The 45830-nt window shown below is 71.9% G+C and carries 36 protein-coding genes, 1 tRNA gene and 2 pseudogenes; 13 read left to right on the top strand and 26 right to left on the bottom strand.

Annotated elements, in window-relative coordinates; translation table 11 throughout:
* Position 1: 1 nt before the first annotated feature.
* Positions 2–469, top strand: a pseudogene (locus AAH979_RS02370) (sigma-70 domain-containing protein); the annotation flags it as partial.
* Between the two features lie 85 nt (positions 470–554).
* Here the strand turns inward: AAH979_RS02370 and AAH979_RS02365 are convergent.
* A complete protein-coding gene (locus tag AAH979_RS02365) occupies positions 555–2183 on the bottom strand; it encodes an anibiotic ABC transporter (RefSeq protein WP_346256081.1) in 1629 nt (542 codons plus the stop codon).
* On the bottom strand, positions 2180–3106 hold the full coding sequence (locus AAH979_RS02360) for an ABC transporter ATP-binding protein (RefSeq protein WP_346256080.1): 927 nt from the start codon (positions 3104–3106) through the stop codon (positions 2180–2182). Before AAH979_RS02360 ends, AAH979_RS02365 begins: the two co-directional genes overlap by 4 nt.
* Before the next feature lie 157 nt (positions 3107–3263).
* Between AAH979_RS02360 and AAH979_RS02355 the strand changes: the two genes are divergently transcribed.
* A complete protein-coding gene (locus AAH979_RS02355) occupies positions 3264–4241 on the top strand; it encodes a TetR family transcriptional regulator (protein WP_346256079.1) in 978 nt (325 codons plus the stop codon).
* A gap of 256 nt (positions 4242–4497) precedes the next feature.
* On the opposite strand, the gene AAH979_RS02350 is transcribed toward AAH979_RS02355, so the two are convergent.
* Both AAH979_RS02350 and AAH979_RS02345 read right to left on the bottom strand, forming a co-directional pair.
* Positions 4498–5679 (bottom strand): acetoin utilization protein AcuC, encoded by a 1182-nt coding sequence (locus tag AAH979_RS02350; RefSeq protein WP_346256078.1) that lies wholly within the window; start codon positions 5677–5679, stop codon positions 4498–4500.
* Positions 5680–5763: 84 nt separating this feature from the next.
* Positions 5764–6627, bottom strand: coding sequence for a sulfurtransferase (locus AAH979_RS02345; RefSeq protein ID WP_346256077.1), 864 nt, complete (start codon positions 6625–6627; stop codon positions 5764–5766).
* A gap of 97 nt (positions 6628–6724) precedes the next feature.
* Here AAH979_RS02345 and AAH979_RS02340 point away from each other — a divergent pair, with 97 nt between their 5' ends.
* A complete protein-coding gene (locus tag AAH979_RS02340) occupies positions 6725–7411 on the top strand; it encodes a metal-dependent transcriptional regulator (RefSeq protein WP_346256076.1) in 687 nt (228 codons plus the stop codon).
* Positions 7412–7541: 130 nt separating this feature from the next.
* Here the strand turns inward: AAH979_RS02340 and AAH979_RS02335 are convergent, their stop codons facing one another.
* From AAH979_RS02335 to AAH979_RS02310, 6 genes are all read right to left on the bottom strand, one after another.
* Entirely contained in the window at positions 7542–8087 is a 546-nt protein-coding gene (locus AAH979_RS02335; RefSeq protein ID WP_346256075.1) for a hypothetical protein, read from the bottom strand.
* Between the two features lie 356 nt (positions 8088–8443).
* Complete coding sequence (locus AAH979_RS02330) at positions 8444–8725, bottom strand: DUF5522 domain-containing protein (protein WP_346256074.1); 282 nt, start codon at positions 8723–8725, stop codon at positions 8444–8446.
* 338 nt (positions 8726–9063) lie between these two features.
* Positions 9064–9999: a DUF2332 domain-containing protein gene (locus AAH979_RS02325; protein ID WP_346256073.1), complete on the bottom strand. Its 936-nt coding sequence runs from the start codon at positions 9997–9999 to the stop codon at positions 9064–9066.
* Between the two features lie 300 nt (positions 10000–10299).
* A complete protein-coding gene (locus AAH979_RS02320; protein ID WP_346256072.1) occupies positions 10300–13155 on the bottom strand; it encodes a vitamin B12-dependent ribonucleotide reductase in 2856 nt (951 codons plus the stop codon).
* 91 nt (positions 13156–13246) lie between these two features.
* Positions 13247–13759 (bottom strand): transcriptional regulator NrdR, encoded by a 513-nt coding sequence (gene nrdR / locus AAH979_RS02315; RefSeq protein WP_318395188.1) that lies wholly within the window; start codon positions 13757–13759, stop codon positions 13247–13249.
* Positions 13760–14075: 316 nt separating this feature from the next.
* Positions 14076–14327, bottom strand: coding sequence for a LysM peptidoglycan-binding domain-containing protein (locus AAH979_RS02310; RefSeq protein WP_346256071.1), 252 nt, complete (start codon positions 14325–14327; stop codon positions 14076–14078).
* Positions 14328–14649: 322 nt separating this feature from the next.
* Between AAH979_RS02310 and lexA the strand changes: the two genes are divergently transcribed.
* Entirely contained in the window at positions 14650–15435 is a 786-nt protein-coding gene (gene lexA / locus AAH979_RS02305; protein WP_318395190.1) for a transcriptional repressor LexA, read from the top strand.
* A gap of 342 nt (positions 15436–15777) precedes the next feature.
* Here lexA and AAH979_RS02300 read toward each other — a convergent pair whose 3' ends face one another.
* Both AAH979_RS02300 and hflX read right to left on the bottom strand, forming a co-directional pair.
* Entirely contained in the window at positions 15778–17508 is a 1731-nt protein-coding gene (locus AAH979_RS02300; protein ID WP_346256070.1) for a hypothetical protein, read from the bottom strand.
* Between the two features lie 81 nt (positions 17509–17589).
* The gene (gene hflX, locus AAH979_RS02295; protein WP_346256069.1) at positions 17590–19041 is read right to left on the bottom strand and encodes a GTPase HflX; all 1452 of its coding nucleotides are present in this window, start codon (positions 19039–19041) and stop codon (positions 17590–17592) included.
* Positions 19042–19780: 739 nt separating this feature from the next.
* Between hflX and AAH979_RS02290 the strand changes: the two genes are divergently transcribed.
* Entirely contained in the window at positions 19781–21262 is a 1482-nt protein-coding gene (locus tag AAH979_RS02290) for an NAD-dependent malic enzyme (RefSeq protein ID WP_346256068.1), read from the top strand.
* A gap of 84 nt (positions 21263–21346) precedes the next feature.
* Here AAH979_RS02290 and dapF read toward each other — a convergent pair whose 3' ends face one another.
* From dapF to AAH979_RS02275, 3 genes are all read right to left on the bottom strand, one after another.
* Positions 21347–22192 (bottom strand): diaminopimelate epimerase, encoded by an 846-nt coding sequence (dapF, locus tag AAH979_RS02285; RefSeq protein WP_346256067.1) that lies wholly within the window; start codon positions 22190–22192, stop codon positions 21347–21349.
* Positions 22193–22334: 142 nt separating this feature from the next.
* Positions 22335–23309 (bottom strand): tRNA (adenosine(37)-N6)-dimethylallyltransferase MiaA, encoded by a 975-nt coding sequence (miaA, locus tag AAH979_RS02280; protein ID WP_346256066.1) that lies wholly within the window; start codon positions 23307–23309, stop codon positions 22335–22337.
* Positions 23306–24115, bottom strand: a complete 810-nt coding sequence (locus tag AAH979_RS02275) for a class III extradiol dioxygenase subunit B-like domain-containing protein (protein WP_346256309.1) — start codon at positions 24113–24115, stop codon at positions 23306–23308. The genes miaA and AAH979_RS02275 overlap by 4 nt, the downstream gene beginning before the upstream one ends.
* A 248-nt stretch (positions 24116–24363) precedes the next feature.
* Here AAH979_RS02275 and AAH979_RS02270 point away from each other — a divergent pair, with 248 nt between their 5' ends.
* On the top strand, positions 24364–25572 hold the full coding sequence (locus AAH979_RS02270; protein ID WP_346256065.1) for a DUF349 domain-containing protein: 1209 nt from the start codon (positions 24364–24366) through the stop codon (positions 25570–25572).
* Positions 25573–25951: 379 nt separating this feature from the next.
* Entirely contained in the window at positions 25952–27301 is a 1350-nt protein-coding gene (locus AAH979_RS02265; RefSeq protein WP_346256064.1) for a cellulose binding domain-containing protein, read from the top strand.
* Between the two features lie 50 nt (positions 27302–27351).
* Here the strand turns inward: AAH979_RS02265 and miaB are convergent, their stop codons facing one another.
* Positions 27352–28845, bottom strand: a complete 1494-nt coding sequence (miaB, locus tag AAH979_RS02260) for a tRNA (N6-isopentenyl adenosine(37)-C2)-methylthiotransferase MiaB (RefSeq protein ID WP_346256063.1) — start codon at positions 28843–28845, stop codon at positions 27352–27354.
* An 80-nt stretch (positions 28846–28925) separates the two neighbouring features.
* On the opposite strand from miaB, the gene AAH979_RS02255 reads away from it, so the two are divergent.
* Positions 28926–29174 carry a DUF2277 family protein gene (locus AAH979_RS02255; RefSeq protein ID WP_318395198.1) on the top strand — a complete coding sequence of 83 codons (249 nt, stop codon included), beginning with the start codon at positions 28926–28928 and terminating at the stop codon, positions 29172–29174.
* A gap of 97 nt (positions 29175–29271) precedes the next feature.
* On the opposite strand, the gene AAH979_RS02250 is transcribed toward AAH979_RS02255, so the two are convergent.
* Positions 29272–29754 carry a hypothetical protein gene (locus AAH979_RS02250; RefSeq protein ID WP_346256062.1) on the bottom strand — a complete coding sequence of 161 codons (483 nt, stop codon included), beginning with the start codon at positions 29752–29754 and terminating at the stop codon, positions 29272–29274.
* A 310-nt stretch (positions 29755–30064) separates the two neighbouring features.
* Between AAH979_RS02250 and AAH979_RS02245 the strand changes: the two genes are divergently transcribed.
* The 5 genes from AAH979_RS02245 (at position 30065) to AAH979_RS02225 (ending at position 34051) form a co-directional block, all read left to right on the top strand.
* Positions 30065–30160: transfer RNA gene (locus AAH979_RS02245), tRNA-Sec, on the top strand.
* A gap of 246 nt (positions 30161–30406) precedes the next feature.
* Positions 30407–31192, top strand: a complete 786-nt coding sequence (locus AAH979_RS02240) for an amino acid ABC transporter ATP-binding protein (RefSeq protein WP_346256061.1) — start codon at positions 30407–30409, stop codon at positions 31190–31192.
* A 63-nt stretch (positions 31193–31255) separates the two neighbouring features.
* Positions 31256–32146: a glutamate ABC transporter substrate-binding protein gene (locus AAH979_RS02235; protein ID WP_346256060.1), complete on the top strand. Its 891-nt coding sequence runs from the start codon at positions 31256–31258 to the stop codon at positions 32144–32146.
* A gap of 66 nt (positions 32147–32212) precedes the next feature.
* On the top strand, positions 32213–32923 hold the full coding sequence (locus tag AAH979_RS02230; protein WP_346256059.1) for an amino acid ABC transporter permease: 711 nt from the start codon (positions 32213–32215) through the stop codon (positions 32921–32923).
* A 129-nt stretch (positions 32924–33052) separates the two neighbouring features.
* Positions 33053–34051, top strand: coding sequence for an amino acid ABC transporter permease (locus tag AAH979_RS02225; protein WP_346256058.1), 999 nt, complete (start codon positions 33053–33055; stop codon positions 34049–34051).
* Between the two features lie 322 nt (positions 34052–34373).
* Here the strand turns inward: AAH979_RS02225 and rny are convergent, their stop codons facing one another.
* The 9 genes and pseudogenes from rny to AAH979_RS02180 form a co-directional block, all read right to left on the bottom strand.
* Entirely contained in the window at positions 34374–36149 is a 1776-nt protein-coding gene (gene rny, locus AAH979_RS02220) for a ribonuclease Y (protein WP_346256057.1), read from the bottom strand.
* A 672-nt stretch (positions 36150–36821) separates the two neighbouring features.
* On the bottom strand, positions 36822–37559 hold the full coding sequence (locus AAH979_RS02215; RefSeq protein WP_346256056.1) for a regulatory protein RecX: 738 nt from the start codon (positions 37557–37559) through the stop codon (positions 36822–36824).
* A gap of 24 nt (positions 37560–37583) precedes the next feature.
* Entirely contained in the window at positions 37584–39701 is a 2118-nt protein-coding gene (gene recA / locus AAH979_RS02210) for a recombinase RecA (RefSeq protein WP_346256308.1), read from the bottom strand.
* Positions 39702–39704: 3 nt separating this feature from the next.
* Positions 39705–39923 (bottom strand): annotated as a pseudogene (locus AAH979_RS02205) (hypothetical protein); the annotation flags it as partial.
* 217 nt (positions 39924–40140) lie between these two features.
* Positions 40141–40341: a DUF3046 domain-containing protein gene (locus tag AAH979_RS02200; RefSeq protein ID WP_107258591.1), complete on the bottom strand. Its 201-nt coding sequence runs from the start codon at positions 40339–40341 to the stop codon at positions 40141–40143.
* Positions 40342–40381: 40 nt separating this feature from the next.
* The gene (locus AAH979_RS02195; protein ID WP_346256055.1) at positions 40382–41716 is read right to left on the bottom strand and encodes an MFS transporter; all 1335 of its coding nucleotides are present in this window, start codon (positions 41714–41716) and stop codon (positions 40382–40384) included.
* A gap of 166 nt (positions 41717–41882) precedes the next feature.
* Positions 41883–43025: an acyl-CoA dehydrogenase family protein gene (locus AAH979_RS02190; RefSeq protein ID WP_346256054.1), complete on the bottom strand. Its 1143-nt coding sequence runs from the start codon at positions 43023–43025 to the stop codon at positions 41883–41885.
* 5 nt (positions 43026–43030) lie between these two features.
* Complete coding sequence (locus AAH979_RS02185) at positions 43031–44965, bottom strand: TIM barrel protein (RefSeq protein WP_346256053.1); 1935 nt, start codon at positions 44963–44965, stop codon at positions 43031–43033.
* 54 nt (positions 44966–45019) lie between these two features.
* Positions 45020–45730: a TetR/AcrR family transcriptional regulator gene (locus AAH979_RS02180; protein WP_346256052.1), complete on the bottom strand. Its 711-nt coding sequence runs from the start codon at positions 45728–45730 to the stop codon at positions 45020–45022.
* Positions 45731–45830: the final 100 nt, after the last annotated feature.

Below are 45830 nucleotides of genomic sequence, written 5' to 3'. Positions count from 1 at the left end.
GCAGGTCAACCGGATGGTCCGGACCCGCCGCGACCTGGCCACCCAGCTCGGCCGGGAGCCCACCGTGGCCGAGGTCGCCGCCGCGCTGGGCGTACCGGAGTTCCAGGTCATCGAGCTCATCTCGTACGACCGGGAGCCGGTCAGCCTCGACCAGGCCGTCGGCGAGGACGGCGAGAGCGCGCTCGGTGACTTCGTCGCCGCCGTCGACCCCCGCGAGGAGCCCGGTGACGCGGTATCGCAGGGCATGCTGCGCAACGAGGTGGAGATCGTGCTCGCCACCCTCTCGCACCGCGAGCAGGCCGTGATCCGGCTGCGCTTCGGCCTGGACGACGGCCGGCAGCGCACCCTGGACGAGGTGGGCCGGGAATTCGGCCTCTCCCGGGAGCGGATCCGCCAGATCGAGAAGGTGACCCTGCTGAAGCTGCGCCACCCGTCCCGGGCCGACCGGCTGGAGGCGTACGCGAGCTGAGCCGTAACACGCGGGAGCCCCCGCCGCCTGTCCGGTGGCGGGGGCTCCGCGTTGTGGCCCTGTTCGCCCTTCGTGCCCGTCCTTCTCAGCCGATCGCCAGGTCTCGGCGGCGGAACGTGGCCAGGCCGAGCCCGGTCAGCGCGACCGCGACGGCGAGCAGCACCACCAGTGGGGTGGCACTCGGGTCGGCGGCCGGCACCGCCGGCAGGTGGGTGAACGGCGACAGGTTCAGCACCGGCTGCGGCAGCTCCAGCAGCGCGCCGAGCTGGCCCAGCAGGACGCAGAGCAGGAAGACCGACCAGGACAGCGCCACCGACAGCCGGGGCAGCAGCCCGAAGAACACCACCACCAGGCCGGCGAGGACCAGCGCCGCCGGCGCCTGGACCAGTCCGGCCACGGTGAGCCGGGCCACCTCGCCGGGCACGTCGCCGCTGACCAGGCCGTAGCCCAGTCCGGTGCTGGCACCGGCCAGCGCCAGCAGGACGACCGCACCGAGCGCGGCCCAGATCAGGTGGCTGAGCAGCCAGCGGGGCCGGCTGACCGCCGTGGCCAGCACTCCCTCCAGGGTGCCGGCCGCCTCCTCGGTGCGCAGCCGCAGTACCGCCTGCACCGCGAAGCCGGCCACCGCGAGCGCGAACATCGCCATCATGGTGCCCAGGAACGCGTCGACCAGCTCCTCGGTGCCGCCGAGCTGGGCGATCAGCTCGCTGGCGGCCTCGTTCTCGCCGACGAAGCTGTCCAGTTGGTCGCCGACCGAACCCATCGACAGCCCCATCACCACGACACCGATCGCCCAGCCGAGCACCACGCCACGCTGCAACCGCCAGGCCAGGCCGCCCGGGCTGAGCAGCCCGCTGGCCGCCACCGCCGGCCCCCGGCGGACCGCCAGTACCCCGCTGCCCAGGTCGCGATGGGCGGTCAGCACGAACGCCGTACCGACGGCGAGCAGCGCGAAACCGGCGGTCAGGGCCAGCACCGGCCAGCGGTTGCCGTCGAACGGCTGGACCTGGTTGGCCCAGCCGAGCGGGGAGAGCCAGGACGGCCAGGCGCTGACCACCCCCATCCCGTCGGCCGTGACGGTCCCCCAGGCGTCTCCGGCGGCCCGGAGCAGGAAGGCGAGCCCGACGGCGGCCGCGGCCATGCCGTTCGCGCCGCGCGCCGTACCAGAGAGCTGGGCGGTCACCGCGGCGACCGCCGCGAACGAGACCCCGATCCCGGCCATCGCCGCGCCGAGGGCGAGCGAGCCGGCCGCCGGGAGGTCACCGGCGACCAGCACCAGGGCGAGCAGCAGCCCACTGACCAGGTTGGCGGCCACCGTGGTGAGCAGGGCCGCGGTGAGCGGGGCGTGTCGGCCGACCACCGCCGAGCCGAGCAGCTCGGCCCGGCCGGTCTCCTCGTTCTGCCGGGTGTGCCGGACCACCGCGAAGGTGCTGAGCAACGCGGCGAGCAGGGCCAGCATCGTGTACGCCTCGGCGGTGACCACCGACCCGAGACTCGGTCCGGAGACCGGGCCGTTGAACGCCCGCGCGACCACGCTCGCGGCGCTGGTGGTGGCGTAGCCGATCCGGTCGGACTCGGTGCCGTAGATGCCGGAGACGCTCTGCGCGACCGCGGCGCCGACCGCCGGCAGGGCCAGCGCCCAGACCAGGAGCTTCACCCGGTCCCGGCGCAGCGCGAGCCGGGTCAGCCGGGCGGTGCCGGTGAACGCGCTCATCGGGCACCCGCCGGCACCGGACGCGGGGCGGGGGCGGTCCCGGATCCGTCGCCGTAGTGCCGCATGAACAGCTCCTCCAGCGTCGGCGGCGTACTGGTCAGCGCCCGTACGCCGAACCGGGCGAGGTGGGCCAGCACCGGGTCGAGGGTGCCGGACTCGACCTCGAACCGGGTGGTCGAGCCGGAGACGGTCACCGCGTGCACCCCGGCCAGGTCGGCGAGCCCGTCCACCGGGCGTTCCGTCTCGACCGTCATCGGGGTCCGGGTCAGGTGGCGCAGCTCGGCCAGGGTCCCGGACTCGACCGTACGGCCGGCCCGGATGATGCTGACCCGGTCGCAGAGCGCCTCCACCTCGGACATCACGTGGCTGGAGAGCAGTACGGTCTTGCCCGCGTCGCGCAGCGCGGCGACGTACTCCCGGAAGACCGCCTCCATCAACGGGTCCAGCCCGGAGGTCGGCTCGTCGAGCACCAGCAGTTCGACGTCGGAGGCGAACGCGGCGACGATCGCCACCTTCTGCCGGTTGCCCTTGGAGTAGGTGCGGCACTTCTTGGTCGGATCGAGGTCGAAGCGCTGCAACAGCTCGTCCCGGCGGGCCCGGTCCAGGCCGCCGCGCAGCGCGCCGAAGAGGTCGATCGCCTCCCCGCCGGAGAGGTTGGGCCAGAGGTTCACGTCGCCGGGCACGTACGCCAGCCGGCGGTGCAGCGACACGGCGTCCCGCCAGGGATCACCGCCCAGTACGCCGACCTCGCCCGCGTCCTTGCGGAGCAGGCCGAGCAGGATCCGGATGGTGGTGGACTTGCCCGCCCCGTTCGGCCCGAGGAACCCGTGCACCTCACCGGACCGGACGGTCAGGTCCAGTTCGTCCAGCGCGCGGGTGGCCCCGAAGGTCTTCACCAGGCCGGCCACCGAGATCGCGGTCATGACGCTCCCTTGTTAGTTGCCGATTCCGCGTCGTCCCCAGCCTGGACGGCGCGTCGAGCCAGATCGTGACGGTGTCTCATCCCAAAGTGTACTGACCGATGGTAGGACGACCGTCACAGATTCCTGATCGACGGTCAGTGGCCGGTACGCTGGCCGAATGGACCACCCGCCCGCCCTCGACACCCGGAGCCGGATCCTGCGTACCGCCCTCGACCTGTTCGGGGCGCAGGGTTACCAGCGCACCTCGCTGCGGCAGATCGCCGACCGGCTGGGGCTGACCAAGGCGGGCATCCTCTACCACTTCCCCAGCAAGGAGCACCTGCTGGTGGCGCTGGCCGAGCCGCTCGTCTCCGATCTGGAGGCGGCCCTGGAGCGGGCGGCCCGGCTGCCCTGGCCGGCGGCCCGCTGGGCGGCACTGGAGGGCTGGCTCGACACCCTGCTGCGGCACCGCCGTCCGCTGGGGACGCTCTATCACGACATGACGCTGCTGGCCCGGGGCAGCACGTACGCCCGGATCATGCGACTCGCCACCCAGGCGTACGACCTGGTCGCCGGGCCGGGCGCGACCCGGCTGGAACGGATCCGTGCCATCCAGGCGACCGGGATGCTCGGCGACCCGATCGTCTTCTTCGCCGACATGCCGGACGACGAACTACGGGCGGCGCTGCTCGACGGGGCCGTCCGACTCCTGCCCGACCCGGCACGGCCATCCGGTGAGCCGGCACCGCCCGGGGCGGCTCCGCCCGCCGGACCGGACGGGCCGGAGCGGGCCGCGCCACCCCGTGCAGCAGGCACGACATCCGAGGTGGTACCGGTCGGCGACACCCGACGCGGCGGCACCGGCCCGGTGCCGGGAGCACGGACCGGCCGGGCCGACGAGTTGTCCGGAGGCTGGCAACCCGGCCCGGAGGGCGAGGCGGGAGGCCGGCACCCGGGTCCGGAGCGGGTCCGGCCCGGCCGTCGGCGCCGGGCGGGGCGACCCCCCGGGCTCAGCGCCGAACAGGTGCGGACAGCCCGGGCGATGCACGGCGCCGGCCTGCACACCGTGGACCAGATCGCCGCCAGCCTGGGCGTCTCCCGGGCCACCCTTTACCGGCACCTGCGGGTCACCGATCCGATCCACCCGGAGACATAACGAGACGGTTTCCAATACTAATTCGAGACGGTTTTGCGACAGCGTCCGCCGCCCGGCCGGACACGCCGTCACGGACCCGGCCAGGACCGCAGCACCGGCGACTCCGCCGGCCGGTACGCCACCGGCGGGCACGGTGCCGGCCGTCGGGGCCGGATCCCGGGAGCCCGGTGTCGCCGGGCCAGCCCCGGCCCCGCTGTCGTCAGCCAACTCCAGGGCACGCGTCAGCCAGATCCGGAGCTCCGGCCGCAGTCGGGTGTCAGAGCGCCGGATCCTGCGGGTCGAGGCCGTGCAGCGGGAAGACCGCCTTGCGGGTCGCCATGATCGCCCGGTCCACCGCGTCCGGCTCGCCGGTCGGCTGCCACCGCTCGTACGAGCCGTCCGCGTCGTCGGTCATCCGCAGCGGTACCTCCCGCTCCGGACGGCGGGCCTTGGCCAACGCCCGCCAGGCCGGCGGAGTCAGCGCGGCCGGGTCGACCGGTTCACCGGTGGCCACCGCGAGCAGGTGCGTCCAGGCCCGGGGCACCACCTCGACCAGCGCGTAGCCGCCACCGCCGGTGGCCACCCAGCGCCCCTCGCAGAGTTCGTCGGCCAGCGCCCGCAGTGCCAGATAGCTCGCCCGCTGCCCGTCCACGCTCAGCCGCAGATCGGCCAGCGGATCGAGCCGGTGACTGTCCGCGCCGCACTGGGTGAGGAGGATCTGCGGCCGGAACGCGCGCAGCAGCGCCGGAACGGTGGCGTGGAAACCACGCAGCCAGCCCGCGTCACCGGTGCCGGGCGGCAGCGGCAGGTTGACCGCGCTCCCCTCGGCCCCCGGACCGCCGGTCTCGTCGGAGAACCCGGTGCCCGGAAAGAGCGCCAACGGCGTCTCGTGCAGGCTGATCGTCAACACCCGGGGGTCGGTGTAGAAGACCTCCTGCACGCCGTCACCGTGATGCACGTCGACGTCCACGTAGGCCACCCGCTCGGCACCGAGGTCGAGCAGTCGGGCGATGGCCACCGCCGGGTCGTTGTAGACGCAGAACCCGGCCGCCCGGCTGGGCATCGCGTGGTGCAGTCCACCGGCCACGTTCACCGCCCGCCGGGCCTCACCCCGCCAGACCGCCTCGGCCGCCGCCAGGCTCGCCCCGGCCACCAGGGCGCTGGACTCGTGCATCCCGTCGAAGATCGGGTTGTCCGGCGTACCGAGGCCGTATCCGGAGAAGAGCGGGTCGCTCGGCGCCGCCCGGACCGCGTCGAGGTAGTCCGGCCGGTGCACCCGGGCCAGTGCCGTGTCGTCGGCCGGGGTGGGCGCCACCACGCGTACGCCGGGGCGGTCCAGGATGCCGAGTTCCCGAGCCAGGGCCAGGGTCAGTTCCACCCGTACCGGGTCGAGCGGGTGGTCACCCAGGTCATACGCCAGCAGACTCTCGTCCCAGACCACCACCGTGTCGTCCGACATGGCGTTCATCGTCGCACGGCGACCGACGACCACCCGCGACCACGTACCCGGAGCGCCGCGCGCCGCTGCCGCGACCCGACGGGCTCAGGAGCCGGCCGGCGCCGGGTCGGTGCCGAGCGCGACCGGCCGCCCGGGATCGGTGATCCAGTGGCTCCACGACCCGACGTAGAGGGCCGCCTCGGGATATCCGGCCCGGTGCAGAGCGAGCACCGCCTGCGCGGCGGTCACCCCGGAGCCGCAGTAGGCGCCGACCCGCACCCCGGGCCGGACGCCCGCCTCGGCGAACCGGGCCCGCAGCGCCTCGGCCGCCGGCAACCGGCCGTCCACCCCGACGTACTCGGTCGCCGGCACGTTCACCGCACCGGGAATGTGCCCGGCTACCGGGTCGACGGGCTCGGTCTCGCCCCGGTAGCGCGCCGCCGCCCGGACGTCGACCAGCACCCCGTCCGCCGCCACCTCGGCGGCCGAGCCGGCATCCAGCACCGGCATGCCGCCCGGGCGTACGGTCACGTCCCCGGGGGTCAGCGACGGCGGCTCGGTGGTGACCGGCAGCCCGGCCCCGGCCCACGCCGGGAAGCCGCCGTCGAGCACCCGGACCTCGGCATGCCCGGCCCAGCGCAGCGTCCACCAGGCCCGGGCCGCCGCCAACCCGTCGCCGCCGTCGTAGACCACCACCGGCCGGCCGGCCCGGACGCCGGCCGCGCGGAGCACCCGCTGCAACGCCGCCGGGTCGGGCAGCGGATGCCGGCCGCCCTCGCCGGGCGGCCCGGACAGCTCGGTGTCCAGATCGACGAAGACCGCGCCGGGAAGGTGCCCGGCGAGGTAGTCCGTGCGGCCGGGCGGCCCGACGAGCCGCCAGCGGACATCCAGTACGACCGGCGGCTCGGCCGACGCCAGTTCGGCGGCGAGCCCGGTCACGTCAACGAGGAGGTCACCCGGTACGGACACGGCGTCCAGTCAACACCATCCGGCGCGGAAGCGCCCGGCTCGGCGACACTGAATATCGGTGCCCCGAGGTACCATCGTGATCGGGAGGACCACTGACGTGAACGACCTAGTCGACACCACCGAGATGTACCTGCGCACCATCCTCGAGCTGGAAGAGGAGGGGGTGCCGCCGCTGCGCGCCCGGATCGCCGAGCGGCTGCGCCAGAGTGGTCCGACCGTCAGCCAGACCGTGGCCCGGATGGAGCGCGACGGCCTACTGACCGTCGAGGACGACCGGCATCTCCAGCTCACCGCGCTCGGCCGGACGCAGGCGATCTCGGTGATGCGCAAGCACCGGCTGGCCGAGCTCCTGCTCGTCAACGTGATCGGGATGCCCTACGAGGAGGCCCACGAGGAGGCCTGCCGCTGGGAACACGTGATGAGCGACTCGGTGGAGAAGAAGGTCTACGAGCTGCTCGACCGGCCCACCCGGTCGCCGTACGGCAACCCGATCCCAGGGCTGGAGGCGCTGAGCCCCAACCCGGACGTCACGGTCGAAACAGTCACCGAAGCTGAGCGCAACCTCGCCTTCCCCGGCCTGAGCGGCCCGGTGGTGGTCCGCCGGATCTGCGAGAGCGTCCAGAAGGACGGCGACGTGTTGCGGCAGTTGCACGCCGCCGGAGTCGACCCGGGCGCGATGGTGACGGTGGCCCAGGAACGTGACGGGGTCACGATCGACCGCTCCGGCGACAAGGTACGGCTGCCCCGAGAGGTCGCCTCCCGGGTCTTCGTCGCCGCGCACTGACGCGCAGCCGCACCGCCTGCACAGCAGCGCAGCCGCCCGACCTGCCCGTCGGGGCGGCGCACCGCACCCGCCCCCCGGTCCGACCCAGCGGCCGGTTCCGGCTCATCCGCCGGCTCCGGCCCGGCGCTGGTCAGCTGCTGCTGGTGTCGATCTTCTTCGCCAGGTTGATCAGCTTGGGCGCGAGAGCGTCGGCCTGGGCCTCGTCCTCCCCGGCCGCGAAGGTGAAGCGGAGGCTGACCAACCGGCCGTTGCCGGCGAGCCAGCCCACCTCGACCGCACTTCCGGCGCTCTTCGTCGGGGCCGTCGTGGCGCGGTAGGCGGCCTTGCCCAGCCCCTTGACGGTCTTGCCGCCGCTCGGGACGACCTCGTCGGCGAAGATCGACGCGTCGGCCGTGGTCGGGGTCACCGACAGCGCGAGTTCGGGTCGGGCCTCGGCCTCGCCGCGCAGCACGCAGGTGTCCGTCTTGCCGTGCCGGCTCGCCGCCGCCACCTCGAACCTGGTGCCGATGGCCTGCTCGATCGCCGGGTACTCCAGTAGCTGGCAGGCACCGCCGGCCGCCGACGCCGGCAGCCGGACCACCTTCGGCACCGGTCCGACCGACTGCGGCGCGGCCTCCTCGGCACACCCGGCGAGCAGCAGCAAACCGGCACCAATCAGGCAGAGTCGTCCGCGCACCTCGCACCTCCCACCCGCCCGGCCCGAGCGCCGGGGAATCCGTCGGACACCGTACGGGTTCGGCGCGCCCGGCGAAACCCCGCGCCCCGCCGGTCGCCCGCGCGGCCCCTTTGAACGACTCGCCCGCACGGCTCCGCTCCGTCGCTTGCCCGCGCCGCTCCCGCCCACCGCTCGCCCGCGCGGCTCCTCTCCGCCGCCCGTCCGCACGGCTCCTCCCCGCCGCTCGTTCCGGCCGAGCGCGACCACCCGGCACCGGTCCGGGTTGCGGGGGCTCCTCGATCACCGTCAAGGAGGCCGGTGGCAGCGCGGCCGAACGGGGAGGCCGGTGGCAGCGCGGCCGAACGGGGTGGCCCGGCTCAGTCGGTCGGCGGCACCGGGTCGTCCAGGTACGGGCAGTGCCGGCAGCCGCGTCCGCAGCAGGTGCCGCGCCGGGCCAGAAACCCGGCGGTGAGCACGAAGAGCCCGGTGCCCGGGTCGGGATAGCCAGCCGCTCCGGCCGCGAGCGCGGCGGCGTGGGCGGCGAGGATCCGCTCCCGGTCCGGGTGCGTCACCGGGAGCCGGGACGGGTGCGGCCGGTCGAGCGGTCGGGGTGCCAACGGCAGGCGTCGTCCCCTCGCCTGCTCCCCCGGACCGTCCATCGCGCCGACCCTACGACAACCCGCCGACCGCTCCCGCCGGCGGCTGGTTCCCCGACCCGGAGGAGGCCAGATTCGGTATCCGACCACCAAGATCAACGGTAGCGCTACCCGGGCTCGTGCCCGCCGGCCAGCTCGTCGACCCGAACGGCAAGCTCGGGATGAGCCGGGAGTTCGCGAACTCGTCGGGATGAGCCTCGGCGGCGGGCTGATCGCCCTCGGCGGCGCCGCCAGGACCTTCGTCAGCAACGCGCTCGCCGTCGTCTGCTCACCGCTGCGCGGGATGCGGGACATGCCGGTGACGTGACGTCCTGCTGGCGACCGGGCATCGAGAATCGGGGCTATCCGAACCAGACCATCGCCTGTCCATGCCCCCGGGTCCAGGCGAGCGGCCTGCCGTCCAGCGCGAGCACGTTGTAGAACGCGTCGCTCGGCGGCTCCGGCAATCCGTAGTAGGGCAGCACCTCCGGAGCCTCGTTCGCGATCCAGTGGCCGGGCAGCCCGCGCACCAGCTCGGCGAAGGCCTGCCGGCGTGGCGCCGGCACCTGGTAGAGCACCGAGGTGTGGAAGACCACCAGGGTCGCGCCGGGCGGCGCCTGCGCGGCCAGCGCCGGCAGGTCGTCCACCAGGTCGCCCCGGACCAGCAGCGGCGGTTCCGCCGCGGCGACCCGCGCGGCGACCGACAACCGGGCCCGCCGGTGCGCGTGCTCCGGCCAGATGGTGGCCTCCAGCCAGGCGACGTCGGCGGGATCGGTCACGTCCAGCGGGTTCAGGTCCAGGCCGGCCCGCCACACCACCTCGGGCAGCCGGGTCGGCGGCGCCACTGCGGTGGCCGCGCAGTCGAGCAGCGGCTCGCCGGTACCGAGGAGGTGGTCGCCGTAGCGGTAGGCGTAGCGGTCCGGGTAGAGGCAGAGCCCGGCGGAGGCGCCGACCTCCAGCAACGCGAGCGGCTGCGGCAGGGAGTTGAGCACCGGCAGGAGCAGCGCACACCGGCCGGCCTCGTTGGTCTGGGTGGCCCGGGTACGCATCTGCGCCGCGATCGCCGGCCAGTTCGCCACCGCGTACTCGTGGAACGCGGCCGGGTCCTCGACCGGGCCGCCGAGCAGCCGTACGACTCCGAACAGCAGGTTCGGCTGCTGCTTGGCGGGCGGCAGCGTACCGATCAGGTCGAGCAGCTCCTCGTCGCCGGAAACCGCGAGGGAGAGCCGCTCGTACGCGGGCGACACCCCCCGCGCCTCACGGGTGCCGAACTCGACGTAGCGGGTGGCGATCGTCATGTGTCAATGATCCCAGCGGACCTGGCCAGCGTCCCTGCACAGCGCCGCTGCGCCAGGGTATCCCTGATCACTATCTCGGCGGGCCGGCGCAACCTTCCGGGACCCGCGCGCCGCAGACGGCGACCGCCCGATCCCCGGTGCGGGGATCGGGCGGTCGCCGTGCCATTCGTCGTCGTGCCTACCGGCCCGGATCGCGGGTCACCCGTCGTGCCTCCCCGGCACCGGGTCGGCGCGGCGCGGCCGCGATCGGCGCCGGTCGGCGAGAACCACGCCGGTCGGCGGGAGCGGAGCCGACCTCGGTCAGCTGCAACCAGAGGTCGAGCCGCAGCCCTCGCAGACATAGCAACTGCCGGCAGGGCGCATCTTGGTGCCGCAGGTGAAGCAGAGCGGGGCGTCCGCAGCCGTACCGAGCACCGCCTCCAGCAGCTCCGTGGAGGAGCCGACCTTCGGCGCCGGCCGTTCCGCCGCCACCTCGACCTGCTGCTCCGCCGCCGGCTCCGGCTTGGCCGTCTCCACCGGCGCCGACGCGGCCATCGCGGCGAGGTCCACCGCGCTCTCCGCCTCGGCCTCGGCCCGGAGCTGCGCGGCCCGCTCCTTGGCGGTGAAGATGCCCAGCTCGGCCCGGCGCTCGTAGGGCAGGAAGTCCAGCGCCAGCCGGCGGAAGATGTAGTCCATCACCGAGGCGGCCATCCGGATGTCCGGGTCGTCGGTCATTCCGGCCGGCTCGAACCGCATGTTGGTGAACTTGCTGACGTACGTCTCCAGCGGCACGCCGTACTGCAGGCCGATCGAGATGGCCACCGAGAAGGCGTCCATCACCCCGGCCAGCGTCGAGCCCTGCTTCGACATCTTCAGGAAGACCTCGCCGAGACCGTCGTCCGGGTACGACGAGGCGGTGAGGTAACCCTCGGCCCCGCCGACCGAGAACGAGACCGTCTCGGAGGGGCGCTTCTTCGGCAGCCGCTTGCGCACCGGCCGGTACTCGACGACCTTCTCGACCGCCTTCTCCACCGGAGCCGGCTCGACCGCCTTCTCCTTCTCGTTCTTGGCGGCGGAGAGCGGCTGGCCGACCTTGCAGTTGTCCCGGTAGATCGCCAGGGCCTTGAGGCCGAGCTTCCAACCCTCGAAGTAGATCTCCTCGACCTCCTCGACGGTCGCCGACTCCGGCATGTTGACCGTCTTGGAGATGGCGCCGGAGATGAACGGCTGCACCGCGGCCATCATCCGGACGTGCCCCATCGGGGCGATCGAGCGCTGACCCATCGCGCAGTCGAAGACGGCGTAGTGCTCCGGCTTCAACCCGGGCGCGTCGACCACGTGGCCGTGCTCGGAGATGTGCTCGACGATCGCCTCGACCTGCTCCTCGGGGTAGCCGAGGCTGCGCAGGGCGCGCGGCACCGTCTGGTTGACGATCTGCATCGAGCCGCCGCCGACCAGCTTCTTGAACTTCACCAGCGCCAGGTCCGGCTCGACCCCGGTGGTGTCGCAGTCCATCATCAGCCCGATGGTGCCGGTCGGGGCCAGCACCGACGCCTGGGCGTTGCGCCAGCCGGACTTGTCACCGATCTTGTTGCCCTGGGTCCACTGCTTGGTAGCCTCGCGGACGATCTCGGTGGCGACGGTGCCGGTCGGCTTGATCGCGTCGTTCGCGGCGGCGTGCTTGCGCATCACCCGCTTGTGCGGCTCGGCGTTGCGGGCGTAGCCGTCGTAGGCGCCGACCACCCCGGCCAGTTCGGCCGAGCGGCGGTACGCGGTGCCGGTCATCAGCGACGTGATCGCGGCGGCCACCGACCGCCCGCTCTCCGAGTCGTACGGGTGGCCGGTCGCCATCAGCAGCGCGCCGAGGTTGGCGTACCCGATGCCGAGCTGCCGGTAGGCCCGGGTGGTCTCGCCGATCTTCTCGGTCGGGAAGTCGGCGAAGCAGATCGAGATGTCCATCGCGGTGATGACCAGCTCGACCGACCTGACGAACTTCCGCACCTCGAAGCCGCCGTCGGCGCGGAGGAACTTCATCAGGTTCAGCGAGGCCAGGTTGCACGAGGAGTTGTCCAGGTGCAGGTATTCCGAGCACGGGTTGGAGGCGGTGATCCGCCCGGTCTCCGGGCAGGTGTGCCAGTCGTTGATCGTGTCGTCGTACTGCAGGCCGGGGTCGGCGCACTCCCAGGCGGCCTGGGAGATGGTCCGGAACAGCCCCTTGGCGTCGATGGTCTCGATCACCGCGCCGTCCAGCCGGCCGCGCAGGTCGAACGTGCCGCCGTCCTGCACCGCCCGCATGAACTCGTCGGAGACCCGGACCGAGTTGTTGGCGTTCTGGTACTGCACGCTGACGATGTCGGAGCCGCCGAGGTCCATGTCGAAGCCGGCGTCCCGCAGCGCGCGGATCTTGTGCTCCTCACGCGCCTTGGTGAGGACGAACTCCTCGACGTCCGGGTGGTCGACGTCCAGGATGACCATCTTGGCCGCCCGCCGGGTCGCCCCGCCGGACTTGATGGTCCCGGCGCTGGCATCCGCGCCCCGCATGAAGCTGACCGGGCCGGAGGCGGTGCCACCGCTGGAGAGCAGCTCCTTGGAGGAACGGATCCGGGACAGGTTGACCCCGGAGCCGGAGCCGCCCTTGAAGATCAGCCCCTCTTCCTTGTACCAGTCGAGGATCGAGTCCATCGAGTCGTCGACGGCCAGGATGAAACACGCGCTCACCTGCTGTGGCGAGGCGGTGCCGACGTTGAACCAGACCGGCGAGTTGAAGCTGAACACCTGGTGCAGCAGCATCCAGGTCAGCTCGTGCTCGAAGACCTCGGCGTCGGCCGGGCCGGCGAAGTAGCCGTGCTGTTCCCCCGCCGCCCGGTACGTCTTCACCACCCGGTCGATGAGCTGCTTGAGCGACCACTCCCGCTCCGGGGTGCCGACCGCGCCCCGGAAGTACTTGGTGGTGACGATGTTGGCCGCGTTGACGCTCCACGAATCCGGGAACTCGACGCCCCGCTGCTCGAAGTTGATCGAGCCGTCCCGCCAGTTCGTCATGACGACGTCCCGGCGCTCCCAGGTCACCTCGTCGTACGGGTGCACCCCCTCGGTGGTCCAGACCCGCTCCACCTTCAGACCGGCCGCCGCCGACCGGGTACGTGACCTACTTGCTGTCACACCTTCCCCCGACATCTCATCCGCCCCCTTACGCACGCACGACGCTTCCCGTCGCACGACCTCGCTGATCTGTTGTCCGTAAAGAACTACTGTTGTCCGTAAAGAACTAACTGGCCGGTTCGCCCGCCGGCTGGACAGCCCCGACGCCGTCCACCGCCGACCGGCTCCGAGCCACCGCCGCCGCCCGCAGCGCGTCGATCTCCCGCTCGAAGTCGTCCAGCGATTCGAACGACCGGTACACGCTGGCGAAGCGCAGGTAGGCCACCTCGTCCAGCTCGCGCAGCGGGCCAAGGATGGCGAGCCCCACGTCGTGGCTGGGAAGCTCGGCCGCGCCCTTGGCCCGGACCGTCTCCTCCACCCGCTGGGCCAGCAGGGCGATCGCGTCGTCGTCCACCGGACGGCCCTGGCACGCCTTCCGCACCCCGCCGATGATCTTCGTCCGGCTGAACGGCTCGGTGACCCCGCTGCGCTTGACGACGGCGAGCACCGGCTCCTCGACCGTGGTGAACCGCTTGCCGCATTCCGGGCAGGCTCGCCGGCGCCGGATCAACTGGCCGTCGTCGGCCTCCCGCGAGTCGACCACCCGGGAGTCGGCGTGCCGGCAGTACGGACACCGCATCGCCTACCTCCTTCACGCCGCCGGGACCACCGCGCCTGTCGGCCCGCCGGAGCGGCGGACCCGCCCACAGGCAGCCGACACCGGCGGATCCGCCACCTTCGGTGGCTCCCGCGGTGTTGGGCGGACCTGAGTGCTGCGGGTAGTGGAACCCCAACTTCTAGGCGACTTACACCCTTGTCACTACTACATCTAGGGGTCGACCGTATGCCGCCGAGCAGCCGAGGTCAAGTTGAACAGGGCGTGGCGCGGCCCGCAAATCTTCCAACCGCCCCGCGGACGACGCGGTTACCGCTTCGCGGGCACGGAGAGGCCGCGGTTACCGCTTCGCCGGCAGGACCAGCCGCTGACCGGCGTGCACCGTGTAGTCGTCGAGCCCGTTGAGCCGGCGGATCTCGTCGATCACCGCGAACGGCCGCTGACTGGGTCGGTGCCGCTCGGCCACCGACCAGAGGGTGTCACCGGGCCGGACCACCGCCGTCTCCGCCGACCGGGGCGGGTCGGCGGCCCGGGAGGCGGGCGAGAGGATCGCCGCCAGTCCCGCCACGAGGAGCAGCAGGAGCACGGTCACGACCAACCGGCCCCGCCGGGTGAGCCGCAGCCGCCCACCGCCTCGAGAAGTCCCCGGATATCCCGTCGCACCCATCGCGACCTCCAAGATCGAACAGGAGTTCGAACGAACGGACGTACGATGGTTTATCAGAACAGGCGTTCGATGTCGAGCCGACGGAGGCGACACGCCGCGCCGAATGTCGTACAGATGTTTGAAACTGTGTGATCTCACCTATACGGTTTTGAACATCGACACCGGGACCGTGGAATACACGGGACCGGCGCCGAGCCACGACGCACCACGAGCCGCCAAGGCACCCCACCGCCACCAGGAGGACGACGTGTCGACCGACGACCGGACGAGCCGGCAGAAGCCCCAGAAGAGCGGCGTACCAGGCACCCGGGCCAGCCGACGCACGGCCGGACCGCGGAGCCGGGAGGGTGCCCCCGCGCTGCGCGCGGTCACACCGGTGGTAAGCGCCTTCCCCGACCTGGTCTCCGCAGACCTCACCGCCCGGCAGCGCCGCATCCTCGAGTTCATCCGGGACTGGGTGGAGCGCTACGGCTACCCGCCCAGCGTCCGGGAGATCGGCGAGGCGGTCGGCCTGGTCTCCCCGTCGAGCGTGGCCTACCAGCTCAAGGAACTGGAGCGCAAGGGCTTCCTCCGGCGCGACCCCAACCGCCCGCGCGCCGTGGACGTGCGCCCGCCAAGCGAGATGATCGACGACGAGACCGCCCGGGCCCAGCGGCCCACCCCGGCCTACGTGCCCCTGCTCGGTCAGATCGCCGCCGGTGGCCCGATCCTCGCCGAGCAGGCCGTCGAGGACATCTTCCCGCTTCCTCGGGAGTTGGTCGGCGAGGGCGAGGTCTTCATGCTCCAGGTCAAGGGTGACTCGATGCTCGACGCCGCGATCTGCGACGGCGACTGGGTTGTCGTCCGCCAGCAGCCGACCGCGAACTCGGGAGAGATCGTCGCGGCAATGCTGGACGGTGAGGCGACGGTCAAGACCTACCGCCGCCGGGACGGGCACGTCTGGCTGATGCCGGCCAACTCCGCCTTCGACCCGATCGCCGGTGACAGCGCCACCATCATGGGCCGGGTGGTGGCGGTGCTCCGCCGGATCTGACGACCACCCACCGAGCATTCCCATACCCGCACCGGCCGAGGGCCCGTCGCGGTGCTGGTGCGGGGCCGGCGGTGTGGGGGTCCGCTGCCGGGCTGAACCCCGTCCGCCCGGCCTGGCCCGGCAGGCTCGGCAGGACACGGCCCGGCCCGGCAGGACATGCATGGCCCGGCCTGGCAGGACATGGCCCGGCCCGGCGCGGCCTGGCCAGGACATGGCCCGGCCGGCTGGAGGCGGACCGCCGGCCGACCAGGAGCGGGTAAAGCCCTACCGTGCGGTGGGTCGGCGGTCGCCGCCGCGATCACCGCCGCCGGAGTCACCCCGCGGTGGTCGGACCCGGCCGGGTCAGCGGTGGTCGTAGTCGTCGGGATGCCCGCCGGACCGCTGCCGGGGCTGGCCGTACTGGCCAACCCGGGGTCCACCAGCACGGGGCCCGGCACCCGGGCCGCCCCGCGACGGCCCGCCCCGCTGCTCGACCCACTGGTCGTCCGGCCCGGGGCGGCCACCCCGACCGTTGCCGTTGCCGCCGGAGGGCTGGCCGCCGTAGACGCCAGCGCCACCGGCCCGGGGCCGGCCGGCCGGAGCGCCACCGCCGGCGGGAGCCCCGCCGTACACGCCACCACCAGCGGGCGGGCGACCGCCACCACCCTGAGGTCGACCACCCCCCTGGGGGTGACCGCCACTACCACCGCCCGGAGGGCGGCCACCGCCGTACACGCCGCCACCGCCACCGGCCGGCTTCCCGCCGTACACGCCGCCCCCCGGCCTGCCCCGGCCGGCCGGCTCGTAGTCGTCGGCCGGGCGGTCGGAACGGTATCCGTTGTCGTACCCGCCGGAGCGTGCCGGACCCCAGTTCGACCCGTCGTCGTAGTCGGGGCGCCGGCCGCCGGGGCGGTCCCGGTCGCCGTCTGGCGTCCCCTCCCGGCCGGCCCTCGGATCGATGTTGTCACCGTCCGGCCCGACGGCGCCCAGGCCGTCCTCCCTGGGCCGGCGGCGGGCCCGCACGATCCCGAAGATGCCCAGCCCGACCAGCAGGGCGCCGAGCACCCCCACGGCCGCGATGAGATAGGTGATGTCGTCCAGGGTCAGCGAATCGGTCCAGGACTTCGCGGACTTCGTCGAGTCGGCCCCGGACCCGCCGGCCGAGGCCGCCGCCACCTCCTTGGCCGGGGTGTAGCTCAGCACCGTCACGTCCGGTTCCTCGTCGAGCGAGGCGACGTCGGAAACGGTGAGGAAGCTCTTGCCGTCGGGGGTGTAGGCGACCGCCTCGCCGAACGGGTCGGCCAGGGCCGTCATCCGAGGCTTCCCGGTGGTCAGGGTCTTGACCAGGTCGTCGTCCTTCACGTCCCACTCGAAGGCGTCCGCGTAGGTACGCAGGGCGACCCGGCTGCCGTCCGGCGAGCGGGCCGCGCCGGTGATCGTCACCCGGCCCGCCCCGCCGAACGGGTTGGCGGTGGAGGACTTCGGCAGGCTGATCTCGCCGGCCTTCGCCAGCGGCACGCCCTCGTCGTTGTTCTTCTTCAGGGCCGCGCTCGGGCGGTAGATCTCGGCCTTGCCGGTCGCCTTGGTGATGATCAACGGCACGTTGTCGGAGCCGATCAACAGCGCCTCGGCGTCGTGCCGCTTGTTGCCGGGAAAGGTCAGCCGGTGCAGCACCGGCTTGGTGGCGCCGCTGAGCGGCATGCTCCAGAGCACGACGCTGGTCCGCCGCTCGGTGTCGTTGTCACCGGTGTCGGCGATCCAGAGGGTCTTGCCGTCGGGGGAGAGAGCGAGGTCCTCCGGGTCGCGCGGGTTGCTCGCGTACTGGACGGCCTTCTTCAGCTTGCACTTGGTGTCCAGCAGGAAGACCCGCTCCCGGTCCGGATCCTCGCTGCCGTCGTTGATCATCACGTAACCACTCGACGTGGCGATCATGCCGGAGAGTTCCGTCATCCGCTCGTCGGTGACGGTGCAGACCTTCTTGCCGGCAGCGGCGGAGGCCGCAACAGCTCCGAAACCGAGGCTGGCCCCGACCAGGCCAAGGGTCAATCCGAGCACGCCGGAGGCAACCAGCACCATGGAGAGGACTCGCCGCATCCGCCCAGTGTCGCATGCTGATGCCGCTAACCGGGGAAGCGGCGTGATCAACCCTCCGTCACCGGTCAACGGGGCGGCTGGTCATGCCACTACCTCCCGGTACGGCGCCAACTCCGCGGCGAGGGCCTCGTCCACCCGTACGTGCAGCTTCGTCCCCTCCGGCAGGTGCGCCGTGCCGAGCACCTCGCCCCGGCGGTGCACCCGGGCGACCAGGTCGCCCCGGTCGTACGGGAGTACCGCACGAACCTCCACCGCCGGGCGGGGCAGCCGGGCCTCGATCGCCGCCCGGACGTCCTCGACGCCGCCACCCGTACGCGCGGAGACGAAGACCGCCTCCGGCCACTCCCGTTTCAACCGGAGCAGGGTCTCCTCGTCCGCCGCGTCGGTCTTGTTGACCACCAGCAGCTCGGGGAGCTTGTCCGCACCGACCTCGGCCAGTACCTCGCGTACCGCCCGGACCTGCTCCTCCGGGTCGGCGTGTGCCCCGTCCACCACGTGCACGACCAGGTCGGCGTCGGCGACCTCCTCCAGCGTGGAGCGGAACGCCTCGACGATCTGGTGCGGCAGGTGCCGGACGAACCCGACGGTGTCGGCCAGGGTGTAGACCCGGCCGTCGGCGGCGTACGCCCGGCGGGTCGTCGGATCCAGCGTGGCGAAGAGAGCGTCCTCGACCAGTACCCCAGCGTTGGTCAGCCGGTTGAGCAGGCTGGACTTGCCCGCGTTGGTGTAGCCGGCGATAGCCACGGCCGGTACGCCATTGCGGGCCCGGCGGGCCCGCTTGGTGATCCGGGCGGTCCGCATGTTCTTGATCTCGCGGCGCAGCCGGGAGATCCGGATCCGGATCCGGCGCCGGTCGGTTTCCAGCTTGGTCTCACCGGGACCACGGAGCCCGACGCCGCCGCCGGCCCCGCCGCCTCGGGCGCTACCACCGGCCTGCCGGGACAGGCTCTCACCCCAGCCGCGCAGCCGGGGCAGCAGGTATTCGAGCTGAGCCAGCTCGACCTGCGCCTTACCTTCCCGGCTCTTGGCGTGCTGGGCGAAGATGTCCAGGATCAACGCGGTCCGGTCCACCACCTTGACCTTGGTGCGCTGCTCCAGGTTGCGAAGCTGGGACGGGGACAGCTCACCGTCGCAGATCACCGTGTCGGCGCCGGAGGCCGTGACCACCGAGCCGAGGTCGTCGACCTTGCCCCGACCGATGTAGGTGGCCGGGTCCGGCCGGCTGCGCCGCTGGATCAGGCCCTCGAGCACCTGCGAACCGGCCGTCTCGGCGAGCGCCGCGAGTTCCGCGAGGGAGTTCTCCGCGTCGGTCACCGTGCCGTCCGTCCAGACGCCGACCAGGACCACCCGCTCCAGCCGGAGCTGCCGGTATTCGACCTCGGTGACGTCGGCCAGCTCGGTGGAGAGGCCCGCGACCCGGCGGAGCGCCTGGCGGTCCTCCAGTTCCAGCTCGCCGGTGGTGACGTCGCCATCGATGACGATGGCGTCAAGGTCCTCGTCCGCCAGCCGAACGAAGCTTTCCTGGTCTCGCAAGCCGTTCCTCCTGATCTGGTGTTTCCATCTATCGCCGACCCGCCGGTGTCCGGACTCCGTATGCCGGCCGGTAGGGGTTTCTGATGCCTGTTGCGCCATCTACGCGCTCTGCGGCTTCTCGTCGCATTGTTACCCTGGGCGCGCGGGTGGCAATCAATCGTGACACGCGCGCCCGTCGGACGCACCCGCTATATATCGGCCCAGCCGTCCCGTCGGCCGCCCGGCGCACGAGCGCCCGGCGCACGGCCGCCCGGCCAGAACCCCGCAGGCCGCCCGGCCAGAACCCCGCACCGGCCTTCCCCGCTTCGCCGGGATCAGCCGTTCGCCCAGCGGTCTCTGCTTCGCCCGGGACCACGGCCACCAGGATGGTCAACGGCCAGCACCAGCGGGAAATTCCCCTCCGGCCCGGCCCGGCCCGGGCCGGCCCCGAGCCACCGGCGACCGGCCCGGAACCGGGCGGCAGCGGTTGGCCGCCGCCGACGGCCGGCATGGCCCGGCGTCCTTCGGGCGGGCGGACCTGAGTGAAGGTGCCACGGGCGGCGGGCCGGAGCCACCGGCGGAAGGTGAGCCGGTGGCGTCAACCGCCCGGGCTGGCGTCGGCGGCGTTGTCGACCCGGCCTAGGGTGGTGCGGGTCGTCGGACGGCGACGGAGGCCGGGCCCGGCCGACGGCGGGTCCGGGCCGGCAGGCGAGAATGCTGACGGCGGCAACGAAGCCGCGGGAAGACGACGGAGGACCACGTGGCGATCACCCGACTGCCGAGTGCCGGATTCTCGATCACCATCCGGATCAGCGTAACGGCGGACGCCTCGGCCATCGGCCGGCTGACCACCTGCGTCGGTGAGGCCGGCGCCATCGTGACCGCGCTCGACGTGGTCGACTCCGACCCCACCACGGTGGTCGTCGACCTGACCTGCGACACCGCGGACGCGACCCACGCCGACCAGGTGGTGAAGGCGCTGACCGCGCTGGACGGGGTGGACGTGCGCAAGGTCTCCGACCGGACCTTCCTGCTGCACCTCGGCGGCAAGATCGAGGTCTCCCCGAAGGTGGCGCTGCGCAACCGGGACGAGCTCTCCCGGGCGTACACCCCGGGGGTGGCCCGGGTCTGCCTGGCCATCGCGGAGAATCCCGCCGACGCGCGGCGGCTGACCATCAAGCGGAACACCGTGGCGGTGGTGACGGACGGCTCTGCCGTACTCGGCCTGGGCAATATCGGTCCGGCGGCGGCGCTGCCCGTGATGGAGGGCAAGGCCGCGCTCTTCAAGCGGTTCGGCGGGGTGGACGCCTGGCCGGTGGTGCTGGACACCCAGGACCCGGACGAGATCGTCTCGATCGTCCGGGCGATCGCCCCGCAGTACGGCGGGATCAACCTGGAGGACATCGCCGCGCCACGGTGCTTCGAGATCGAGAACCGGCTGCGCGAACTGCTCGACATCCCGGTCTTCCACGACGACCAGCACGGCACCGCGATCGTGGTGCTGGCCGCGCTCACCAACGCCCTGCGGGTGGTCGGCAAGAAACTCGCCGACGTCCGGGTGGTCGTCTCCGGCGCCGGCGCCGCCGGTACGGCGATCATGAAGCTGCTGCTGCGGCAGGGCGTCGGCGACATCATCGCGTACGACCGCCAGGGGCCGCTGCACCGCGGCCTGGAAGGGCTGAACTCGGCCTGGCAGTGGCTCGCCGAGAACACCAACCGGGACGCCTTCTCCGGTGACCTCAAGGCGGCCCTGTGCGGCGCGGACGTCTTCATCGGGGTGAGCGCCCCCAACCTGCTCACCGGCGACGACATCGCCACGATGGCCCCCGACGCGATCGTCTTCGCGCTGGCCAACCCGGACCCGGAGGTGGACCCCCGGGAGGCGCGCAAGTACGCCTCGGTGGTCGCCACCGGCCGGTCCGACCAGCCCAACCAGATCAACAACGTGCTCGCCTTCCCGGGCGTCTTCCGCGGCATGCTCGACGCGCACGCCGAGGAGTTCACCGAGGAGATGGCGATCGCGGCCGCCCGGGCCATCGCCGACGTGGTGGGCGCAGAGAAGATCAACCCGACGGTCATCGTGCCGAGCGTCTTCGACCCGCGGGTGGCACCGGCGGTGGCCGCCGCGGTCCGGGCCGCCGCGCAGCACCCCACTCCCCCGCCGGCCGCGGATCCCGGGCCGGCCGACCTGCCCGAGATCGCCGCCGAGGCCGCCGCCCCGGCCAGTCCGCTGTCGAGCTGACCGCGCGGCCGGCCGGACCGAAGGTCCCGCAGCAGGACCGCGACCCGGACCACCTGGGCCGGGGGCACACGGCCGGGCAGAAGCTCAGCCGGTGATCGCGGCCAGGTCGATCTCGCCGTGTGCGACCAGCGTCGCCGGGCCGGCGAGCCAGCAGCTCTCGTCGTCCAGGGTCACCGTGAGCCGGCCGCCGGGCACGTCCACCGCGACCGCCCCGCTGGTACGTCCGCCGTCGCGCAACGCCACCGCCGCCACCGCACAGGCGCCGGAGCCGCAGGAGAGCGTCTCCGCCGAGCCGCGCTCGTAGACCCGCATCCGCACGTGCAGGTCGGCGCCGTCGACCGGCTCAGCGGGGGCGACGAACTCGACGTTCACGCCGGCCGGAAAGGCCGCGGGGTCGAAGCCGGGTGAGCGGGTGAGGTCGAGCCCGGTCAGCTCGATGCTGCCCGGCAGTACGCAGACCAGGTGCGGGTTGCCGCAGTCCACCGCGGTACCGGCCAGGGTCAGCCCGCCGAGCGTGGCCACGGCTCCCCCGGTGATCCGGGGCCGCCCGAGATCCACCGCGATCTCCCCGGCCGCCACCTCGGCCCGGACCAGTCCGGCCCGGGTGGCGATCGGCAGGCCGCCGTCGACCGGCTCGGCCAGTCCGCTGGAGATCAGATATCGGGTGAAGACCCGTACCCCGTTGCCGCACATCTCCGCGATGGAGCCGTCGGCGTTCCAGTAGTCCATGAACCACTCGGCGCTGCCGGCGTAGCCGACCGCGTCCGGGTGCTTGGCCGCCCGGACGACCCGCAGCACCCCGTCCGCGCCGATGCCGCGCCGACGGTCGCAGAGCGCCGCCACGATCGACGGGGTCAGGCCGAGCTGGCCGTCTGGGTCGGGCAGGAGCACGAAGTCGTTACCGGTGCCGTGGCCCTTGGTGAACCGCACCCCTCCATCATCCCCGAGCGCCGGCCGGGCCCGCCGGGCACCCTCACCCGGGCCCGGGATCACTCGCACCGCATGCCTCTGGCGACCCCACCGGCCCCTGCCGTGTCGTAAGGCCCGCCGGCGGTCAGACGGGACAGCCGGGTCAGCCCGGGTGGTGTAGGGCCGAATCGGCCCCGGTGGCGTGGGTGGCGTGGGTGTCGCCGGCCGACGGGTCGCGGACCAGTGCGAGGGCCGCCTCGACCAGGCCGTCCCGGGCCCCGTCCAACCAGTGGATCCGGGGATCGCGACGGAACCAGGAGCGCTGCCGCCGGACGAACCGCCGGGTTGCCTGGATCGTGTCGGCCCGCGCCTCCGGCTCGGACAGCTCGCCGTCGAGCAGCCGGAGCACCTGCTGGTAGCCGAGCGCCCGGCTGGCGGTACGGCCCTCCCGCAGGCCCTGCTCCGCCAGCGCCCGGGTCTCGGCGACCAGACCGTCCGCCCACATCTTGTCCACCCGTACGGCGATCCGCTCGTCCAGCGCCGCCGTTTCCCGGTCCACCCCGAGCTGTACGGCGGCGTAGTACGGCGTCGGCCGGGGCAGCGAGGCGGTGAACGGCGCGCCGGTCAGCTCGATCACCTCCAGCGCCCGTACGATCCGCCGCCCGTTGCTGGGCAGGATGTTCTCCGCCGCCGCTGGATCCGCGGCGCGCAGCCGGGCGTACAGCGGCGCCGGCCCCGACTCGGCGAGTTCCGCCTCCAGCCGTGCCCGGACCAGTGGATCCGTGCCGGGAAACTCGAACTCGTCGAGCACCGCCCGGACGTAGAGCCCCGAGCCGCCGACCAGCAGCGGTACCCGTCCCCGGGCCAGGATGTCGTCGACGGCCGCCCGGGCCAGCGCCTGGTACGCCGCCACGCTCGCCGGTTCGGTCACCGCCCAGATGTCCAGCAGATGGTGCGGTACCCCGGCCCGCTCCGCCGGAGTCAGCTTGGCGGTTCCGACGTCCATTCCCCGATAGAGCTGCATCGAATCGGCGTTGACCACCTCGCCATCCAGGGCCTCGGCGAGCTCGATGCTCAGCCCGGACTTGCCGGTGGCGGTGGGGCCGACGACCGCGACGATCCGGCCGCGCCCGGTCACGCCGGCCCTCCGCCCGGCTCGCCGGACCTCGGGAACCGTTCCGGCTCACCGGACCTCGGCAGCCACTCCGGCTCACCGGACCTCGACGGTCGTTCCGGCTCGCCGGATCCGGGCGACCCGTGCGGCGACGGGGTCCAGGTGGCGACGAAGTAGCTGACTCCGTAGGGCGCCGCGTAGTAGGTAAGGTCACCGTGCCAGGACGCTCCGCTGTGCGCCGCCGCACCGGCGAGCACCTGCCAGGGCGCCCGGCCGGCGACCAGCAGCCGGGTGGACAGCTCCGGCTCCAGCCCGAGCAGGGCGGAGCCGTCGGCGTCCCGGAGCGCCGCGGCGACCCGGTCGTCGTAGGGCCGGGCGCGCGGATCGTCGTACCCGGGGGACCGCTCGCCCCGGCAGGCCGACCCGTCCCCCATCACCAGCAGCCCGACCCGCTCGGCCGGATCCTCGACCAGTTCGGCTCCGATCCGCCGGCACTCGTGCACGGGTGTGTCGGTACCGACGCTCTGCCCCCGGTGTGGTCCGGCCGCACCGGCCCGGTCCAGCAGCCAGGCACCGACCAGCAGGCTGAGCGGCAGCTCCGCCCGGCCGGCGCGGGTGCCGTCCGGCCCCAGCCGCAGCACCCGGTCCAGCCCGTACGGCCGGAGGCTGCCGCAGTCGTCCGGCCCGTGCCGGAGGGTTCGCTCCCCCGCCCCCACCACGACTACGACATCCGGTCCGGTCGCCAGCAGCCGACCGACCGCCTCGACGCAGGCGGAACGGAGATCATCCAGCTCACCGGCCGCGGACGCGGCAAGTTCCGGAACGATCATCGGGGGATGTGGGCAGACGGCGGCGGCGACCAGTGGCACGCCACCACCGTAGCGGGCAGCGAACCTTACACCCGAAGACCAGACGATCCGGGTGCGGTCAAGGACACCGTATGGTCACGGTCGACGATAGGCGCTCGACGCGGACCGGGTTGGACCTGTGACAATGCCGGGAGATACTTCGCTGCGCCGTGGCGGCGATCGCCGGGGACCCCCATCCCCGGTAGCGCCGGGAGAACGAGGATGGGCTCATGAGTGACTGGACTGCCTTTGGACGGGTGGATGCGGACGGGAACGTCTACGTCAAGACGGCCGAGGGTGAGCGTGTGGTCGGTTCCTGGCAGGCCGGTGCGCCGGAGGAAGGTCTGGCCCACTTCGCCCGCCGCTTCGCCGACCTGGTCACCGAGGTCGACCTGACCGAGGCCCGACTCAATTCGGGGGCGGCGGACCCATCGGGTTCGCTCGCCACCATCCGGCGGTTGCGGGCATCGCTCGCCGAGGCGCACGTGGTCGGCGACCTCGACGCGCTCGCCGCCCGGCTGGACCGGCTGGCCACGCTCGCCGAAGGAAAGGCCGGCGAGGCCCGGGCCGCCCGGGAGACCGCCCGGGCCGAGGCGGTGACCCGGAAGACCGCTCTGGTCGAGGAGGCCGAGAAGCTGGCCGCCGAGTCCACCGGGTGGAAGACCGCGGGCGACCGGCTCAAGGAGATCCTCGACGAGTGGAAGACCATCCGCGGCGTCGACAAGAAGACCGATGGCGAGCTGTGGAAGCGGTTCGCCGCCGCCCGGGACGGCTTCACCCGGCGCCGTGGGGCGCATTTCGCCACCCTGGACGCCCAGCGCAAGCAGGCCCAGGCGGCCAAGGAGGAACTGGTCGTCGAGGCCGAGTCGCTGGCCGACTCGACGGACTGGGCCGCCACCGCCAACCGGCTGCGCGAACTGATGGCACAGTGGAAGGCCGCGCCGCGCGCCTCGAAGGAGGCCGAGGAACGGCTCTGGGAACGGTTCCGGGGCGCCCAGGACAGCTTCTTCTCCCGGCGCAGCGAGGTCTTCTCGGCCCGGGACGCGGAGCAGCGCGGCAACCTGGAGCGCAAGCAGGCCCTGCTCGCCGAGGCCGAGGCGCTCGACGTCGACGGCGACCCGCGCGGCGCGCAGGCGAAGCTGCGGGAGATCCAGGGGCAGTGGCACGAGGCGGGCCGGGTCCCCCGGGACGCGGCGGCCAACCTGGACCGCCGGCTGCGCGCGGTGGACGAGAAGGTACGCCAGGCGATGGACTCGGCGTGGCGGCGGACCGAGCCGTCGGCCAACCCGCTGCTCGCGCAGATGCGCGACCAGGTCGCCGAGGCCGAGCAGCGGCTGGCCCGGGCCAGGACGGCCGGCGACGCGAAGCGGATCCGCGAGGCCGAGCAGGCCCTCGCCGCCAAGCGACGGTTCCTGGAGCTGGCCGAACAGGCGAGCTGAGCCGATCCCCGGGCGGGCCAGGCTCGCCCGGGGAACTCCGGCCGCCGTCGACTGTCCACACGTACCGGCCGACCGCCGGCGGGCCCGCCACGACACCGCCGCCCGGGCATCCCGGGCGGCGTTACTCGTTCGGGCGCAACGGGCGGTACCGGGGGCGAACCAGCGCGCACCGGGGACGAGCCAGTCGTTTACAAGGATCGAAAAGCGTGGTTCCATCAAGGAAAGCGCTTGCCTCGGGTGGGCGCGAGCGTGGGAGCCATCGTCTCGAAACACGGTTTGGATCCGCGGCGCGGGTCGGCCGGTCACCGGGAGCCGCCGGGCACGGCACCGGAGCTGACCGGCGGTGCGCGCGGTGCGTCCGAACGAGAAGGAGAGCACGATGCTCGCACGACGGCGCCGGACGGCGCTGATTCTCACCGCTGCCGCCACCACCGCCGCGCTCGCCGGAGCCGGTGTGCTCACGGCAGTCTCCGCACACGCCGCGGTCGGCTGTCAGGTCAGCTACTCGGTCGCCTCGCAGTGGCCGGGCGGCTTCGGCGGCAACGTCACCATCACCAACCTCGGCGACCCGCTCAACGGCTGGACGCTGCGCTGGACCTACTCCGCCGGGCAGACGGTGACCCAGGCGTGGAACGCGAACGTGTCGCAGAGCGGCAGCCAGGTCACCGCGACCAACGTCGGCTACAACGGCAGCGTCGCCACCAACGCCAGCGTCTCGTTCGGGTTCAACGGCACCTTCACCGGGTCGAGCAACCCGGCGCCGACCAGCTTCAGCGTCAACGACGTGACCTGCACCGGCGGCACCAACCCGGGTACACCGGGGCCGACCACTCCGAACAATCCGACGACCGGACCGACACTGCCGCCGCAGACCGGGCTGGTCGGCTGGGCCACCCAGAACGGTGGTACCACGGGTGGCGGCAACGCCGCCGCCACCACGGTCACCAGCGCATCCGCCCTGACCAGCGCGGTCGGTTCCAGCAGCGCCGCCGTGATCCGGGTCTCCGGCACCATCTCCTGCTCCGGCATGCTCCGGGTCCGCTCCAACAAGACCATCGTCGGGGTCGGTGCCAACGCCACCATCTCGGGCTGCGGACTCAACATCAACGGAGACCGCAACGTCATCATCCGCAACATCAACTTCCGTGGCTGGGACGACGACGCCATCAACGTCCAGGAGTCGGCCACCAACATCTGGATCGACCACAACAGCTTCACCGACGGGTACGACGGCGCCGTCGACGTGAAGCGGGCCTCGGACTTCGTCACCATCTCCTGGAACCGCGTCTACGGCCACGACAAGTCCATGCTGCTCGGCCACAGCGACGACAACGCCAGCCAGGACCGGGGCCACCTGCGGGTCACCTACCACCACAACTGGTTCGACGGCTCGCAGCAGCGGCACCCCCGGGTCCGGTTCGGCAACCCGGTGCACGTCTACAACAACTACTACAACAACATCGGGGGCTACGGCGTCGCGTCCACCGAGGGGGCGGGCGTACTCGTCGAGGGCAACTACTTCGAGAACACCGACGACCCGTACCACCTCGGTGAGGGCGACTCCGGTCCGGGCAGCCTGGTCGCCCGGAACAACCACTTCGTCAACTCCGGCAGCGGGCAGACCGGCGGCAGCGTCGCCGGCATCCCGTACTCGTACCAGCTCGACAGCGCCAGCGGGGTGAAGTCGATCGTGACCAGCGGTGCCGGCACCGGCCGGATCGGCCTCTGAGCGGACCGGGTGGCAGGACGGGCCGGAGGAAACCGGCCCGTCCGCACGCCTCAGCGGTCGCAGGCCGCCGCGGACGCGGGCAGCGGCGGCGGCACGCCGACGGTGGGCAGCCCGAGCGACACCCCACCGGTACGCGGCGCGCGCCCCGCCTCGGCCGCGTCACCGGCCCGGGTACGCCGGTGGGCCAGCGGCTCCCCGTCGGCGTTCAGGTGGTGCGGGGCGGCGTAGCTGACCGTGGTGTGCACGATGTCGCCGGGCCGGATCTTCCCCGCGTACGAGCCGGCGGCGAAGTGCACCAGCCGGCCGTCCCGGGCCCGGCCGGAGAGCCGTCCGGTGCGCTCGTCCTTGCGCCCCTCGCCGACCGCTACCAGCACCTCGACCGGGGTGCCGACGAGCTTGCGGTTCTCCGCCCAGGTGATCTCCTCGACCGCTGCGATCAGCCGGTCGTAGCGGTCCTGGACCACCTGCTTGGGCAGCTGGTCGGGCATGGTGGCGGCCGGGGTGCCGGGGCGTTTCGAGTACTGGAAGGTGAACGCCGAGGAGAACCGCGCCTCCCGGACCACCTCCAGGGTGCGGGCGAAGTCGGCCTCGGTCTCGCCGGGGAAGCCGACGATGATGTCGGTGGTGATCGCCGCGTCCGGCATCGCCGCCCGGACCTTGGAGATGATCCCGAGATAGCGCTCGGCCCGGTACGACCGGCGCATCGCCCGGAGCACGTCGTCGGAGCCGGACTGCAACGGCATGTGCAGCGAGTGGCAGACGTTCGGGGTCTCGGCCATCGCCGCGATCACGTCGTCGGTGAAGTCCTTCGGGTGCGGGCTGGTGAACCGGACCCGCTCCAGCCCCTCGATCTCGCCGGTGGCCCGGAGCAGCTTGCCGAAGGCGAGCCGGTCACCGAACTCGACGCCGTAGGAATTGACGTTCTGGCCGAGCAGGGTGACCTCGAGCACACCCTCGGCGACCAGGGCGCGTACCTCGGCCAGGATGTCGCCGGGGCGGCGGTCCTTCTCCCGGCCGCGCAGCGCCGGCACGATGCAGAAGGTGCAGGTGTTGTTGCAGCCCACCGAGATCGACACCCAGCCGGCGTAGGTCGACTCACGCCGGGTCGGCAGCGTGGAGGGGAAGACCTCCAGCGACTCCAGGATCTCCACCTCGGCGGCGGCGTTGTGCCGGGCCCGCTCCAGCAGCACCGGCAGCGCGCCGATGTTGTGGGTGCCGAAGACCACGTCCACCCAGGGCGCCCGGCGGACGATCTCGCCCCGGTCCTTCTGGGCCAGGCAGCCGCCGACCGCGATCTGCATCTCGGGGCGCTTGTCCTTGACCGGCCGGAGGTGCCCGAGGTTGCCGTAGAGCCGGTTGTCGGCGTTCTCGCGTACCGCACAGGTGTTGAAGACCACGACGTCCGGATCGTCGGAGTCGGCCGCACGCACGTAACCGGCCTGCTCCAGCAGTCCGGAGATCCGCTCGGAGTCGTGCACGTTCATCTGGCAGCCGTAGGTGCGCACCTGATAGGTACGCGGGCTGCCGAGGGCTGCGGTAGTCATGACAGTGACAGAGTATCCGCAGGACCCGGGAAGCCCGTTCCCCCGGGACGTCCACTCCCCCTCGACGGGAAGGTAGCGCCATGTGCCGGAGCATCAAGACCCTTCGCCAGCCGTACGCCGAGGTCGTCACCGAGACGGACATCGAGGCGGCGGCGTTGCAGTACGTCCGCAAGATCTCCGGGTTCCGCGCCCCGGCCGCGCACAACGCGGCGGCCTTCGACGCCGCGGTGGCCGCCGTGGCCGAGGCGACTCGGACCCTGCTCGACCAGCTCGTGGTGAAGGGCTCCGGCACCGGCCAGCCGGCGAAGGGTGGTCAGGCGGCGGGCTAGCCGCCAGGCGGTGGGTTGGCGGTCAGGCGGCGGGCTAGCCGCCAGGCGGCGGGTTGCCGGTCAGACGGCGGGCCAGCCGCCAGGCGGCGGGTTACGGTCAGGCGGCGGCGAGCGCCGGGATCACCGAGTCCGGTACCCAGCGCGACCGCTGGCAGGGCGACCAGCCCCGGCAGCGCGGGCTGAGCACCGTGCAGAGCCGCTGCTCGGAGAGGATCTCGCCGTCCTCGGTGTCCCGCACGTCGTGGTGCACGGGCCGGATGGTGCCGTCCGCCGCGACCAGCAGGTGCCGCCCGGCGTCCAGGGTGTCGTCCGGCAGCAGGCAGGCCCGGCCGAGCCGGCGGGCGAACGCCGCGACGGCGCCCACCTCCGGCAGCCCGGCCGGCACCCCGTAGCAGTCGACGGAGGTCGGGAAGTCACCGGGACGGTGCCAGACGTCGACCAACAGCGCGCCGGCCGGTACCCGGGCCGGGTCGACCCCGCCGAGCGGCAGCACCGGTACGTCGAGTGCGTCGGCAAGCGCGAGGCGGATCTCCGAGGCGGCGACCCGCCCCTCCGTCCTCCAGTTCCACAGCTCGATCATTGCCGCCTCCTCGCCGTAATCGTTCGTGGCTGGATGCCGGGTCTTGGTCGGGCATCCCCCGTCGGGCCGGACACCCTGGTTTCTGGGTGTAACGGCCTCACCCACGATGGTGCCGGCCACACCGGATCGAGAGCGGCTAAGTTACCGGTCTGTGACCATATCCGCCGAAATAGACGACCCTTGACTACCTATTGTAGTAGGAGGGAGAGCTCGTTCCGGCGCAGCTCGCCGGACACGCTCACCCAGCGTGGTCTCTTCGGGTCAGCGGGGTCGGGCACCGGACAGTTCGGGCACGGATATAGTCCGACCTGGAGGCGGGCAGGCGCCTGGTGGTCCTCACGGTCTTCAACACCGATGCGACCGAGCAGCTCGGTCGGGCGGGTTCGATTCCCGTACGCCTCCGCCAGCTTTTTCCCTGCGACGGATCGGTCGCCCGGTTCCGCATGGCGTCCCACCTCAAGGAAGTGGGACGACGGCGCGCGCATCACTACTCAGAGTTGGCGGACCTTAGCGGACAGTCACGATCTTTGTCGTCGCTGTTATCGCCCCGTGATGAACTCGATTACATTCCAGCACGTCAGGTCCCCTAGAGTTGCGTAACCGATTCAGCCTGAATCCGGTGTGACAGATCATGGACGAGACAGGTGGGGGCATGACCGAGCGGAGCGACGCGGGCGAAGTGGCCGGTGCGACGACGACCGACCGACCGCTCATCAGGCTTGACGGGGTCAACAAGTGGTTCGGCCCACTGCACGTGCTGCAGGACGTCGACCTGTCGGTGGCCCGTGGCGAAGTCGTCGTGGTGATCGGCCCCTCCGGCTCCGGCAAGTCGACGCTCTGCCGGGCGATCAACCGGCTGGAGCCGATCAACTCCGGCACCATCACCTTCGACGGCCAGCCGCTGCCGGCCGAGGGCAAGGCCCTGGCCCGGCTGCGCAGCGAGGTCGGCATGGTCTTCCAGTCGTTCAACCTCTTCGCGCACAAGACGATCCTCGAGAACGTCACCCTCGGCCCGACCAAGGTCCGCAAGGAGAAGGCCGCCTCAGCCCGGGACCGGGCGATGAAGCTGCTGGAGCGGGTCGGGATCGCGAACCAGGCCGAGAAATATCCGGCACAGCTCTCCGGTGGACAGCAACAGCGGGCGGCGATCGCCCGCGCCCTGGCCATGCAGCCCAAGGCGTTGCTCTTCGACGAGCCCACCAGCGCCCTCGACCCGGAGATGGTCGGCGAGGTGCTGGACGTGATGACCTCGCTGGCCCGAGACGGCATGACGATGGTGGTGGTGACCCACGAGATGGGCTTCGCCCGACACGCCGCCAACCGGGTCATCTTCATGGCCGACGGCCAGCTCGTCGAGGACGCCGCACCGGACGAGTTCTTCGCCAACCCTCGTAGCGAGCGGGCCAAGGACTTCCTGTCCAAAATCCTCACCCACTAGGTATCCACAGTGGAGCGGACCGTCCCCTCGGGTCTGGCCGCTCCGTCGAAGAAGGAGAGAGCAATGCGCATCACGCGAGTGGCGGCGGTGGCCGCGGTCGCGGCACTGGCCTTCACCGTGGCCGCCTGCGGCGGTGACGATGGAGACGGCGCGGGCACTGGTGCCGGCAGCAAGACCTTCGAGGCCGGCACGACCATGGAGCGGCTGAACAAGGCCCAGAAGATCATCATCGGTACCAAGTTCGACCAGCCGGGCTTCGGCCTCAAGGGCCTGGACAACAAGCCGGCCGGCTTCGACGTCGAGATCGGCAAGATCATCGCCGGTGAGCTGGGCATTGCCGAGGACAAGATCGAATACATCGAGACCCCGTCTGCGGTCCGGGAAGAGGTCCTGGAGCAGGGCAAGGCCGACATCGTGGTGGCGACCTACACCATCAACGACAAGCGCAAGGAGCGGATCGACTTCGCCGGTCCGTACTACGTCGCCGGGCAGCACATCATGGTCCGCTCCGACGACAGCTCCATCACCAGCCCGGACGCGTTCAAGGCCGGCGACAAGAAGGTCTGCTCGGTGCAGGGTTCGACCCCGGCCGACAACATCAAGAAGTACCTGGCCAACCCGGCCAGCCCCGGCGCCCAGCTGGTGCTCTTCGACGGCTACCAGAAGTGCGTCGACGCGCTGACCAACAAGCAGGTCGACGCCGTCACCACCGACAACGTCATCCTGCTCGGCTACGTGGCCAAGAGCGAGGGCAAGTTCAAGCTCGCCGGCGAGAAGTTCACCGAGGAGCCGTACGGGATCGGCGTCAAGAAGGGCGACACCGCGTTCCGCGAGTTCATCAACGCCACCCTGGAGAAGATCTACACCGACGGCCGGTACGCGAAGGCCTGGCAGGACACCGCGGGCAAGTTCGACCCGACCGTCCCGCAGGGTCCGGCGGTCAACCGGTACTGAGTAGCTCAGGTATCGACCACCCGCGAGAGGTAGGAGCTGGAAGGTGACCATGAGAGAGGCGTGCCCGTGAGTGTGCTCGTCGACCACTTCGACGTCTTCGTTGGAGGGTTCTGGCTCACCTTCCAGCTCTGTATCCTGTCCGCGATCGGGGCGCTGGTGCTCGGCACCCTGGTCGCGGTCATGCGGATCTCCCCGGTGCCGCCACTGCGCTGGATCGGCACGGCGTACGTGACGGTGTTCCGGAACAGCCCGCTGACCATTGTGATGTTCTTCGCGGCCTTCGGGTTGCCGGCGCTCGGCTCGAACGCCGACTTCCTGCGCATCCCCGGGCTGTCCAGCATCTTCTCCCGGCTCGGCATCGACCTGCCGTACTTCCGGTTCGCCGTCATCGCGCTCTCGGTCTACACCGCCGCCTTCGTCTGCGAGGCGATCCGCAGCGGCATCAACGCCGTACCGCCGGGGCAGGCCGAGGCGGCCCGGGCGATCGGGCTCACCTTCGGGCAGAACCTGCGGTACGTGGTGCTGCCGCAGGCCTGGAAGTCCGCGGTCGTACCGCTCGGCTCGGTGATCATCGCAATGATCAAGAACTCCGCGCTCGCCGGCTTCTTCGGAGTCGTCGGCGACCTCTCCAACTCGGCGCAGAACCTGACCAGCGCGCTCGGCGAGCCGATCATCCCGGTCTTCATCGGAGTCTCCATGGGGTTCCTGGTGATGACCGTGCCGCTGGGCATCCTCCTCGACCGGATCGAACGGCGCCGGGCGGTGGCGGCCCGGTGAACGCACTGGAGAGTCGGATGCCGGGCGACGTGAACGAGGAGGTGCCGGCATGAGCGAGCGCAGCGAGCAAATCGTCGGACTCAGCGCCAATGTGCCTCATGGCGGCACGGAACGAAGCGGAGTGCAGGCATGAGCAACCAGCAGACGGTGCTCTACGACGCCCCGGGGCCACGGGCCCGCCGGATCACCCTGATCGTGAGCCTGTTCGCGGTCGTCGGCATCGCCGCCCTCGGATATTTCCTCATCTACCTGCCGCTCGACGAGAACGGCCAGTTCACGATGGAGAAGTGGGGTCCACTGGTCGACCCCGACAACGAGGTGTTCCCGCTGGTCTGGGCGCGGCTGCGGGACGGCTTCATCGCCACCCTCACCGCCGCCGGACTGGCGATCGTCAGCTCGCTCGTCTTCGGCACGGCGCTCGCCGTGCTCCGGCTGCAGCTCAAGACGCTGAAGCAGCGGCGGTTCGTGGGGCTGCCCGGCCCGGCCGCCTGGACGCTGCGCGGACTCGGCTGGGTGCTCAACGCGGTCACCCGGTTCTGCGTGGAGATCTTCCGCGGCCTGCCGGTCGTGATCACCATCTTCTTCGTCGCCAGCGCCCTGCCCGACCTCGGCGTCGACCTCGGCGACATCCTCTGGTACCTGGTCATCGGCCTCACCATCTACAACGGCGTGGTCATCGCCGAGATCCTCCGCTCCGGCATGGAGGGCCTGCCCGGCGGCCAGCGGGAGGCGGCGCACGCGATCGGGCTCAGTTCCTTCCAGACCACCCGGATGATCCTGCTGCCCCAGGCGTTCCGGATCATGCTGCCGGCCCTGATCAGCCAGCTCATCGTGGTGCTCAAGGACACCTCGCTCGGCTTCATCATCAGCTACGAGGAAGTGCTCCGGGTCAGCCGGGTCATCATCGACAACCTGGAGAACCCGATCCAGGTGTACACCGTGGTCGGCGCCATCTACATCCTGATCAACTACCTGCTGTCGAAGCTCGCCGAGTACGTGCAGCGCCGGATGGCCCGGGCCCGCAAGACCCGTGGCCTGCCGACCCAGGCCGCGCCGCCGTCGATCATGCCGCAGGCCGGTCCCGGCGGAGCCAGCGTGGGTGTCGGGGCCGGCGCGGGCAGCGCGTAGCTACCAGCCCGCCAGTTCCGCCGCTGCTTCGAGGGCGGAGCCCGACGGACACGAGAACGCCGGCCGCGACCGTAAAGGTGGCGGCCGGCGTTTCCGTCTCTCCATGCCACACCATCCGCCGATGCCAGAACCCTGTCCGCGCCGCCACCACACCCGCCGGGCCGAAGGCCACCGGCGCCGTGTCAGGTCCTGTCGGTGGGTGCACCGCCGGGGCAGCTCGACAGTCTCCCTTTCCGTCCGGTGCTACCGGCGCCAGGACCCGTAGCGTGCGCCCCGATGTGTGGTTGCGGCGGGACGGGCGTCACCGGGCTCGGCGTGGGCGTCAGCGGGCGATCTCGGTGACCCTGGACTCGCGTACCACGGTCACCCGGATCTGACCCGGATAGGTCAGCTCCTCCTCGATCTGCTTCGCCACGTCCCGGGCCAGCACCGCCGCGCCGATCTCGTCGACGTCGTCCGGCTTGACCATCACCCGGATCTCCCGGCCCGCCTGCATCGCGAAGACCTTCTCCACGCCCGACTTGCCGGCGGCGATCTCCTCGATCCGCTCCAGCCGCTTGACGTACGCCTCCAGGCTCTCCCGGCGCGCGCCCGGCCGGCCGCCGGAGCAGGCGTCGGACGCCTGGGTCAGCACCGCCTCGATGGTCTGCGGCGGCACCTCGTTGTGGTGCGCCTCGATCGCGTGCACCACCTCCTCGGACTCGCCGTACTTGCGGGCCAGGTCGGCGCCGATCAGCGCGTGGCTGCCCTCCACCTCGTGGGTGAGCGCCTTGCCGATGTCGTGCAGGAACGCGGACCGCTTGATCAGCGGCACGTCCAGCCGCAGTTCGGCGGCCATGATCCCGGCGATGTGCGCCGTCTCGACCAGGTGCTTGAGCACGTTCTGCCCGTACGACGTCCGGTAGCGCAGCCGACCCAGCAGGCTGACCATCTCCGGGTGGATCTCGGTGATGCCCACCTCGACCAGAGCGTCCTCGGCGGCCCGCTGGCAGAGCCGCTCCACCTCGTGCTTGGCGGTCTCGAAGACCTCCTCGATGCGGTGCGGGTGGATCCGGCCGTCGAGTACCAGCTTCTCCAGGGTCAACCGACCGATCTCCCGACGTACCGGGTCGAAGCAGGAGAGCAGCACCGCCTCCGGCGTGTCGTCGATGATCAGGTTGACCCCGGTGACCGACTCGAAGGCCCGGATGTTGCGCCCCTCGCGGCCGATGATCCGGCCCTTCATCTCGTCTCCGGGCAGGTGCAGCACGCTGACCACGCTCTCCGCGGTCTGCTCACTGGCCACCCGCTGGATGGCGTCGACCACGATGTGCCGGGCCCGCTGCTCGGCGGTGTTCCGGGCGTCGGCCTCGATGTCCCGGACCAGGATCGCCGCCTCCCGCTTCGCCTGGCCCTCGATCGCCTCCACCAGCTCGGCCCGGGCCGCGTCGGCGGTCAGCCCGGCGATCCGCTCCAGCTCCCGCTTCCGCAGCTCCTCCGCCTCGACCAGCGCCGCCTCCCGGGCAACCAGCGCCGCCTTCCGGGCCGCGAGCTCGGCGGCCGTGGCGGTCAGCCGGCGCTCCCGTTCGGCGAGCCGCTCCACCTCCTCGGTGTGCAGCCGCTCCCGCTCGTCCATCCGCTGGGCTCGCCGTTCCACCTCGGCCGCCTGTTCGCGGGTGGTGGAGGCGAGCAGCGAGATCTCTCGCTCGCCGCTTCGCCGGGCCGCCGCGCGTACCTGCTCGGCGTCCGCCTCGGCCTGCCGGTGCGCCCGGTCCAGTACGGTGTCGGCCTCGGCCCGGGCGGCGTCCAGGACCCGCTGCGCCTCGGCCCGGGCGGCGCTCGCCTCGGCCTTCGCGGCGGCGGCGTCGGCCCGGGCCGCCGCAGCGGCCGACTTGGCCGTATCAACGCTCGACGACGCCTCGTCGGCGGCGGTACGCAGCGCCGCCAGCGACTGCTCCTGCCGGTCCTTCTCGGCGACGAAGGCGGGATCGTCCGGCGGCGGCGTGGCGGCCACGGCCCCGATCCGGCGCAGCGCCCGGGCGCCCAGGCTGATCGCGACGAGCACCAGCGCGGCCAGCCCGACGATGGCGGCCAGCAGGACCCATTCGAGGCCGCTCATGCCGGCACTCCGCTGCGCTGCGTGCCGGCATGAGGCACATCCGCACTGAACTGGCTGATTCGCTCGCGTCGCTCGCTCATGCCGGAGCCCCGGCGTGACTGAACCCGCTACCGATCCTGGCCCGCTCGGTCATGGCCGCCTCCCCTGTGCCGTCAAGCGCCGGAGGTGCCACGCCCGTGGGTGAGGCGTGCCCTACGGCTGTCGCGACGCCCGACCGAGGCGGCTGGCCGAGGGTACGGCCACCGGGCAGTGCCCCCCGGGGACACCGCCGACGACCGGGTGCTGATGGTGCTGCGGTTACCGGACCGGCCCGTCCGGTAACCGAATATCTGGCCGATGAACTGGCCTGAAGTGATGCCGTACTGTTACGCGATCTATGTTGTGCGCTTAGCCTGCGATGGTCGGGAAAACTCGTCTAAGGCGAGGCTAGGTCGCGATGGGGCATTCGGTCAAGAAACTCATGATCCGGCCAGGTGCCTGACCTAGGGCGACGACACGCTCACGGCAAGCTGATATCAGGGTGGGCATAAGGGGGCGAGTCCGGAATCCGACTTCCGCTCCGGCCCCGGCGAGACCGGTCCAGTGACCGGAACGGAAGCGCTCCCAGGCCGGCAGCGCGGGGCGTCCTCGCCCCAGGAGGCCGGTCCCGGCTGGCCCGCCGCGCCGAGCGCGCTATAGAGCGTCGCGGTCGGGTTCCGTGCCGGCTTCGGCCAGGGCGTCCGCGTCGATCTGGTCGGCGAACTCGGCCGCCTCGGCGTCCCGCTCGGCCAGCGCGTCCTTGACCGCCCGGATCGCCACCCCGGGCGGATAGCCCTTCCGGGCCAACATCCCGACCAGCCGCCGGAAGACCGCCTCAGGAGAACCGGTGGTGGTACGGAGTTTGCGATCGACCAGTTGCCGGGCGGTCTCGGCCTCGGTCGTCTCGTCCAGCTCGCCGAGCGCCTCGGTCGCGATGTCGGCGTCCACGCCGCGCTGGCGCAGTTCGTTGGCGAGCACGCGGCGGGCCAGCCCCCGACCCTGGTGACGGCTGCTCACCCAGGCCCGGGCGAAGGCGGCGTCGTCGATGATGCCGACCTCGTCGTAGCGGTCGAGGACCTGGGCGGCCACCTCTTCGGAGATGCCTTGCCGGGCCAGCGCGGTGGCCAGCTCGGCCCGGGTGCGTGGACGCACGGCGAGCTGGCGCAGGCAGATCTCCCGGGCCCGCTCCGCCTCGTCACGCGGAGCGCTCGGCGTCGGTGACTCGTCCGGTGGTGCGTCGTTGTCCGGTCCCACCGCCCTGGTCGGCCACCGCCCGGACGGGGTGGCCGAGCCCCCTGACCGGCGCGAGCGGCCGGTGCCACTGCCGCCCGTACGGGCCGACGGGGCGGCGTCCCACCCCCGGCCCGTACGGGCACCACGTCGTCCTGCCACGTCGATGTGGACTCAGTCGAGGCGTCAGAAGTCCACCGGCGGCAGCTCCGGCCCGCCGGCCGCGTCCGTCCCGGCCGCCACCCCGACACCGAGCTTTTCGAGGATCTTCTTCTCGATCTCGGCCGCCACGTCCGGGTTCTCCCGGAGGAACTCCCGGGCCTTCTCCTTGCCCTGGCCGAGCTGGTCGCCGTCGTAGGTGTACCAGGCGCCGGACTTGCGGATGATCGACTGCTCCACGCCGACGTCGATCAGCGAGCCCTCCCGGGAGATGCCCTTGCCGTACATGATGTCGAACTCGGCCTGCTTGAACGGCGCCGCGACCTTGTTCTTCACCACCTTGACCCTGGTCCGGTTGCCGACCACGTCGGTGCCGTCCTTGAGGCTCTCGATCCGCCGCACGTCGAGCCGGACCGAGGCGTAGAACTTCAGCGCCCGACCACCGGTGGTGGTCTCGGGCGACCCGAACATGACGCCGATCTTTTCCCGGAGCTGGTTGATGAAGATCGCGGTGGTGCCGGTGTGGCTGAGCACACCGGTGATCTTCCGCAAAGCCTGGCTCATCAGCCGCGCCTGGAGGCCGACGTGGCTGTCGCCCATCTCGCCCTCGATCTCGGCGCGCGGCACCAGCGCGGCGACCGAGTCGATCACGATGATGTCCAGCGCGCCGGACCGGATCAGCATGTCGGCGATCTCCAGCGCCTGCTCACCGGTGTCGGGCTGGGAGACCAGCATCGCGTCGGTGTCGACGCCCAGCGCCTTCGCGTATTCCGGGTCGAGGGCGTGCTCGGCGTCGATGAACGCGGCGATGCCGCCGGCCTTCTGCGCGTTGGCCACCGCGTGCAGCGCGACGGTGGTGTTGTGCGAGAGCACACCGTTGGCCAGGAAGCTGTGCGTCTGCGGGAGCATCACGTCGAAGGTCGGCTGGAGGCCGCCGTCCGCTACCGCCACGACCTCTTCGTAGGTGTAGTCAGTAGTGGCCAGCCGACCGAGGTGCATCATGATCGCCTGCCCGGACAGCGACAGCGTGTCCCAACGCTGCTCACCCCACTCAATGATCTTCGAAAGCCGGGTACGCGAGCAGGCCAGCCCCATGTCGGACCGGAAGAGATCACCGGCCACCCGGTCGAAGTCCCGGTCGCCCCCACAGTCGTCACGGAGATCCTGGATCAATCCGCGCAGATGCGGGATGTTCTCGAACTGGGCGTCCCGAGGACTGAGCCGGAAACACTGCTCGACCTGAGCACGCCGACGCGCAGAGCGGAATCCGACCTCGTTCAGGAAGCGATGCGCGACCGACGGATTGACCGTCACCGTCCAGTAGTCCCGCTCGTACGTCGTGTTCCACTTCGCGGAGACGGTCGCCGGAATTCCGAGCCCGTACAGCATCAACTGCACCTCACGGGCCAACTGCTCGGAGGCGGTGCCAAGCCCGATGGTGGAACTCTTGTCGATCCACCCATCGCCCTCGAACAGCGCCGACAGGAAGGCCCGCTGCATCTTGTGACCAGCGGTACGGACCCGGTATGGCACCGTCTTGCCGTGTGCGGTCACATAGTCGAGGCCATATTCTTCGGCGAAGCGCCGACGCAACTCGCCACCGGACGCCACGAACTCCTTGTTGTCGTAGTTGCGCACCTCGACATCGAAGAGCTGCTCCATGAGCCGGGAGAACTCAGCGCTCACCTCCGGATCCCAGTTGGTGAACCGAATGCTGTGCTGGTAGCTCAGCGAACCCTCCGCCACGAGGTAGCCGAGCAACACGGCCTCGTCCTCGGAGAGCCCGTCGCCACCGGCGGCCTCGACCGCCCCGAAGGTAGCGGAAACCAGGAAGTCGCCCGGCCGGATGTCTCCGGTCGTCCGCCACGCGATAAAGCCTCGCTCGGTCATCACCCGCAGCGGGTGGTTCTTCGTCGCGGTGACCGTCCGACCGGAGCGCAGCGTCAGCTTCACGACCGGCTTGCGGTTGTTGTGGGTGAGCGCCGCGACCGGCTCCAGGTCACCCTGCTCGTTGACCATCCGTACGCCGAGAGCGCCGATGTCGGTGACCCGGCTCGTACAACTCGCCGGCTGGCCGCACCGCTGGAAAAGCTCCGCCACGGTTTCCAGTCCACGGTCGGTCCACAGGTAGGTGTCTGCGGTCAGGCACTTACCGCTGCTCTCCGGGCCGTAGATCTCGACAACCCGGCCGCGCGGCAGACCGCCCACGCCGAGCGCCACGTCGAGCGCGATGGAGCTGGTCGGGATCACGGCGGTCTGGATGACCGGCCGCTCCCCCAGCCGCATCACCGAGCCCTTGCCGAACTGCTTGTCGATCTGAGCGAGAGCAAGGTCGAGTGCCTTCTCCCGGTCAGGTCCTGCCGCCATGGTTGCCACCCCTGCCTTCGCCGGCATCTTCGCTGAGCTTTTCGTCACGCGCACACGCTAGGCGCTCGGTCCGACAGAAAACAGCCGGCTGGCCGCGACCTGTGGACGGGCACCCCGCTGTGGACAATAGCCGAACAGGTGTACGACTCGGCACACGACACGCCAAACTACCGTAAGTGCCTAGTCGATCACTTTGAGACGCGTGTCGATCGAGGAGTCAGCGTAGCCGAGCCGGCACCCGGTCGGGGTACGCCGCGCAGACCGCCCGCCACACCACCACGGTCTCCTCGCCGGCCTCCAGTGCCTGCCGGATGGTCCGGCCCCCCAACTGCGGCAACACCTGGTCGGCGGCGATGCTGCCGGCGTACGCCGGGCCGAACGTCTGCTCCAACCGCGCCCAGAAGTCTGTCAGCCGCACCGAACTAGTCCCCTTCCGCTCCGGGCACCCCCGCCCGGTCTCAGGCCCCGACCCGCACCCGCGGCGGCGCCGCCCGCAACGCTAGCGCCAGCAGCGGGACCACGGCGACCGCCGCCAGCAGGTTGAGCACGGGATAGCCGGCAACCTGGATGACAAACCCGCTCAGCGCCCCGGCGAGCGCCCCGGCCAACCCCATGGTCAGGTCGGAGAGTCCCTGCACCGCCGGGCGTACCTCGACCGGCACCGACTCCGACAGCAGGGTGGAGCCGGCCACCATGGTGCCGGACCAGCCGAGGCCGAGCAGGGTGAGGCCGATCGAGATCCGTACGGTGTCGTGCCCGGCGGTCCCGGCGACCGCGCAGGCGGCGAGCAGCAGGCCGAGCCCGCCGAGGATCACGGCCCGCCGGCCGAGCCGGTCGGTGAGCCAGCCGACCACCGGGGCGAGCGCGAACATCCCGGCGATGTGCAGGCTGAGCACGAGACCGACCACCCGCAGCAGGTGGGCGTCGGAGTGCCACTCGCCGAGGCGTACCGGGGTCATCACCATCACCCCGACCATCACCAGGTGCCCCATCGCGACGGCGGAGATGCCGAGCCGGGCGGCCGGCAGGTCGCGGACCACCCGGAAGGCGGCGCGCAGGCCGTCGTCCCGGCGGGCCGGAACGCCGGTGCCGGGTGCGTCGGTGGCCGGTGCGCCGTCGGCACCGGCGGTCGCGAGCCGCCGCGCGGTCAGCAGCGGGTCGGGCCGAAGGAACACCAGGAGTACCCCGGCGGCCAGCACGAAGGCGAGCACGCTGAAGACGAACGGGCCGGCCAGCGGGGGTACCCCGGTCCAGGCCAGCACCCGGTCGGCCGGCGCCGCGAGGTTCGGGGCCGTCACCGCACCGATGGTGGTGGCCCAGACGGCGATCGACAGGTGCCGGCCCCGGCGGGCCGGCTCGGCCAGGTCCACGGCGGCGTACCGGGCCTGGAGCCCGGCGGTCGTCCCACCGCCGAACAGGAGCGCGCCGAGGAAGAGCAGCGGTACCCAGTCGGCGACCGCCGCCACGACGATCAGGGCCCCGCCCACCGCGCCGACCAGGTACGCGACGGCCAACCCCGGCCGCCGGCCACCGGTCCGCATGATCCGGCTCACCGGTACGGCGAGCAGCGCGCCGCCGACCACCGAGGCGCTCTGCACCAGACCGGAGATCGCGGTGCCGCCGAGCCGGGCGCCGAGCAGTACGCCGACGGACATCCCGATGGTCATCCCGGTGCCGCCGATGATCTGGGTGAGGCAGAGCAGCAGCAACGTGCGCCGCTGGACCCGGGCGACGTCGAGCGGCGCCGCCCCGACGGGTCGGCCGTCGACTCCGGTGGTCAGTTCCGCCGTCATGCCAGCCGCTCCCGTCCCCGTTCGGACCCGCCGCCGGGGCGGGAGGCACAGATCGCCCTCCGCAAGGAGCGGTGGGCGAGGGCCATCCTTACCTGCGGATCGAAGCACGGCCGCCGGGCACGTTCAACCCCGATTCGCCGGCGGCGTAGCGCGGACCGACGGCCCGTCACAGCCCCAGGTCGCGTCCGATGATCTCCTTCATGATCTCGGTGGTGCCGCCGTAGATGGTCTGCACCCGGCCGTCCAGCCAGGCCCGGGCGACCGGGTACTCCAGCATGTAGCCGTAGCCGCCGTGCAGCTGGACGCAGCGGTCGGCGACCCGGTTCTGCAACTCGGTGGTCCACCACTTGACCTTCGCGGCGTCCACCGCGGACAGCCGGCCCGCGTTGAACTCGGCGACGCAGTGGTTCAGGAAGGTACGGGCGATGGTGACCTCGGTGTCCAGCTCGGCGAGGAGGAAGCGGTTGTGTTGGAACGCCCCGATCGGCTGGCCGAACGCCTCCCGGGACCGGGCGTGTTCGAGGGTGACCGCGAGCAGCCGCTCGGCGGCGGCGACCGCGGCGACCGCGATGCCGAGCCGCTCCCGGGGGAGGTTCGCCATCAGGTGGTAGAAGCCCTTGTTCTCCGTACCGAGCAGGTTCGCCGCCGGCACCCGGCACTCGTCGAAGAAGAGTTCGGCGGTGTCGTTGGCCTTCAGCCCGACCTTGGCCAGCCGGCGTCCCCGGCTGAACCCGGGCGTGCCGCGCTCGACCACCAGCAGGCTCACCCCGTGCGCGCCCCGCTCCGGCGCGGTCTTCGCCACCACCACGACCAGGTCGGCCAGTTCGCCGTTGGTGATGAAGGTCTTCTGTCCGGTCAGGACGTAGTCGTCGCCGTCCCGGGTGGCGGTGGTGCGGATCCCGGCCAGGTCGGAGCCGGCGCCCGGCTCGCTCATCGCGATCGCGGTGACGATGTCGCCGGAGCAGAAGCCGGGCAGCCAGCGCGCCCGCTGGTCGCCGGTGGCCAGCTCGCTCAGGTACGGCGCGACCACGTCGTTGTGCAGCCCGAACCCGAGCCCGGAACAGCCGCTGGCGACGACCTCCTCGACGAGTACGGCGTTGAACCGGAAGTCGCGCTGGCCGCCGCCGCCGTACTCCTCCGGGATGTCCATGCCGAGCAGTCCGGCGGCACCGGCCCGGCACCACACCTCCCGGTCCACGATGCCGTCGGCCTCCCACCGGTCGTGGTACGGCACCGCCTCGCGGGCCAGGAACGCCCGGCACAGCTCGCGGAACTCGTCGTGCACGGGCTCGTAGAGGTGCTGCTCCATACCGGTCAGTCTGCCCCGGCGACCGGGGCGGGCACATCCCCGGCCGGCGCTGGGATCTCGGCGAGTCGCTGGTGCCGGTGTGCCGCCATCCGGACCGGCGCGTTGGCGTCACCGAAGCCGTCGTAGCCGGCCCGGCGTTGCAACACCTCGAAGAAGATCCGGCCGCCGTAGACCGGGGTGTAGAGGTGCAGCAGCTCGCCGCCGTGCGGGTCGCGGTCGTAGAGGATGCCGTACCGGCGGAGCCGCCGCGCCGTACCCTCGTCGAGGCCGAACCGGGCGACCAGGTCGGCGTAGTAGTTGTCGGAGATCCGCAACGTGGCGGCGCCGAGCCGGTCGAGGGCGGCGGCGGTGCCGAAGATGTCGTCGGTGCCGAAGGCGACATGCTGCGGGTCGGCCACGGACGGCGCCCAGTCACCGCGCCGGAGCACCGCGACGGTGAGGGCGAGCCGGACCGCACGCCCCGGGTCGGTGAAGCCACGGGACCGCATCAGCCCGAACGGTGCGGCGTACTCCTCGGTGCCGAGCCGGGTGAGCCCGAGCACCGAGCGGTAGAAGAGGCCCGCCTCGTCGAAGTGGTCGAAGGGCTGGGTCAGCCCGAGGTGGTCGGTGGCGACGAGTCCGGCGCCGCCGGCGACCACATTGCCGGTCGGCAGGAAGTCGGCCCGCCAGCCGTCGTCGGGTTCGGCGAGGAAGACCGAGGTGCCGTCCGGGGCGGCGACCGCCGCCAGCTCCGCCTCGGCCGGGCCCCGGCGCCGGGGCAGTACCGGCGCGTGCAGCGCCGCGGCCCGATCGACGCCGCGGCGCGGATCCGTGGTGGTCAGCGCGAACGCGCTGATCGCGGCGGTGCCGGACGCCTGTGGGCGGGTCACCGCGCTGTTCAGCACCACCCGGCATCCACCCTGTTCCCAGAGCTGGACCGGCTTGGAGCGGTGCTGCCCGGTGTGGGTGAAGCCGAGCCCCCGGAGCACGTCCTGGAGGACCGGGCCGGATCGGCCGTCGACGGCGAACTCGGTGAAGGCGTGCCCGGTCAGCCCGGGCGCGGTCGGTAGCCGCCGGGGCTGCCGGTCCGACCGCCCGATCGGGTGCAGGCCGTCCTCCAGGTAGACCAGGGAGCGCATCGCGTCGACGGCGGTACGGGCCGGATCGGACTGCCGGAAGACGTCGTTGAAGACCTCCAGGGAGAGCGGTCCGGCGTACCCCGCGGAGAGCACGAGCCGGACGAAGCCCGCCAGGTCGAAGGCGCCCTGCCCGGGGAAGAGCCGGTGGTGCCGGCTCCACTGCAACACGTCCATCCGCAGGTGCGGCGCGTCGGCCAGTTGCAGGAAGAAGATCTTGCCCGGGGTGATCTCGGCGATGCCGGCCGGGTCGACCTCCCGGGACAGCACGTGGAACGAGTCCAGGCAGACGCCGAGCGCCGGATGGTCCGCCCGGTCGACGATCCGCCAGGCGTGGTCCCAGGTGGAGACGTGCCGCCCCCAGGCCAGGGCCTCGTAGGCGACCCGGATCCCCCGGGCGGCGGCCCGGTCGGCCAGCAGCCCGAGCTGCTCGGCGGCGAGCGCGTCGTCGTCGACCGCTGCCGGTGCCACCGACGAGCAGACCAGCAGGGTGTCGGTGCCGAGCTCGGCCATCACGTCGAACTTGCGCTCGGCCCGGGCCAGGTTGGCGCGCAGCAGGTCGGCCGGCACCGCCTCGAAGTCCCGGAACGGCTGGTAAAGCTCGATGGTGAGCCCCAGGTCGGCACAGCGGGCGCGTACCTCTGCCGGTGACCACGCCGAGACCACCAGGTCGTTCTCGAAGAGTTCGATGCCGTCGAACCCGGCCGCCGCGGCTGCGGCGATCTTGTCTTCGAGGGTGCCGGAGAGGCAGACGGTCGCCACGGCCCGGCGCAGGGTACGGCCGGTGTCGCGCGGGGTCGGGGCGGAACGGTGGCGGCTGGTCATGGCGCACCTCCCGGGGTCTGGATCGGCGGCGACTCTCTCTCCGGGACAGCGCGGTCAGCGCCGGCGGAGGTAGCCGGTGACCATTTCGGCGAGCATCGTCCGGTAGTGCTGGCGGCTGGTGGCGGCGAGGAGGTCCCGGTCGAACAGCGCGGCGAAGGTGTGCCGGTTGGCGACCCGGAAGAAACAGAAGGCACTGATCATCATGTGTACGTCGAGGGCGTCCACGTCGGAGCGGAACGTCCCGGCCCGCTGCCCGCGCTCCAGTACGCCCCGCAGCAGGTCCACCGCGGAGCTGTTCAGGTCGACCAGCCGGGCGACCTGGGTCATGTGCTCGGCCTGCTGGGCGTTCTCCACCCCGACCAGCTTGATGAACGCCGGATGTGCCTCGTGGTGGTCGAAGGTGACCTCGGCGAGGCGCCGGATCGCCGCCACCGGCTCCAGGTGGTCGACGTCCACGCTCCGTTCGGCGGCCCGGATCTCGCCGTACGCGCGCTCCAGGACGGCGAGGTAGAGCTGCTCCTTGCCGCCGAAGTAGTAGTAGATCATTCGTTTGGTGGTACGGGTCCGGGCCGCGATCTCGTCGACCCGGGCGCCGCTGTAGCCCCGGTTGGCGAACTCGTCGGTGGCGACGTCGATGATGTCGGCCCGGGTGCGTTCCGCGTCCCGCCGCCGCTCGACGGCCGGGGTCGCACCCCGATCGGGCCCCGCCTCGGCGGCCGGTGCCGCCCGCAGAGTCATCGCCTCGTCCCTCCGGATGTCCGCCATCGGACCAGTGTGCCGTGCCCCCGGTGCGCCCTTGACAGGCCCGACACCGAGGCGGATAACTAACGTACCAGTTCGTACATTAGCTGACGCCGGACCCCGG

The sequence above is a fragment of the Plantactinospora sp. ZYX-F-223 genome (genome assembly GCF_039649625.1).
Lineage (GTDB): Bacteria > Actinomycetota > Actinomycetes > Mycobacteriales > Micromonosporaceae > Plantactinospora.
Note: the sequence above shows the minus strand (reverse complement) of the source record. Positions and strands in the feature narration are given on the sequence as shown.

Excerpts from the sequence above, each read along its gene's own strand:
- AAH979_RS02365 (WP_346256081.1), bottom strand. The coding sequence starts at position 2,183 with ATGAGCGCGTTCACCGGCACCGCCCGGCTGACCCGGCTCGCGCTGCGC.
- AAH979_RS02360 (WP_346256080.1), bottom strand. The coding sequence starts at position 3,106 with ATGACCGCGATCTCGGTGGCCGGCCTGGTGAAGACCTTCGGGGCCACC.
- AAH979_RS02355 (WP_346256079.1), top strand. The coding sequence starts at position 3,264 with ATGGACCACCCGCCCGCCCTCGACACCCGGAGCCGGATCCTGCGTACC.
- AAH979_RS02350 (WP_346256078.1), bottom strand. The coding sequence starts at position 5,679 with ATGTCGGACGACACGGTGGTGGTCTGGGACGAGAGTCTGCTGGCGTAT.
- AAH979_RS02330 (WP_346256074.1), bottom strand. The coding sequence starts at position 8,725 with ATGGACGGTCCGGGGGAGCAGGCGAGGGGACGACGCCTGCCGTTGGCA.
- AAH979_RS02325 (WP_346256073.1), bottom strand. The coding sequence starts at position 9,999 with ATGACGATCGCCACCCGCTACGTCGAGTTCGGCACCCGTGAGGCGCGG.
- AAH979_RS02320 (WP_346256072.1), bottom strand. The coding sequence starts at position 13,155 with ATGTCGGGGGAAGGTGTGACAGCAAGTAGGTCACGTACCCGGTCGGCG.
- nrdR (WP_318395188.1), bottom strand. The coding sequence starts at position 13,759 with ATGCGGTGTCCGTACTGCCGGCACGCCGACTCCCGGGTGGTCGACTCG.
- AAH979_RS02300 (WP_346256070.1), bottom strand. The coding sequence starts at position 17,508 with ATGCGGCGAGTCCTCTCCATGGTGCTGGTTGCCTCCGGCGTGCTCGGA.
- AAH979_RS02275 (WP_346256309.1), bottom strand. The coding sequence starts at position 24,115 with ATGATCGTTCCGGAACTTGCCGCGTCCGCGGCCGGTGAGCTGGATGAT.
- AAH979_RS02270 (WP_346256065.1), top strand. The coding sequence starts at position 24,364 with ATGAGTGACTGGACTGCCTTTGGACGGGTGGATGCGGACGGGAACGTC.
- AAH979_RS02265 (WP_346256064.1), top strand. The coding sequence starts at position 25,952 with ATGCTCGCACGACGGCGCCGGACGGCGCTGATTCTCACCGCTGCCGCC.
- miaB (WP_346256063.1), bottom strand. The coding sequence starts at position 28,845 with ATGACTACCGCAGCCCTCGGCAGCCCGCGTACCTATCAGGTGCGCACC.
- AAH979_RS02255 (WP_318395198.1), top strand. The coding sequence starts at position 28,926 with ATGTGCCGGAGCATCAAGACCCTTCGCCAGCCGTACGCCGAGGTCGTC.
- AAH979_RS02250 (WP_346256062.1), bottom strand. The coding sequence starts at position 29,754 with ATGATCGAGCTGTGGAACTGGAGGACGGAGGGGCGGGTCGCCGCCTCG.
- AAH979_RS02240 (WP_346256061.1), top strand. The coding sequence starts at position 30,407 with ATGACCGAGCGGAGCGACGCGGGCGAAGTGGCCGGTGCGACGACGACC.
- AAH979_RS02235 (WP_346256060.1), top strand. The coding sequence starts at position 31,256 with ATGCGCATCACGCGAGTGGCGGCGGTGGCCGCGGTCGCGGCACTGGCC.
- AAH979_RS02225 (WP_346256058.1), top strand. The coding sequence starts at position 33,053 with ATGAGCAACCAGCAGACGGTGCTCTACGACGCCCCGGGGCCACGGGCC.
- rny (WP_346256057.1), bottom strand. The coding sequence starts at position 36,149 with ATGAGCGGCCTCGAATGGGTCCTGCTGGCCGCCATCGTCGGGCTGGCC.
- AAH979_RS02195 (WP_346256055.1), bottom strand. The coding sequence starts at position 41,716 with ATGACGGCGGAACTGACCACCGGAGTCGACGGCCGACCCGTCGGGGCG.
- AAH979_RS02190 (WP_346256054.1), bottom strand. The coding sequence starts at position 43,025 with ATGGAGCAGCACCTCTACGAGCCCGTGCACGACGAGTTCCGCGAGCTG.
- AAH979_RS02185 (WP_346256053.1), bottom strand. The coding sequence starts at position 44,965 with ATGACCAGCCGCCACCGTTCCGCCCCGACCCCGCGCGACACCGGCCGT.
- AAH979_RS02180 (WP_346256052.1), bottom strand. The coding sequence starts at position 45,730 with ATGGCGGACATCCGGAGGGACGAGGCGATGACTCTGCGGGCGGCACCG.